We start from the raw sequence: 57160 nt of genomic DNA, 5'->3' as shown, positions 1-57160 counted from the left end.
CGGCATCTGGCTGCAGGTCAGCGGTTCCGGCAGCAACTCGACGCCGCTGCAACAAGGCGCGCTGAAAGTCGATCTTACCGGCGTGCTGGTGGATAAGCCTTCGGTCAGCAATAAGCTGAGCAAGCTGGGACGTCAGCTGCTGGGCGCGAATAGCGATCGCCTGCAGGAGAACTCGCTGTTCGATGTGGTCGACGCCATCCGTCAGGCGAAGAGCGATAAAAATATTACCGGCATGGTGCTGGATCTGCGCGAATTCGCCGGTGGCGATCAGCCTTCTCTGCAATATGTTGGCAAAGCACTGCGCGAGTTCCGCGACAGCGGCAAGCCCATTTTTGCACTGGGCGACAGCTATAGTCAGGCGCAATACTATCTCGCCAGCTACGCCAGCAAAATCTACCTTTCTCCGCAGGGCACCGTCGATCTGCACGGCTTCGCCACTAACGGCCTCTACTATAAAACGCTGCTGGATAAGCTGAAGGTGAACTCCCACGTCTTCCGCGTCGGCACCTATAAGTCAGCGGTCGAGCCTTTCCTGCGCGACGATATGTCGCAGGCGGCGCGTGACGCCGACAGCCGCTGGGTCGGTCAGCTGTGGCAGAACTACCTGAATACCGTGGCGGGCAACCGTCAGATTACGCTGGAACAGCTCTTCCCTGGCGCGGCGGCCGTTATTGCTGGCCTTGAGGCGGTGAACGGCGATACGGCCAAATATGCGCTGAATAACAAACTGGTGGACGTGCTGGACAGCCGTGCGGCGGCCGATCAGGAGCTGGTGAAAACCTTCGGCTGGGATAAAGCCAGTAACGACTATCACAGCGTCAGCATCTATGACTACAACGTTAAACAACCGACCCAGCGGGATGGCAACATCGCGGTTGTGATGGCGAGCGGCGCGATTATGGACGGCGAAGAGACCCCGGGCAACGTTGGCGGCGACACCACCGCCTCGCAGATCCGCGATGCCCGTCTCGATCCTAAAATCAAAGCGATTATTCTGCGCGTCAACAGCCCTGGCGGCAGCGTCACGGCTTCTGAAGCGATCCGCGAAGAGCTGGCGGCGGCACACGCGGCCGGTAAGCCCGTCGTCGTCTCTATGGGCGGCATGGCGGCTTCAGGCGGCTACTGGATTTCGACGCCAGCCGACTATATCGTTGCGAACCCCAGCACCCTGACCGGTTCGATCGGTATTTTCGGCGTGATCAATACGCTGGAAAACAGTCTGGACAGCATCGGCGTGCATACGGATGGCGTTGCTACTTCGCCGCTGGCGGACGTCGCCTCTACCAAAGCCTTGCCGACCGAGGTCCAGCAGCTGATGCAGCTGACGATTGAAAACGGCTACCGCAACTTTGTCGGTCTGGTTGCCGCATCGCGTCATAAAACGCCGGAGCAAATCGACGCTATCGCGCAGGGCCATGTCTGGACCGGCAGTGATGCGAAAGCCAACGGTCTGGTGGATGCGCTGGGCGACTTTGACGACGCCGTGAAAAAAGCGGGCGAACTGGCGAAAGTCGCGAAGCCGCAGCTGGCCTGGTATCAGGATCAGCCCGGCATGTTCGATATGCTGCTTAACCAGGTCAGCGCCTCGGCACAGGCTGTGCTGCCGACAACGCTGAAAGCCTGGCTGCCTGCGCCAATGCTGGAGGTGATGAGCGCCATGAAGCAACAGCCTGGCCTGCTGAATAATCTCAACGATCCGCAAAATCGCTATGCGTTCTGTCTGAACTGCGGCGAAGTGCGATAAAGCTCGCAGCCCGGTCGTAGACCGGGCTGCTTTTCCCCTGCTTTCCCCTTATACTGCGCGTTTTACGGCAAGTCTGAGTTTGTGATGCAAAAGAAAAATATCTATGTCGCTTATACGGGCGGCACCATCGGCATGCAGCGCTCTGCACAGGGCTATATACCGGTTTCAGGTCATCTGCAGCAGCAGTTGGCGAATATGCCGGAGTTCCACCGCCCTGAAATGCCCGATTTCACTATTCACGAATACGATCCGCTAATCGACTCCTCCGATATGACACCCGAAGACTGGCAGTCGATCGCGGAAGATATTCGACAAAATTATGATCGTTACGATGGATTTGTTATCCTGCATGGAACCGATACCATGGCGTTCACCGCGTCGGCCCTGTCGTTTATGCTGGAGAACCTGGCGAAGCCCGTGATCGTAACCGGCTCGCAGATCCCGCTGGCGGAGCTACGCTCCGATGGCCAGCAGAACCTGCTTAATGCCCTCTACGTTGCGGCGAACTATCCCGTTAACGAGGTATCGCTGTTTTTCAACAATCAGCTCTATCGCGGCAACCGCACCACAAAAGCGCATGCGGACGGCTTTAACGCCTTTGCGTCGCCGAACCTCTCTGCGCTACTGGAGGCGGGCATCCATATTCGTCGTCTGAATACGCCGCCCGCGCCGCAAGGAAAAGGCCCGCTGAAGGTGCATACCATTACGCCTCAGCCTATCGGTGTCGTCACCATTTATCCGGGCATTTCGGCGGACGTGGTGCGCAACTTTTTACGCCAGCCGGTTAAAGCGCTTATTCTGCGCTCCTATGGCGTCGGCAATGCGCCGCAGAATGCCGAGTTCCTTGCCGAGCTGCAGCAGGCCAGCGATCGCGGCATTGTCGTGGTTAACCTGACCCAGTGTATTTCGGGCAAGGTGAATATGGGCGGCTACGCCACCGGCAACGCTCTTGAGCATGCGGGCGTTATTAGCGGATTTGATTTAACGGTGGAAGCCGCGCTGACCAAGCTCCACTTTTTACTGAGTCAGGCGCTCTCCTGCGATCAGATTCGCGCCAGGATGCAGCAAAACTTGCGCGGTGAACTGACCGAAGACTAATTACGGAGCCACCTGTTATGAAGCAGGCCCTCATTATCATAGATATCCAAAACGACTTTTGTCCGGGCGGTCCAATGGCCGTGCACGAAGGCGATATGACCGTACCGGTCGCTAATCGTTATGCGCGGGAATTTCGCGCCCGAGGCGAATATGTGCTGGCGCTCCAGGACTGGCATCCGGCCAACCATGGCAGCTTCGCATCGGTTTCCGGCGAGCCGGTCTATACGCTGGGCGAACTGAACGGGCTGGCGCAGATCTGGTGGCCGGATCATGGCATTCAGGGCTCTGCTGGCGCCGAACTTCACCCCGGCCTCGATCGCAACCTGATCGACGCGGTATTTCATAAAGGTCAGGATGTCGATGTCGACAGCTACAGCGCCTTTTTCGACAACGGTCATCGCCGCAAAACCGAACTGGACAGCTGGCTGCAGGCGCGCGGCATTACCCATCTGGTGATGCTGGGGATTGCAACGGACTACTGCGTGAAATACAGCGTGCTGGACGCGCTGGAGCTGGGTTATCAGGTGACCGTGGTAAAAGAAGGCTGCCGCGGCGTGAATCTCAGTCCGGAAGACAGCGAGATCGCTTTCGCCCAGATGAAGGCGCAAGGCGCCGTGCTGATTTAATTAAATACAATAAGGCCGACGCAACGTCGGCCTTATGCTTAGTGCAGGTTGATGCGTGTAATCTCGCTATCGATGCCGAACTCTTCCTTCAGCTCTCTTTTCGATTTCGTCACCATCTCGCCGCCTTTGCCGATAGTCATATGCTGCGGCGCCTCGTTATGGCGTGCCTGATAGAGCATCACCAGCTGCATGCAGTTATCACGCTGCTCCTGAGTCAGCGCCACGCCGTCTGGCCACTTGCCGGTTTCCACCGCCGTCGCCAGGCGCTCATAAACCTCAGGCGTCATGGCGTCGAGCATGGTTTCGAGCTGTTGTTTCATCCTTTACCCCTGCTTTTCTTCGCCCTGTTCGTCAGTAAAACTCAGCGACGCCGAGTTTACGCAGTAGCGCTCGCCGGTCGGCTGCGGACCATCTGGAAAAACGTGTCCCAGATGGGCGTCGCAGTTGTTACAGCGGATCTCAATGCGGTGCATACCGTGAGAGTCATCTTCCAGATAGCGAATCGCGTCATCGCTGACCGGCTGATAGAAGCTCGGCCAGCCGCAGCCGGAGTCATACTTTGTCTCCGAGAGAAACAGCGGCGCGTTGCAGACCAGACAGTGGTAGATGCCTTCCTGTTTATTGTGCAGAAGCGCGCCGCTGAAAGGCGGTTCAGTGCCACGATGTTGAGTAACATAGCGCTGCATTTCAGACAATTGCGCAATTTTTGCTTCGGATGCGGTTTCTTTAGCCATTTGAGTGGTTCCGGAGAGTGTCATTCTGAAAAAATCGACTAATATTCTAACAAACGAATAACATTACCGGGGCTTTTTTCGTGCTTAGTCGACAGACTTCTTTTTCGCAGCGTAGATTTGTGACCTCGATCACCTTTTGCTAATGCTATCCCTTTATATTCAGCTCTCGGGTTTCAGCATCACCTCAACACGTTTGTTGCGCAAGCGGTTGCGCATCAAATTATTCCTGTCGAACGGATTGACCTGTCGCAACTATTGACACGATTCCGCTTGACGCCTGGTAAGGTTTTTGTAATTTTACAGCCAACCTTTTATTCACTAACAAATAGCTGGTGGAATATATGACTATCAAAGTAGGTATCAACGGTTTTGGTCGTATCGGCCGTATCGTTTTCCGTGCTGCTCAGCAGCGTTCTGACATCGAAATCGTTGCAATCAACGACCTGTTAGACGCGGACTACATGGCTTACATGCTGAAGTACGACTCAACGCACGGCCGCTTCAACGGCACCGTTGAAGTGCAGGACGGCGCGTTAATCGTTAACGGCAAAAAAATCCGCGTTACCTCTGAGAAAGACCCGGCTAACCTGAAGTGGGACGAAGTAGGCGTTGACGTTGTTGCTGAAGCGACCGGTATCTTCCTGACCGACGAAACCGCACGTAAACACATCACTGCTGGCGCGAAAAAAGTCGTTCTGACCGGTCCGTCTAAAGACGACACCCCGATGTTCGTTCGCGGCGCTAACTTCGACAAATATGCAGGCCAGGATATCGTTTCCAACGCTTCCTGCACCACCAACTGCCTGGCACCGCTGGCGAAAGTTATCAACGACAAATTCGGCATCGTCGAAGGTCTGATGACGACCGTTCACGCGACTACCGCTACTCAGAAAACCGTTGACGGCCCGTCTCACAAAGACTGGCGCGGCGGCCGCGGCGCATCTCAGAACATCATCCCGTCTTCTACTGGCGCAGCGAAAGCCGTGGGCAAAGTCCTGCCGGAGCTGAACGGTAAACTGACTGGTATGGCGTTCCGCGTACCGACTCCAAACGTCTCTGTGGTTGACCTGACCGTACGTCTGGAAAAAGCGGCTTCTTACAAAGAAATTTGTGAAGCGATCAAAGCGGCTGCAGAAGGCGAGATGAAAGACGTGCTGGGCTACGTGGAAGATGACGTGGTTTCTACCGATTTCAACGGCGAAGTGCTGACCTCTGTATTCGATGCCAAAGCAGGTATCGCGCTGAACGACAACTTCGTGAAACTGGTTTCCTGGTACGACAACGAAACCGGCTACTCAAACAAAGTTCTCGACCTGATCGCGCTGGTTGCTAAATAAGCATACCGGTCACGACAGACAATAAGGGCGACTTCGGTCGCCCTTTTTTATCGTAGCAACAGGAAGGATTCGGTTATGCAAGATAAAATTTTCTCCCTGCCGGTGGTGAAGCAAATTACCCCCTATCTCTCGCAGCGCCAGCTTGGTGATTTGCCGGTCATCGTGGTGAGTCATCCCCAGGTTCGTGCTGCGATAACCCTTCAGGGCGCGCACCTGATCGCCTGGCAGCCGAGCGGTGAAAAGCCGGTGATCTGGCTGAGCGAAAAGTCGCTTTTTTCAGCGGGTAAAGCCATTCGCGGCGGCGTGCCGATCTGCTGGCCATGGTTTGGGCCGGAAGGCGAACCGGCGCACGGTTTCGCCCGTAATCAGCCATGGACGCTTTCAGCGCACGATGAGAATGACGAGAACGTGATGCTGACGTTTGTGCTGGAAAGCACGGCGCAAACGAAAAAGCTATGGCCGCATGACTTTACCCTTTTCGCCCGTTTCCGCCTGGGCAAGCACTGCGAAATCGAGCTTGAAGCGCACGGCGACTTTACCGCTACCGGCGCGCTGCACACTTATTTCCAGGTAGCTGATATCGCCGACGTCGAGGTGAGCGGACTGGGCACACGCTTTATTGACAAAGTGGACAATAACAGCGAACAGGTCTCCAGCGGCAAACAGACCTATCCGGGTCGCATTGACCGTGTCTTCACTCAGCCGGAAGATTGTTCGCTGGTTCACGATAAGCAAGGACAGCGCGTCATCGAGGTCTATCACCATCATCACAGCGATGTGGTTACCTGGAATCCGGGCGTGGAACTCTCCTGCAGCATGGCGGATATGGCGAATGACGGCTATAAGACCATGGTGTGCGTAGAGACGGCACGTATCAATAAGCCAATGCGCAGCGCAGGCGAAAAACCGGCGAGGCTGGCAACCACCTTCCGGCTGCGGCAAAAAGCTTAATAATTTTTCAGGCAAGTCTGGAAGCTAAGGAGTGGTTGACGCGGACTGAAGAGCAAAGCGTCCCGCGCCAGGGATGGCGCGGGCCGAGCGAGCAAGGATGCCTTGAGCGACTTTGCGATCGGTCCGCGTCATCCACGACAGCCCGGCACTGACAGAAATTATGTTTTGCCTGACTTTTACACCACATCCAGCGCCAGCTTATGTTGCGGCGGCGGAAAGGCTTTGTTGATCCGCGCCAGCTCTTCATCGCTCAGCCGGACCTGCAGCGCGGCCGCATTCTCCTGAACATGCGCCAGCGAACTGGCCTTAGGGATCGCGATAACGCCCTCGTTACGAATAACCCACGCCAGCAACAGCTGCGCTACGCTGATGCCCTTCTGTTGGGCAATCTCCAGCAGCGTAGCGTCAGAGAAGAGTGTCTGACGCAGCCTTCCCGCCTGTGCCAGCGGACAATAGGCCATCACCGGCATTTGACGCTGCTGACACTCTGGCAGGAGATCGAATTCAATTCCGCGCGAAGCGAGATGGTAAAGTACCTGATTGGTGGCGCAGGCTGTGCCGCCCGGCTCGCTCAGCAACTCCTGCAAATCGTCGACGTCAAAATTAGAGACGCCCCAGCGCAAAATTTTGCCCTGCTGCTGTAGCCTCTCCATCGCGCGGATCGTCTCTTCAAGCGGTACGTTGCCCCGCCAGTGCAGCAGATAAAGATCCAGCCGGTCGGTGCCGAGCCGTTTCAGACTACGCTCGCAGGCGTCGACTGCATCCACTTCACTTGCGTTCCATGGATAGACTTTAGAGACGACAAAAGCGCTGTCGCGTCGTCCACGCAGCGCCTCGCCTACGACCTCTTCCGCACCGCCTTCCGCGTACATCTCCGCCGTGTCAATCAGGGTTAATCCTGCATCCAGCCCCGCCTGCAGCGCGGCGACTTCTTCACGGCGGCGCGCGGCCTCCTCGCCCATATACCAGGTGCCCTGACCAATAGCGGGTAGTCGTGTGTGGTCATCAAAAGCGATCGCTTTATCCATCCTTTTACTCCTGCATCAAATCAGGGCACCAGAATAGTGCCATGGTTAAAAATCCGCCCCATAACGGTGACGTCAGAAGGTATAGCTGATACCTGTCCAGAGCGTGGTCTGCCCGCTTTTGTCGATCATCGGGCTGTCTTTGATCTCGCTATCGAAGCGGGTATAGCGGCCCACCAGGCTGGCATTCCACTGCGGCGAAATTTGATAGCTGGCGCCCAGTTCAACGTAAGGAGACCAGCTGTCGTCAGGCTGATAGCGGTTGATGCCGGTACGCGCAGCTTCATGGCTGGAGACGCCATAATAGTAGCGGTTCTGATTTGCGCTGTTCCACATGGCACCAATGCCAGGCGTCAGGCTAAAGTCGCCGAACTCGAAGCGATAGAGGTAGGCCAGATCCCAGATAATGCCGTTGCTGTTGTTCAGCACATCGCCCAGCAGCGCCGTACGAAGGATGCCCCAATCCGCCATATGGCTGTAGGTGGCGCCGCCCATCAGCGTCATACGACGCTTATCAAGGTCTTTCATATCGCCCAGATCGTTATCGCCCGGATCGTACTCCTGGGGCGATCCCAGCAGCGTCAGCGAGAGCTGGTTCTGCGGATCCTTCCACAGGTAATAGCCGCCCTGCAGGCTGTGGAACCAGAAATTATCGCCGTCATAATTGATAACCGGCAGCGGTAAATAGCGATCCTGTCCGCCACGGTAGGGGGACTGGGCGTAAATCACTGATGCGCCTAATGAGAAGCTTTCAGCAGCAGCGGTATTAGCAAAAAAAAGAGCGCAAATAATTGCGCCATGCGCTTTAAGTTTGAAATGGTTCACAATTTATTTCTTCCATAAATATAAAAATCACTACGAAGTTTAACGATTTTTGCTCGCCTGTTTAACCATAATCTGCGGTGCTCTTTAGCAGAGCGGCTGAAAGCGGCACATCTGCCGGATTCTACTCTCTTTTCCCTTTGAATAGCGCAAGCCTGGCTTTGCAACAATCTGACTTTGTTATTGATATATCGCCAGATAGCAAAATTATGCGGAGGAAATTTCCTAAATGCCTTCTACAGTTAAGAGTAAGCCGTAAGACTTTATACGAGCAGAGTGACCATAAGAAGTGTGTACCCCGATAACAATACATCAGGTTGGCATAAGGGTTGCTGTACTCAAATCAGAATATCTTCCGGGAGCTGCATGAGCCTTTAATTACGCTCCTTTACCTGTGCTAAAAACGAAAGGACGGGCATCGCTATGAATATATTCGATCACTATCGTCAGCGTTATGAAGCTGCCAAGGACGAAGAGTTCACACTGCAGGAATTCCTTGCCATCTGTAAGCAGGATCGCAGTGCATACGCCAACGCCGCAGAGCGACTCTTAATGGCTATTGGTGAGCCAGTAATGGTCGACACTGCTCAGGAGCCACGCCTTTCCAGAATATTCTCTAACCGTGTGATTGGCCGCTATCCGGCCTTCGAAGAGTTCTATGGCATGGAAGAAGCTATAGAGCAGATCGTTTCCTATCTGAAACATGCCGCTCAGGGTCTGGAGGAGAGAAAACAGATCCTCTATTTACTGGGGCCGGTAGGCGGGGGTAAATCATCGCTGGCGGAGCGTCTGAAAGCGCTGATGCAGCGCGTGCCGATTTACGTTCTGAGCGCCGACGGCGAACGCAGCCCGGTCAACGATCATCCGCTCTGCCTGTTTAATCCGCAGGAAGACGCCAACATTCTTGAAAAAGAGTACAACGTGCCGCGTCGTTATCTCGGCACAATTATGTCGCCCTGGGCCGCTAAACGGCTGCATGAATTCGGCGGCGACATTACTCGCTTCAAAGTCGTGAAAGTCTGGCCGTCGATTCTTGAGCAGCTGGCGATCGCGAAAACCGAGCCTGGCGACGAGAACAACCAGGATATCTCCGCGCTGGTGGGTAAAGTGGATATCCGCAAGCTGGAAAACCATGCGCAGAACGATCCCGATGCCTATGGCTATTCCGGCGCACTGTGCCGCGCCAACCAGGGTATTATGGAATTCGTCGAGATGTTTAAAGCGCCAATTAAGGTGCTGCATCCCCTGCTGACGGCGACGCAGGAAGGGAACTATAACGGTACGGAGGGGATCTCCGCGCTGCCGTTCAACGGTATTATCCTGGCGCACTCCAACGAATCGGAATGGGTAACCTTCCGCAACAACAAAAACAACGAGGCGTTCCTTGACCGTGTCTATATCGTCAAGGTGCCTTACTGCCTGCGGGTTTCCGAAGAGATCAAAATCTACGAGAAACTGCTTAACCACAGCGAGCTGGCTACCGCGCCCTGCGCGCCCGGCACGCTGGAAACGCTGGCCCGTTTCTCTATTCTGTCGCGCCTGAAAGAGCCGGAAAACTCCAGCATCTATTCAAAAATGCGCGTTTATGACGGTGAAAGCCTGAAGGACACCGATCCCAAAGCCAAATCCTGGCAGGAATATCACGACTACGCGGGCGTGGATGAGGGCATGAACGGCCTGTCGACCCGCTTCGCGTTTAAAATTCTGTCGCGCGTCTTTAACTTCGACCATACCGAAGTGGCGGCGAACCCGGTTCATCTTTTCTATGTGCTGGAGCAGCAGATTGAGCGTGAACAGTTCCCGCAGGATCAGGCTGAGAAGTATCTGGAACACCTGAAGGGCTATCTGATTCCGAAATACGCCGAGTTTATCGGTAAAGAGATTCAGACCGCTTATCTGGAGTCCTACTCTGAATATGGCCAGAACATCTTTGACCGCTACGTGACTTACGCCGATTTCTGGATTCAGGATCAGGAGTACCGCGATCCCGATACCGGACAGTTGTTCGACCGCGAGTCGCTGAATGCGGAACTGGAAAAAATCGAGAAACCGGCCGGGATCAGCAACCCGAAAGATTTCCGAAACGAGATTGTGAACTTCGTGCTGCGCGCGCGCGCGCAGAACAGCGGGCGCAATCCCAACTGGACCAGTTACGAGAAGCTGCGCACCGTGATTGAGAAGAAAATGTTCTCTAACACCGAGGAGCTGCTGCCGGTTATCTCGTTCAATACCAAAACCTCCACGGATGAACAGAAAAAACACGACGATTTTGTCGATCGCATGATGGAGAAAGGCTATACCCGCAAGCAGGTGCGTCTGCTGTGCGAATGGTATCTGCGCGTGCGTAAATCGTCATAATCACACCGCGTAAGCACGTTGATGCGCTGGCATTAAACCCATAAGGTCGGGCCACAGCCCGACCTGCTTACAACGTTTGGGGGAGTTTTATGGCCTACTTCATCGATCGGCGACTCAACGGCAAGAATAAAAGCGCAGTCAACCGACAGCGCTTTTTGCGCCGTTACAAGTCGCAAATCAAACAGTCTATCTCGGAGGCCATCAATAAGCGTTCGGTAACCGACGTTGAAAGTGGCGAATCCGTCTCGATTCCCGTTGATGATATTAACGAGCCGATTTTCCATCAGGGACGCGGCGGCAGTCGCCATCGCGTTCATCCGGGTAATGACCACTTTGTGCAGAACGACCGTATCGAGCGGCCTCAGGGTGGCGGTGGTGGTGGCGGCAGCGGTCAGGGCAACGCCAGTCAGGATGGCGAAGGCCAGGATGAGTTTGTTTTCCAGATCTCCAAAGATGAGTATCTCGACCTGCTGTTTGAGGATCTGGCGCTGCCGAATCTGCGTAAGAATCAGCATCGTCAGCTCAACGAATATAAAACCCATCGCGCTGGCTACACCTCTAACGGCGTGCCCGCCAATATCAGCGTGGTGCGCTCGCTGCAAAACTCGCTGGCGAGGCGAACCGCGATGACCGCAGGCAAGCGGCGCATGATGCATGAACTGGAAGAGGCGCTGACGGCGATAGAAAAAGCGGAGCCGGCGCAGCTGCTGGAAGAGGAGCGCTTGCGCAAGGAGATTGCCGAACTGCGCGCGCGCATTGAGCGCGTGCCCTTTATCGACACCTTCGACCTGCGCTACAAAAACTTTGAAAAACGTCCTGAACCTTCCAGCCAGGCAGTGATGTTCTGCCTGATGGATGTCTCCGGCTCGATGGATCAGGCGACGAAGGATATGGCGAAGCGCTTCTATATCCTGCTCTATCTCTTCCTGAGCCGGACCTATAAAAACGTGGATGTGGTTTATATTCGCCATCATACGCAGGCGAAAGAGGTGGATGAACAGGAGTTTTTCTATTCGCAGGAAACGGGCGGCACTATCGTCTCCAGCGCCCTGAAGCTGATGGACGAGGTGGTTAAGGAGCGCTACGACCCGGCGCAGTGGAACATCTATGCGGCGCAGGCGTCAGATGGCGACAACTGGGCGGATGATTCGCCGCTTTGTCACGAAATTCTGGCGAAGAATATTCTGCCGGTGGTGCGCTACTACAGCTATATCGAGATCACCCGACGCGCACATCAGACATTGTGGCGCGAGTATGAACATCTGCAGTCGGTATTTGATAATTTCGCCATTCAGCATATTCGCGAGCCAGAAGATATCTATCCTGTGTTTCGCGAGCTGTTTCACAAACAGGCAGCCGAAGCCTGACGTTCTGAGCCGGTCTATGACCGGCTTTTTATTTGATCGCACGAATATCTGCTAAAATACCCGCCATTAATCCCCTTGACGAACAATGCCTTTTTTTTGCACATTAAGCCTCAGCTTAAACAGGAAAATCAATTCGTATAATTAAAGTTAACGTGATGACAACTTGCTGATTACGCATGTTCTTTTTCAGATGCCCGGCCTTTCCCGGCACCAGCCTTCTTATGTTTGTCGTAACCGCAGGAGACCACATTGAACCACAACATTGTCTATAGCCTTTTTATCATCGGTTCTGTGCTGGTTGCGTCGAGCATCTTACTCAGTTCTTTCTCTTCACGACTCGGCATTCCGATCCTGGTGATCTTTCTGGCTTTAGGCATGCTGACAGGCGTCGACGGTATCGGCGGCATCGCCTTTGACAACTACCCCGCCGCCTATCTGATTTCTAACCTGGCGCTGGCCGTGATCCTGCTTGACGGCGGTATGCGCACCAAAGCCAGCTCTTTCAAGGTTGCCCTGGGTCCGGCGCTCTCGCTGGCGACGGTCGGCGTAATGATTACCGCCGGCCTGACCGGACTGGCCGCCGCCTGGCTGTTCCGTCTCGATTTAATGCAGGGTTTTCTTATCGGCGCGATCATCGGTTCTACCGACGCTGCGGCGGTTTTCTCGCTGCTGGGCGACAAAGGCCTGAACGAACGCGTCAGCTCTACGCTGGAGATTGAATCGGGCAGTAACGATCCTATGGCGGTATTCCTGACCATTACCCTGATTGAGATGATCCAGAAAGGGGAAACCGGACTCGACTGGATGTTTCTGGTGCATCTGGTGCAGCAGTTCGGTCTGGGCATCGTGCTGGGGCTGGGTGGCGGCTGGGCGCTGCAGCAGCTTATTAACCGCATCAGTCTGGCTCCCGGGCTCTATCCGCTGCTGGCGCTGAGCGGCGGTATTCTGGTGTTCGCGCTGACCACAATGCTGGAAGGTAGCGGCATTCTGGCGGTTTATCTCTGCGGCTTTCTGCTCGGCAACAGACCGATTCGTAACCGCCACGGTATTTTGCAGACCTTCGACGGCATGGCCTGGCTCAGTCAGATCGGCATGTTTATCGTGCTGGGCCTGCTGGTGACCCCCTCTGATTTGTGGCACATCGCGGTACCCGCGATGATTCTGTCGCTGTGGCTGATCCTGGTGGCGCGCCCCCTGTCGATTCTGGTGGGCCTGCTGCCGTTCCGCGGCTTTACCGGGCGTGAGCGCATTTTTATTAGCTGGGTCGGCCTGCGCGGCGCGGTGCCGATTATCCTTGCGGTCTTTCCTATGATGGCTGGCCTGGAAAACGCTTCGCTCTACTTTAATATCGCCTTCTTTGTGGTGCTGGTGTCGCTGATGCTGCAAGGGACGTCGCTTGGCTTTGCGGCGAAAAAGGCGCGCGTCGTGGTGCCGCCAACGGCGTCGCCCATCAGCCGCGTCGGGCTGGATATCCATCCGGAAAATCCCTGGGAGCAGTTCGTCTATCAGCTCAGCGCCGACAAATGGTGCGTTGGCGCGGCGCTGCGCGATTTGCAGATGCCGCGCGAAACCCGTATCGCCGCGCTGTTCCGTGATAATGCGCTGATGCACCCTAACAGTAATACGCGTCTGAAAGAGGGCGATGTCATCTGTGTGATTGGTCGCGAACGCGATCTCCCCGCGCTGGGTAAAATGTTCAGCCAGTCGCCGCCTGTCTCGCTGGATCAGCGCTTCTTCGGCGACTTTATTCTTGATGCTGAAGCGCGCCTGCGCGATGTCGCACAGATTTATGGGCTGGAGCTGGGAGAAGATACTAACGATCAGCAGTCGCTCGGTCAGCTGATAATGAGCATGCTTGGCGGAACGCCGGTAGTTGGTGACCATGTGGAGTGGAATCACCTTACCTGGACAGTGGCGGAAAAAGAAGATAACCGCATCGTTAAAATCGGCGTGCGCGTCGCTGAAGAGCGAGAATAATCCGAGACGCTACGACTCGATATTCCAGCGGAAACGGCTATGCTCATTATTTGGCCCAGCGAACGGGAGAAAGTTATGGGACACGTCGTTAAAATTGGTCGTTATGAGATAATTGATGCCGAACTCGACAGCGATAATCTGCAGACCGTCAGCATCCCCTGTCAAACCAATCCCGATCTGAGTTATCAGCTCGACGGCTGGGACCACGATACCAGCGTACCCGCATGGATTGATGGCGAACCGGTGGATCTGCAAATTGGGCATTACGATAAACAGCAAGACCAGTGGGTATTAAAAAAACCTGCCTGAGTTAACTTTTCGCCGCCAGCGACCATTCCTGGCGGTAATTCTGAAAAAGCAGTCTGGAGTATTTGGTTATTTTCAGCTCCCACGTCATTTTAAGCAGCTATTTCAAATACTTACCAATATAAAACTTTAGGCAAAAATAGTTTTTTCGGATTTGTTCCGTATTAACTCTGTCAAATATCTCCTGCATACTCTTAATCGCTGCTGCAGCTTTTCGTGATAACAATCACGTAATTTAATTATCTTTTCACTGCAGCCTGTATGGCTCTAACGACTGTAATGAACTGAAAACGATTGTTCTGCTTTTTCAGTTGTCCACTCCTGAGCGCGTACTTGATTCTGGTCAGGCCATCTTTTACTTAAGAAAAAAGAGAGCAGGTGTTATGGCAAGTACACTGGTAATGAATGATGCGAGCCGCTCATGGAGCGGAACGCGAAAAAATATCATCGCAAAGCTTGCGTTAAGCTTTTCCGATCTGATTGCCCTTAATCTGTCGCTGTTTTTATCCGCTGCGACTATTCAGGGGATCTGGGGCGATCTGGATGGGTTTATTCCGCCCCATCAAATTGAATATCGTTTTATTGCGCAGTTTGCGCTTTCTGTTTTGTGCACCGCTTATTTCTGGATGCGCATGCGTCACTACACCTATCGCAAGCCTTTCTGGTTTGAACTGAAGGAAGTGGTTAAAACGCTGTTCGTCTTTTCGCTGCTGGATCTGGCGCTGATCGCCTTTTCCAAGTGGGATTTCTCGCGCATGGTGTGGCTGTTTAGCTGGACCTACGCGCTGCTGCTGCTGCCGTTGATGCGTGCAGGCGTTAAGCGCGCCATTAACCGCGCCGGCCAGTGGCAGAAAGAGACTATCATCATCGGTTCGGGTAAAAACGCTATGGAAGCCTACGCTGCACTGCAGAGCGAAGAGATCCTTGGCTATAACGTGCAGGCGTTTATCAGCACCGACGAAGAAAATACGCCGCCGTCTGTTAACGGCGTGCCAGTTATTAAACAGCAGGATATTAACTGGCAGACCATTGACCGCGACAACGTGCAGTTTATCGTTGCCACTGAATTTGAGCAGCAGGTCGTACGCGATACCTGGCTGAAGTTCCTGTCGAAGATGAACTGCCGATCGATTTCCGTGATCCCTACCCTGCGCGGCGTACCGCTCTACGGCACCGACATGTCGTTTATCTTCAGCCATGAAGTGATGATCCTGCGCGTCAGCAACAGCCTCGCCAAGCGCTCTTCCCGCTTCCTGAAGCGCTGTTTCGACATTGTGGTCGCCTCGCTGCTACTGCTGTTCCTGGCACCCGTCTTCGGTCTGCTCTGCTATATGGTGAAACGCGACGGCGGCAACGCTATCTACGGTCACGAGCGTATCGGTCAGAACGGCGTGAAGTTTAAATGCCTGAAATTCCGCTCCATGGTGACCAACTCGAAAGAGGTGCTGGAGCAGTTGCTGGCCACCAGCGCAGAGGCGCGCGCCGAATGGGACAAAGACTTTAAGCTGAAAAAGGATCCGCGCATCACCAAAATCGGCGGCTTCCTGCGCAAAACCAGTCTCGATGAGCTGCCGCAGCTGTGGAACGTAATCCGCGGCGAGATGAGCCTTGTCGGGCCGCGTCCGGTTATTGAGGCGGAGCTGGAGCGCTATGCGGGCGATGTCGATTACTATCTGATGGCGAAACCAGGCATGACCGGCCTGTGGCAGGTCAGCGGACGTAACGATATCGACTACGATACGCGCGTCTACTTCGACTCCTGGTATGTGAAGAACTGGGCGCTGTGGACCGATATTGCTATTCTGTTTAAAACCGCAGGTGTGGTGCTGCGCCGCGACGGCGCGTACTAAGCTCGGCCGGATGCCCGCTTTACGGCGGGCATCGCATTTTTCGCTTTTCTTTTCGCCCCCAACTCATTACCCTTCCCGCTTGTTTTAACAGAGCGTTTACCTTCTGGTTTTTATGCAAAAATTTACCCTGATGCTGTTGAGCCTGGTGCTGCTGGCGCCGCTGGGCATCGATCTCTATCTCCCTACCCTGCCCGATATCGCGATCGGCCTGAATACGCCGGTCAGCCTGGTGCAGACCACCATTCCGATCTTTCTGCTGGTGATGGGTTTAGGGCAGCTGGTTACCGGCCCGCTGGTCGATAATTACGGACGCAAACCCATTGCCTTAGCGGGCCTGGCACTCTATGTGGCGGGCAGTATCGTTGCGGCGACCGCCAGCAACTGGCCGATGTTTCTCTCTGCGCGGCTGATTCAGGGTTGCGCGGTGTGCTGCAGCGCCGTCGTGGCTTTTAGCGGCGTGCGCGATCGCCTGAGCGGCGACGAAGCGGCGCGCGCTTACGGCTTTCTCAACGGCGCGCTGAATATTGTGCCTGCGCTGGCGCCGCTGCTGGGCGGCCTGCTCGCCAGCGCCTTCGGCTGGCGTGCGCCCTTCTGGTTCCTGTGCGCTTACGGCCTGCTTATCGCGCTTATCGTGCTGCTCTGGCTGCCGGAAACGCGGCCCGCCAATACGCTGCGGGTAAAAGGGCTGCCGCTGGCGCAGTATGGCGCTATCCTGCGTCAGCCGCGCTTTCTCGCCTTCGCCTTCGCAAATGCCGGCGCGCTCGGCATGGTGCTGACCTATGTTTCGCTGGCGCCGCATGTGCTGATGACAGAAGGCGGCCTGACGCCGATTCAGTTCTCGTTCGCCTTTGGCGCTAATGGTTTCTGGATCATGCTGGTGAGCGCCTTCGTCAATAAAACCATCCGCAAAGCGGGACGGCCGTTCTGTCTGGCGATGGGCTTCGTCACTATGCTGGCGGGCGCGCTGCTGCTGTTTGCTGGCATGCATCTGCTGCCGGAAAGCGTGCAGACTCACTGGGCGCTCTATATGCTGCCGGTCGCCATTTCGGTCGCAGGGCTGGCGTTCACCGTCGGGCCAGCCACCAGCTATGCGCTGGAGCCTTACCAGCAGCAGGCTGGCGTGGCAGCGGCGCTGCAGGGTTTTATTCAGATGGCAGGCGGCGCGGCGGGCAGCCTCTTGATTGTGATGCTGCCCGTGGCGGAAAAGAGCGCGCTGGCGCTGATGATGCTGGCGGGCGCAGCGCTGGCGTTAATCGCCTGGCGCTGCAGCAAGAAGATGCACGGTTCGCTGACCGCGCTTAAATAACCTTAACCGGCACGCGAGGCGCAAGGGCGCACATCAGCTCATAGCCTACCGTGCCGGCCGCTTTCGCTACCTGATCGATCTTCACCTGTTCACCCCACAGCTCAACCTTCGAACCGATGCCTGCCTGAGGGCAAGGCGTTAAGTCGACGGTGATCATATCCATCGAGACGGCGCCAATCACCTGCGTCATCACGCCATCGACGGATACCGGCGTGCCGTTGGGCGCATGGCGTGGATAGCCGTCGGCATAGCCGCAGGCGACCACACCGATACGCTGCTCCTGCTGCGCGTGATAGCGATAGCCGTAGCCGACGCCATCCCCACGACTCAGCTGCTGGAGCCCGATAATTTCGCTATTCAGCGTCATGACCGGTTTCAGTCCGGTGCTGGCGATATCCTGCCAGTCGCCGCTGGGCGATGCGCCGTAGAGAATAATGCCGGGGCGCACCCAGTCGTAATGCGCTTCCGGATGCCACAGGGTGCAGGCGGAATTGGAGAGCGAACGAGGGATATCCAGCCCTTCGGCGGCGCGTTCGATACGCTGCAGCGGCTCAATCAGCCCATCCGGATTTTCCGCATCGGCAAAATGCGCCATCAGCGTGATATCGCCTACGCCTGGCAGCGCGCGCAGCTTTTTATAAGCAGCCTGCGCCTGCTCCGGCCGGAAGCCGAGGCGATTCATGCCGCTGTTGACCTTGAGATAGATGTCTACCGGCGCGGAGAGCTGCGCTTCCGCCAGCGCCTTGATCTGCCAGTTGCTGTGCACGCTGGTCGTCAGGCGATAGCGATCGATCAGCTCCAGATCCTCAGCATGGAAAAAGCCCTCCAGCAGCAGGATCGGTTTACGCCAGCCGCTGTCGCGCAGCAGTATCGCCTCTTCCATATTCAGCAGCGCGAAGCCATCGGTCTGCGCCAGGCTCTCCCATACGCGGGCCAGGCCATGGCCGTAAGCATTGGCCTTCACTACCGACCAGACGCGTGCGCCGGGCGCCGCCTGGCGCACAATCGCCAGATTATGGCGCAGCGCCTGCTGATCTACGGTGGCGAAAACTGGACGTGACATACTCCCTCTCCCTGAATGTTAACGCGTGGCGTTCGCGTTGCGTAATGGTGAAGATGACGGTGTAAAACCAGGCAGATAGCGGAACACCGACAGATCGTCGGCAGCGATCGCCGGGGTTTTACCGCTGATCACATCGGCCAGCAGCTGACCGGATCCGCAAGCCATGGTCCAGCCGAGCGTGCCGTGTCCGGTATTCAGGTAGAGATTGCTGAGCGGCGTTGGGCCGACGATCGGCGTTCCGTCTGGCGTCATAGGACGCAGGCCGCTCCAGAAGCTGGCCTGTTCAATATGACCGCCCTCAGGATAAAGATCCCGGACCACCATCTCCAGCGTTTCCCGACGCGCAGGCAAGAGTTTGTTGTTAAAACCAACGATTTCCGCCATGCCGCCGACGCGAATACGGTTGTCAAAGCGGGTGACCGCCACCTTATAGGTTTCATCCAGGATAGTGGAAACCGGCGCGGCTTCCGGGTTTTTTACCGGAATTGTCAGGGAGTAGCCTTTAAGCGGGTAAACCGGGATATCAAGAATATGCTTCAGCAGCGCGGTGGAGTAAGAACCAAAGGCCACCACATAGCTGTCGCCTTTAACGATCTCATCGCCGCACTTAACGCCGTAGATGCGATTACCTTCGCGCAGCAGCTGATCCACTGGCGTATTGAATCGGAACACGACGCCTGCCTCCTGCGCCATTTTCGCCAGCTTTTGGGTAAAGAGCTGGCAGTCGCCGGTTTCATCGTTAGGCAGACGCAAGCCGCCGGTGAGCTTATGCTGCGTGGTCGCCAGCGCCGGCTCAACGCGCGCCAGCTCATGCGCATGGAGCAGTTCGTAAGGCACGCCCGCCTCGCGCAGCACCTCGATATCTTTGCTGGCGCTGTCGAACTGCTGCTGCGTGCGGAACAGCTGCAGCGTACCGCCCTGACGTCCTTCATAGGCGATGCCGGTCTCTTCGCGCAGCGCCTTCAGACAGTCGCGGCTGTATTCGGCGATACGTACCATCCGGCTTTTGTTCTGCTGATAGTGCTGCATATCGCAGTTGCGCAGCATGTTCCACATCCATTGCAGCTGGAAGCTGCTGCCGTCAAGGCGGATCGCCAGCGGCGCGTGGCGCTGGAACATCCATTTAACGGCCTTGAGCGGCACGCCCGGCGCGGCCCAGGGCGCCGCATAGCCGGGTGATATCTGCCCCGCATTGCCCGCGCTGGTCTCCAGCGCGGCATCGGGCTGGCGGTCCAGCACCGTTACCTGATGTCCCGCGCGCGCCAGATACCAGGCGCTCGCCACGCCAACCACACCACTACCTAAAATCACTACGTGCATATCGCCCCCACCGGCAAATTCAAAAGCATAATTCACTAGACTACAGGGCAATATCAGCACATTACCAACTGCCGACAGAAGCCCTCACCTCATTAACTTATTTCACATGTTTTTCACTTTTTCGAACACTAAAATCTTATGGCTGGGTGAAAATCAGTAACTTATGCGTTTTTTTAACGGTTCTTAGCAGTTAATAATAGCGTACCCGGCAATAATCACTTATTTCAGGAGAATAAGTTGACGCCATACAATCCACTTATAAACAGCATTTTATCCCGACTTTACGCCTTTCGGGATGACATCAGCTCATCAAATGCTTTTCCGCTTATTTTCAGATGATTTTCTGCCGAATAATTCGATTGAGTTCCGCCATCAGATAGGTAACAGTGGGCTATCATTGAAGTGTTCACTCCGTTTTTGGGGTTCTCTTTCTTAGGGACGAGCCTTGAAATTACCGGAACCGGCTGCTCGCATCGGGCAAGCCTGTTTGCAAAACAGAGGTGCGCTATGACGACAATCTTTGACGATCCGATTAAGGACAGCAAACGACTCAGCGATGGACCGGACTGGACATTTGATTTGCTCGATGTCTACCTTGCGGAAATTGACCGCGTAGCCAAACTCTACCGACTCGATACCTATCCCCACCAGATTGAAGTGATTACCTCTGAGCAGATGATGGACGCCTACTCCAGCGTGGGTATGCCCATTAACTACGCTCACTGGTCGTTCGGTAAAAAGTTTATTGAAACCGAGCAGCGCTATAAGCACGGACAGCAAGGGCTGGCGTATGAGATCGTTATTAACTCCAATCCCTGCATCGCCTATCTGATGGAAGAGAACACCATGACCATGCAGGCGCTGGTGATGGCGCATGCCTGCTACGGCCACAACTCTTTTTTCAAGAATAACTATCTGTTCCGCAGCTGGACAGATGCCAGCTCTATCGTTGATTACCTGCTGTTTGCAAAAAAATATATCTCCGAATGCGAAGAGCGCTTCGGCGTCGAAGAGGTCGAGCGTCTGCTGGACTCCTGCCATGCGCTGATGAATTACGGCGTCGATCGCTATAAGCGCCCGCAGAAAATCTCCTTACAGGAAGAGAAAGCACGGCAGAAGAGTCGCGAAGAGTATCTGCAAAGCCAGGTGAATACGCTGTGGCGCACGCTGCCGCGCCGCGAGAAAGAGGCGGTGCACGTCGAGGCGGCGCGCTACCCGTCGGAGCCACAGGAGAACCTGCTCTATTTTATGGAGAAGAACGCGCCGCTGCTGGAGCCGTGGCAGCGCGAGATTCTGCGCATTGTGCGTAAGGTGAGCCAGTATTTCTATCCGCAAAAACAGACGCAGGTGATGAACGAAGGCTGGGCGACCTTCTGGCACTACACTATCCTCAATCATCTTTATGATGAGGGTAAAGTGTCGGAGCGCTTTATGATCGAGTTCCTGCACAGCCACACCAACGTGGTGTTTCAGCCGCCCTATAACAGTCCCTGGTATAACGGCATTAACCCTTACGCGCTGGGCTTCGCGATGTTCCAGGATATCAAGCGCATCTGCCAGTCGCCGACGGAAGAAGATCGCTACTGGTTCCCCGATATCGCCGGTTCCGACTGGCTGGAAACGCTGCATTTTGCAATGCGCGAATTCAAAGACGAGAGCTTTATCAGCCAGTTCCTGTCGCCGAAGGTGATGCGTGATTTCCGCCTCTTTACCGTGCTGGACGACGATCGCAATAACTATCTGGAGATCGCCGCCATCCATGATGAGGCGGGCTATCGCGCGATCCGCCAGCAGCTCTCCGCGCAGTATAACCTGAGCAATCTGGAGCCGAATATTCAGGTCTATAACGTCGACCTGCGTGGCGACCGCTCGCTGACGCTGCGTTACGTGCCGCAAAGCCGCACGCCGCTCGACAAGAGCCGCCGCGAAGTGATGAAGCATGTGCACCGGCTGTGGGGGTTTGATGTGATCCTCGAACAGCAGAACGAAGATGGCAGCGTTGAACTGCTGGATCGCTGTCCGACGCGGGGCAACGCGCTTTAAGGTCTTCGCAAGAGGAAAAACCGGACGCTGTCCGGTTTTTTTATAGCGATAAAACAGGCGCTGTCGCGAGTAGCCTCAACAGATCGCAAAGTCGCTCAAGGCATCCCTGCACGCTCGGCCCGCGGCATCCCTGCCGCGGGACGCTTTGCTCTTCTGTTGAGGCTACCCACTCCGTGAGCATGAATGCGGGCTGAAAAAAACCGGACGGCGTCCGGTTTTCTGTTTTTTAGCGTTTGCTGCCCAGGTCATCCGGCATGCTTTTCTGCATACTGTGCCAGATTTCGCCGCTCCGACGACCGTATTCGCGCACCGCATCGACAATTTGATCCTGCGACGGTTCTTTCACGCACAGCGCTTCAAGCCGCGAGTAGAAATTGCGTGCCAGCTCACGCGCTTCAGGATTCGAAAAATAGTGACGCCCTACGCGGGTATAGAGCCCTTTCAGACCATTCAGGATCAGTCCGTAAATCGGGTTGCCAGAAGCGAAAGCCAGACCGCGGAACACGCGGTAGTCGAGTTCGGTATAGGCATCGGCCTGATCATCGATACCGGCGACGCTCTCCAGCACCGCGCGGGCTTTATCGGGATGATGACGTAGCGCGCGGCTGATAAAGATAGAGGCGATATTGGTGCGCACAGACAGCAGGTTGTCGATCAGCACCGGCACGCTGTCATGGTCGAGACGCGCCAGCGTTTCAAGAATATTCAGCCCGGAGGTTTCCCAGAAGTCATTGACGCGGGTGGGTTTACCGTGCTGAATCGTCAGCCAGCCGTCTCGCGCCAGGCGCTGCAGAACTTCACGCAGCGTGGTGCGGGTTACGCCGATAAGTTCAGAAAGCTCACGTTCAGCGGGAAGGATTGATCCAGGAGGAAAGCGGCTGTTCCAGATGCTTTCAATAATATACTCTTCAGCAAATCCCGCAGGGCTCTGCGCCTTAATGACCATAGCGATGTTTTCTCGTTGCTTTCTTTGTCGATATGGCACTCATCATACCAGACGCCCTGGGCGTGTTATAGACCGCACAAGGATTAAAAGCGCGCGGTGGTGCAAAAACCGGCAGCCGTACGCAATCCTGCAAGACGAGATTGCGCCTCGCTGTTTCGCTTATTACCCTTTGCTCATTCTCTTCTTCCCGCACAGGACCTTTGCCATGGAAATCACCTGGGGCCAGGCGCTGCACCGCAACTTTCTCGGGCAGTCGCCCAACTGGTACAAAACGCTGCTGCTGACGTTTTTGGTTATCAATCCGCTGCTCTTCTTCCTGGTCAGCCCGTTTCTCGCCGGCTGGCTGCTGATTGCCGAGTTTATCTTCACGCTCGGCATGGCGCTGAAATGTCACCCGTTGCTGCCCGGTGGTCTGCTGACGCTGGAAGCGATCGCCATCGGCATGGCCAGCGCTGAACAGGTTAAACAGCAGCTGGCGGGTAATCTGGAGGTGTTGCTGCTGCTGATCTTTATGGTGGCCGGCATCTTTTTTATGAAGCAGCTGCTGCTGTTCATGTTTACACGGCTGCTGCTGTCGCTGCGGTCGAAGGTACTGCTCAGTCTGACCTTCTGCCTGGCGGCCGCCTTTCTCTCGGCATTTCTTGATGCCCTGACCGTGGTCGCCGTCGTCATCAGCGTCGCCGTCGGCTTTTATCAGATCTACCACCGCGTCTCTTCTGACCCCGATTACGCCGCAGAGGAGCATGAACAGCGCGCCACGCTGGAGCAGTTCCGTGCATTTCTGCGCAGCCTGATGATGCAGGCGGGCGTCGGGACCGCGCTGGGCGGGGTAATGACCATGGTGGGCGAGCCGCAAAACCTGATTATCGCCCATGCGGCAGGCTGGGATTTTGTCCGCTTCTTCCTGCGCATGGCGCCAGTAACGGTGCCGGTGCTGCTGTGCGGCATACTCACCAGCGTGCTGGTAGAGCGCTGTCGCCTGTTCGGCTACGGCGCCACGCTGCCGGATGAGGTGCGTACCATTCTGCTGCAGAGCGAACTTGAGGCGGCGACGCAGCGTACGCGCCAGGATCGGCTGAAGCTGTGGATTCAGGCGGCTATCGGTTGCTGGCTCATCGTCGCGCTGGCGCTGCATCTGGCGGAGGTCGGCCTGATTGGGCTGTCGGTGATCGTGCTCGCCACGTCGCTGTGCGGCGTAACGGATGAACATACTATCGGCCAGGCCTTTACCGAAGCGCTGCCCTTTACCGCTCTGCTGACGGTATTTTTCGCCATCGTTGCCGTCATCGTCGAGCAGCAGCTCTTTAGCCCACTGATCACCTTTGTCCTGCAGTCTGATCCGCACGCGCAGCTCAGCTGGTATTACATCTTCAATGGACTTCTCTCGTCGATATCAGACAACGTTTTTGTCGGATCGGTATTTATCAATGAGGCGAAACAGGCTTTCAGCCAGGGGGCGATCGATCTGCAGCAGTACCAGTTGCTGGCCGTCGCCACCAATACCGGCACCAATCTGCCATCGGTCGCGACGCCAAATGGCCAGGCGGCGTTTCTTTTTTTGCTCACCTCAGCGCTGGCGCCGCTGATACGCCTCTCTTATGGGCGTATGGTGTGGATGGCGCTGCCCTTCACCGTCGTGATGTCGCTGACAGGCTATTTTTGCATCCACTGGTTACTGATACCCTTCACGGAAATGCTGCTGCACTGGGGCTGGCTCGCCGCGCCATCGATGTAAATTCTGCCCTGGATCAGGTTAAGTCGGAATTGAGCACGATTTTACCGTGATGCCGGGCTGGCACCGCCGCGCTTTTGGTTTACACTGCGTGGCATTACCGTTTACAGGGAAAGCAAGATGTTGCGATATCTGAATCAATGTTCGCGCGGCCGCGCCGCCTGGTTACTGCTGGCGATAACGGCGCTGGCGCTGGAGCTAACAGCATTATGGTTCCAGCATGTTATGGGCCTGAAGCCGTGCGTGATGTGTATTTATGAACGCTGCGCGCTGTTTGGCGTCATGGGCGCGGGCATCGTCGGCGCCATCGCGCCTAAATCGCCGCTGCGCTGGGCTGGACTGGCTATCTGGATCTACAGCGCCTGCGAAGGACTGCGGCTTTCGTATGACCACACGATGCTGCAGCTGCATCCCAATCCGTTTACGACCTGCGACTTTGCCGCACGTTTTCCCGGCTGGCTGCCGCTGGACAAGTGGCTGCCCTCTGTGTTTGTCGCCAGCGGAGATTGCGCCGAACGCAACTGGGATTTTCTGACGCTGAGCATGCCGCAGTGGATGATAGTGGTTTTCGCCGCCTACCTGATTGTGGCGATCGCAGTGCTGATCGCCCAGCCGTTCAAGCCAAAACGCCGCGACATCTTCTCCCGCTAAAACAGAACAGGCTGCCTGGGCAGCCTGTTTATCTGTTAACCGTTGCGGTCGGGCCGATCGATAATATGGTCTTCCCAGTCGCGCACTTCGCTTTCCCGCACCGCGATATAGCGCACCGAAATGCGCTGCGCGTGCATCGCTGACTTTGAACCGCTCAGCAGCGGATGCCATGCCGGCAGCGCTTTGCCCTCGCCCAGCAGACGATAGGCGCAGGTGCGCGGCAGCCAGTTAAACTGCGTCAGATTTTCACGCGTCAGCTTGATGCAGTCCTCTTCATATTCGAAGCGGCGCTCATAGTTGCGGCACTGGCAGGTTTTGATATTAAGCTGGTTGCAGGCGACGTTGGTAAAATAGATCTCATCCGTGTCGGCGTCCTGCAGCTTATTAAGGCAGCACTGGCCGCAACCATCGCACAAGGATTCCCACTCGTCGTCGTTCATTTGATCGAGGCGTTTAGTCTGCCAGAAAGGAAGTTCACTCATGATGGCTGCGTCCGGGTTAATCACAAAACCGCACCTTATATCGGGTCAGGCGCGGCGTTGCAAGCATTACAGCACGCGCGTGCTGATGCCGTGTCCGGCCAGCGACACTTCCAGCGTATCGCCGGAGCGTAGTGGACCGACCCCTTCCGGCGTTCCGGTCAGCACTACGTCGCCGGCGCGCAGGGTGAAATACTGACTCATATGGGCGATCAGCGGCAGGATCCTGTGGATCATATCGGACGTTCTGCCGTGCTGGCGCACTTCGCCGTTCACCACCAGCTTCAGCTCGGTATCCTGCGGGTCGCCCGGAAATTCCGCTGAGGGAATAAAGCCGGAAAGCGGACAAGAGTTATCGAAGCCCTTGGATTTTTCCCACGGCTGGCCCGCCTTTTTATAACTCGCCTGCAGATCGCGCAGCGTCAGATCAAGCGCCACGCCATAACCGGCGATCGCTTTCGCCACATGCTCTTTGCTCGCCTGTTTCAGGGTGGCACCAATCAGTACCGCGAGTTCAACTTCATGGTGAACTTCACCAAAAGCGGATGGAATAGAGAGCGGCTGGCGCAGATCGCAAATTGCCGTTTCCGGCTTAATAAAAACCACCGGCTCGGTTGGCGTAGCGCTGCCCATTTCCTTAATGTGTTTCGCATAGTTGCTGCCGACGCAGACCACTTTGTTGACCGGATAATCCAACAAGGCGCCCTGCCAGTTACGATGCTGATACATGCTAATCCCCTGCTCTGGTTTATGTGATGCCAGCGACGCCGGCACGTTGATGTTTGCGGTTCAGCGGATCCTTCGCCCGCCGTAACGGCCATAATAAGATGCTTTAGCAAAGATTAGTGTGCGTAAATTGTCAAAAAAGGGTGAATATATGCTGCCGAAACGGTGAATTTATCGCCACTCAGAGGGCAATAAAGAATAATGAACAGTAAAAGGCGCGGTAATCGCGCCATTATTTTGCTGGAAAAGGTTATATATAATTATGCTGAAGAAGCAGGGACCACTGATTATATTTACAGATGAATCTGAATTAATCTTTTTTTGCCGACTCAAGATGAACTTTCAGCAAACTTTCTACCGGCGGCGGCATTTGTAAATAATAGCCTTGCTCGCTAAGCGCTTGTTTAACTTTATTGATGTCTGCGTTGGCCAGCCGATCGCGGCCATCCAGCTTCAGCACCATCGCCAGCTGCGGCTTGCCGAAGCCGCGCAGCAGCTCTTCAGGCACGCGGGAAAAATCGTCCTTTTTTTCAACATAAAGATAAGTCTGGTCGCGGGTCGGGCTTCTGTAGATCACACAAAACATATTTTTTACTCGAATAAACCTGGATGGTGGCTTGCCTGGAAATAACAGTAACTATAACATGCTTGCAGAACTTCGAATATTCACCGGATGGACTGAAATGATGATTTTATCGACGTTTGTTCGCCGGGCGAGAAAACAGGACTGAGTGGGACAGATGTCACAAACGCCAATCGAATTCAAAGGTAGCAGTTTTACCCTGTCTGTTGTTCATCTGCACCATCCCGAACCTGAAGTGATTCGCAAGGCGCTTCAGGACAAAATCGATCAGGCGCCAGACTTTTTAAAAAACGCGCCGGTGGTACTTAATGTGGCGGCGCTCAACGGCAACGTCAACTGGAAGCAGCTCCAGCAGGCGATTGCCGCGACCGGATTGCGCATCGTTGGCGTCAGCGGCTGCAAAGATGACGCGCTGAAGCGCATGATCGCTCGCGCGGGCCTGCCTGTTCTGGCGGAAGGCAAAGAGAGCATCAAGCGTAGCGAAGCGCCCGCACCTGAGGTTCAGCCCGCCGCGCCCGCAGAACCGCCGGCCAGCAAAACGCGCATTATCACGACGCCGGTGCGTTCCGGGCAGCAGATTTACGCGCGCAATGCCGATCTAATCGTCACCAACAGCGTAAGCGCCGGCGCTGAGCTGGTCGCAGACGGCAATATTCATATTTACGGCATGATGCGAGGACGCGCGCTGGCTGGCGCTGGCGGCGATCGCAACAGCCAGATTTTCTGCACCAACCTGGCAGCAGAGTTGGTCTCCATCGCCGGCGAGTACTGGATCATGGATCAAATCCCGGCGGAATTTTTTGGTAAAGCCGCGCGCCTGAGCCTCGCAGAAGGCGCGCTGACTATCCAGACACTTAATTAGGCCCCTTTTCTTCTGTTAAGGAAATCAATATTTATGGCACGCATTATTGTAGTTACATCCGGTAAAGGGGGCGTTGGCAAGACCACGTCAAGCGCGGCCATCGCCACCGGTTTAGCGCAAAAAGGCAAAAAAACGGTCGTTATCGATTTCGATATTGGTCTGCGTAACCTCGACCTGATCATGGGCTGCGAACGCCGCGTGGTTTATGACTTCGTAAACGTTATTCAGGGCGATGCCACGCTGAACCAGGCGTTGATTAAAGACAAGCGCACCGAGATGCTGCACATTCTGCCCGCTTCCCAGACCCGCGATAAAGATGCGCTGACCCGCGAAGGCGTGGAAAAAGTGCTGAACGATCTGGCCGCGATGGATTTTGACTTTATCGTGTGCGACTCCCCGGCGGGGATTGAAACCGGCGCGCTGATGGCGCTCTACTTTGCCGACGAGGCGATTATCACCACCAACCCGGAAGTCTCTTCGGTGCGCGACTCCGACCGTATCCTCGGTATTATCGCCTCGAAATCCCGCCGCGCCGAAAACAGCCTCGAGCCGGTTAAAGAGCACCTGTTGCTGACCCGTTATAACCCTGGCCGCGTTAATCGTGGCGATATGCTGAGCATGGAAGACGTGCTTGAGATCCTGCGCATTCCACTGGTTGGCGTTATTCCGGAAGACCAGTCGGTACTGCGCGCCTCTAACCAGGGCGAACCAGTGATCCTCGACACGAATTCCGATGCCGGCAAAGCCTATGCTGATACCGTAGATCGGTTACTCGGCGAAGAACGTCCCTTCCGCTTTATTGAAGAAGAGAAGAAGGGTTTCCTGAAACGCCTGTTCGGGGGATAAACCATGGCATTACTCGATTTCTTTTTATCCCGGAAGAAGAACACTGCCAACATAGCCAAGGAAAGGCTGCAGATTATCGTGGCAGAACGCAGAAGGGGCGACAGTGAGCCCCACTATCTTCCGCAGCTTAAGCGCGACATTCTGGAAGTGATTTGCAAGTACGTGAAGATCGATCCCGATATGGTCACCGTTCAACTTGACCAGAAAGGCGATGATATTTCTATTCTGGAGCTGAACGTGACGCTACCGGAAACGGAAGAAGCGGCCAAATGATCGTGTGCAGTTCCTGATGTTCCCCTGCTTCAGAGCAGGGGAATGTTTTCTGTCAGAACTGAGCCAGAATAGCGTCGATGCGGGTTTTAAACAGATCGCCGCGCCAGCCTGCCAGCAATTCCGGCACGCGCGTTTGCGGTTTAAGTCCCCAGTGCTGGCTTAATACCTGATTGATTTGACGACGCGACGCCAGCAGCTCCTGACTAAAGCCGGTCTCCTGACTCACTTCTTGCACCAGCGCTTTTATCGCCTTAAACACGTTTTTGTAGTGCGGATGATCCACCAGATTGCCCAGCGGCGGCGGCAGTGCCTCTTCTGGCAGCGCCTGCGCGTCAGCCACCAGCGCCAGCAAGGCTTTGCCGTGGAAGCGGATTTCATGGCCCGACAGGCCGAGGTGATCCAGCTCGCCCATCGAGCCCGGCATAAAGCGCGCCACTTTCCACAGATTCTCCTCGCGCACCACGAAATTCACCGCCATATCTTTTTCGCGCGCCACGTTGAGACGCCATGCGGCGAGCAGCTGCAAAGCCGCCAGCTGACGAGGACGCAGCTGCCAGGCGTTAGTGATCTCGCGCCAGGCTTCCTGCGGCTGCAGCACGTCGAGACGTCGCTGGCAGAGCTGTTCGCACTCGCTGAGCGCCGCAGCCATATTGCCCGCCTCTTTGGTCATGGTCATCAGCTGATGCGCAATAGGCAGCAGATAGTGCACATCCGCCGCGGCGTAGTCGCACTGACGCTGGGTCAGCGGACGCGCCAGCCAGTCGGTGCGCGATTCGCTCTTATCCAGCGTCGTCTGGGTAAAATGCGCTACCATGGCGGCAAAGCCCCATGAGAGCGGCTGACCGCTGAACGCCGCCAGAATTTGCGTGTCGATCATCGGCTGCGGCAGCACGCCGAAACGGTGCAGAAAGACCTCGAGATCCTCGCCGCCCGCGTGCAAAAATTTTGTCACCTGCGTGTCGCTCAGCAGAGCGATAAACGGCGTCCAGTCGCTGATCGTTAATGGATCGATCAGCACCAGCTGTTCGCCATCAAACAGCTGGATCAGCCCCAGCTGCGGATAATAGGTGCGGGTGCGGACAAATTCGGTATCCAGCGCGACAGCCGCATGCTGGCGGGCCTTCTGGCACACGGCGGCCAGTTGCTCGTTTTGGTCAATCAGCGAATAATTCAAATCTTGTTTTCACCGCGACAAACTGCGCGCGGCGCTCCATCTCATCATCAATAAAAACGCCGGGCTTCGCCGGCGTTCAACCAGAAATCTTATGGCGTCAGCTTGCGCTGGGCCGGGCTTCATCACGCAGTTCGCGCCGCAGGATTTTGCCCACGTTGCTTTTGGGCAACTCGTCGCGGAACTCGATAATTTTCGGCACCTTGTAGCCTGTCAGCTGGCGCCGACAATGGTCAAGAAGCTCCTCTTTGGTCAGCGACGCGTCTTTTTTCACGATGCAGACTTTTACCGCTTCGCCCGAGAGATCGCTTGGCACGCCGATCGCCGCCGCTTCCCGCACTTTGGGATGCTGCATTAAGACATCTTCAATCTCATTGGGATAGACGTTAAAGCCCGAGACGAGAATCATATCTTTTTTGCGATCGACGATGCGGATAAAGCCTTGTGCGTCAACGGTAACAATATCGCCGCTGAGGAGCCAGCCATTTTTCAGCACCTCCTCGGTGGCGTCCGGCCGCTGCCAGTAACCCGCCATCACCTGCGGACCGCGGATCCACAGCTCGCCTGGCTCGCCGGGAACGACATCGTTGCCCTGATCGTCAACCACGCGCACATCGGTCGATGGCACGGGCAGACCAATGCTGCCGGTATGCTCGGTGATGTCATAGGGATTGACCGAGACCAGCGGCGAACACTCCGTCAGGCCGTACCCTTCCAGCAGATAGTGACCGGTGAGCTTTTCCCAGCGCTCCGCCACCGCCTTCTGTACCGCCATGCCGCCACCTGCCGAGAGACGCAACGTCGAAAAGTCGAGCTTATTAAACTGCGCGTCGTTCAGCAGCGCGTTAAACAGCGTGTTGACGCCGGTGATCGCCGTGAAGGGAAACTTCGACAGCGACTTCACGAAGCCGGGAATATCGCGCGGATTGGTGATAAGCAAATTCTGGCCGCCCAGTTCCAGGAACAGCAGGCAGTTCACGGTCAGCGCAAAAATGTGATAGAGCGGCAGCGCGGTGACCACATTCTCTTTGCCGTCACGCAGCAGTTTGCCGTAGGTCGCTTTGGTTTGCTCAAGATTGGCCTGCATATTGCGATGGGTCAGCATCGCGCCTTTGGCGATGCCGGTCGTGCCGCCGGTATATTGCAGGAACGCCAGGTCGTCATTGGAAACGTCGGGACGATGATAGGGCATCGACTCGCCCTGCTGCAGCACGTGGCGAAAGCTTACCGCGCCCGGCAGATGGTATTTGGGCACCATCTTTTTAATATATTTAACGACAAAGTTAACCAGCGTGGCTTTTACCGGCCTGAGCTGGTCGCCGAGACGCGTAAGGATAACGTGTTTGACCGCCGTCTCCGCCACGACTTTTTCCAGCGTATGGGCAAAGTTCGAGACGATCACGATGGCGCTGGCGCCGCTGTCGTTAAGCTGATGTTTGAGTTCGCGTGGCGTATAGAGCGGATTAACGTTTACAACCACCATGCCCGCGCGCAGCACACCGAACAGCGCCACCGGATACTGCAGCAGGTTCGGCATCATCAGCGCGACGCGATCGCCTTTTTTAAGGCCGAGGCTGGACTGCAGGTAGGCGGCGAAAGCACGGCTCTTTTGTTCAAGCTGCCGATAGGTAAGAGGCTGCCCCATATTGATAAAGGCCGTCTGATCGGCGTAGCGCTGTGTGGCCTGTTCAACTAAATCGACCAAAGAGGTATAACGATCCGCGTTAATTTCGGCGGGCACATCTGCCGGATAGCGTTTCAGCCAGACCTTGTTCAAGGGTTCACCTCGATTTATATATTGTTTTTCCATTGCACCCTCAACACCCAGCCAGTTAACAATATTTTAACTCATTGTACCAGTTTGCCCGATTCGGCCTGCTGAGGTTGCGAAGCGCATCACTAATTTTCGTCCCGCTTTTCAGCGGCAATAAAAAGCCCGGTCGCGGCAAGCGCGGCCGGGCCTGAATAGCGCATTAAACACCTATTCCGTCAGAATAGTTTCCACCTGAGCGGGTCCGCTGTTCATTCCCCAGTAGGGATTGGGTCCCCAGTAGCCGGGATGATGGCGTGACGGGCCATACCAGATCCAGGGATCAATCGGCTGCGGCGGCGTATTGATCTGCTGCGTCAGATGCCAGCGCTGATAGCCGCGTACATCGACCACCACGAAGTTATAGCTGGCTGCGCCGATCGTCCCCTTCTCGGTTCCCTTGATGTTGCCCAGTACGGTAACGTACTGATTGTTAACATCGGTGGGATCAACGAAGTTATTGATATCAGCATAAATACGACCGACGGACGCGGCGCCTAAGCGTGGACGGGCACTGTCGTCCAGCGGCTGGGTGGCGATCTCCAGCCGGGTTTTGCCGTTAAGGTTAGTTACCTTAACCACTTTGCCGCCGAAGCGGGACTCCTGACCGACATAGAGCGACGGGTCGTTCATCACCCGGACCAGATCCTGCTGGGGAAGCGCGGAGCTTCCTTTAATCGTATCCGGCACCGTTACGCATCCGCTGAGCAGCAGCGCGCACGCTAACAAAACACCGGACATTCCTTTATGACATACTGACATAGGCGTTCTCCTAAAAGATGTTTGTTAGACTGGAGCGACCGCAATAAGTTGCGCCGCCATTAGCGGCCCGGCAATTTTTTCCACGCCACTTCGTTGCGCAGATAGGTCGGTTCGGCGTGCTCAGGCTGAACGGTTTCACCCCGCTGCCACGCCTGCTGCGCCAGCGGCAGCATATCTTCTGCGGCGGGCAGTTCGACGCCGCTCTCCCTGAGCGTTAACGCATGGCCCTGCTGCAGCTGCGGCCAGGCCTGCCAGCCGGTGCCGGCAGTAAACCATTCGCCCTCCAGCGCCTGCATGCGCGCCAGCGCCGCTTCCGGTGACAGCACGCTTTCGCTGGATTCGCCGTGCCAGACACCCTGCGCGTCGCGCTGATACTCAGCCCAGTAGACCTCGCCCATACGCGCGTCGATCGCCGCCAGCACGCGCGTTGCGCCCTGCTGACGATAAGCGCCCTGCGCCAGCGTCGCCAGCGTTGAGATGCCGATCATCGGCAGCATCGCGCCCAGCGCGAGGCCCTGCGCGATACCGATGCCGATACGCACGCCGGTAAAGCTGCCGGGACCGCGGCCAAACGCCAGCGCGTCGAGCGCCGTCAGCTCCAGCTGCTGCGCAAGCAGCAGCTCTTCGACCAGCGGCAGAATACGCTGCGTATGGTCGCGCGGCGCGATTTCAAAACGGGCATCGATCTGCTGCTGGTTAAGCAGCGCGGCTGAACAGGCTTCTGTCGCAGTGTCCAGCGCCAGGATTCGGGAAGACATAACAACCTCGGGTCATTCAAAACGGCGCGCATGTTAGCACAGCCAAAGGAAAATTACTGTTTCGCTTGCTGCGTGAAAGCGATGGCGCGTGCGAGATCGCGAGTGCGCGGCGTCGGCGGCAGGCTGTTGAGAAACAGCGCGCCATAGGGACGCGACACCAGCCGCTGATCGCAAATCACCAGCACACCGCGATCGTCCGTGTCGCGGATCAATCGCCCTACACCCTGTTTCAGGGTAATGACCGCATCCGGCAGCTGAACGTCGCTGAAAGGATCGCCGCCGCGCAGGCGACAGTCCTCCATCCGCGCTTTCAGCAGCGGATCTTCCGGCGAGGTAAAGGGGAGCTTGTCGATAATCACCAGCGACAGCGCGTCGCCGCGCACGTCGACACCCTCCCAGAAGCTGCTGGTCGCCACCAGCAGGGCATTGCCCGCCTCGATAAATTGTCTGAGCAACTGGCCTTTGCTGGTTTCGCCCTGCACCAGCACCGGCAACGTCATGCTGGCGCGAAACTCCGCCGCCAGCTCGCGCATCATCAGGTGCGACGTACAGAGAAAGAAACAGCGCCCTTTATTGGCGTCGATCAGCGGTTTCATCATGCGCGCCAGCTGGCGCGCGCCGCCGGGCCGGTTCGGCTCAGGCAGATTACGCGGCACGCAGAGCAGCGCCTGACGCGTATAGTCGAATGGGCTGTTGAGGATCAGGGTTTTCGCCGTGCTGACGCCTAAGCGGTCGGCGAAATGATGCATCTCTTCATTCACCGCCAGCGTTGCAGAGGTGAAAATCCATGCTGCTTTACGCGCATCCATCACCTCGCGAAACCGTTCCGAGACGGAGAGCGGCGTTAAGGCCAGCGTAAAATGACGCGAGCTGCACTCATACCAGTAGCTGTAGCCAGGTTCGTTGACGGCGCGTAGCCGCTTGAGCCGTCCCCGATAGAGCGCGGCGCGTTCAAACGCCGCGTCCAGCAGCGCCGAGCGTCCCAGCGACATTTTTATCACGTCGTAGCAGAGCTCCAGCGCGTCATCGAGCAGCGTAAACATGCGCTGCACGTTATTGTCGGCAAAAAGTTCGCGCAAATTGCCGCGATAGCCCGGCTCGCCCAGCGTCAGACGGAAATCCTGCGCGCACTGCGCGAGGCGATCCGCCGATTTCTGCAGCTGCTGCACATCGCGTACTTCTGTGCGGTAGGCGATGGTAATGTCCTTCGCCAGATCGAGCAGCTGGCGGCTGGAGATCTGCTGACCGAAATACTGACTGGCGATATCGGGGAGCTGGTGCGCTTCATCGAAGATCATCACGTCAGCTTCAGGGATCAGCTCCGCGAAACCGCTCTCTTTCACCACCAGATCGGCGAGAAACAGATGGTGATTGACCACCACGACGTCGGCATCCATTGCCCGTTTGCGTGCCTTGACCACAAAGCAATCTTTATAGAGCGGGCAGTCGCTGCCGAGGCAGTTATCGTTGGTGCTGGTGACCAGCGGCCAGATGGGGCTGTCTTCGGTCACGCCGCCGCAGCTGCTGATATCGCCATCAACGGTTTGCGACGACCAGCCGCGCAGGGTCACCAGATCGCCCAGCGCCTGTGCGTTGAGATCGCCACCCGCCATCGACTGCTGTTCGAGCCGCTCCAGACAGAGATAGTTAGAGCGGCCTTTCAGCAGCGCAGTTTTACCGGTGAAGTTAAGCGCTTTCGCGATGGTCGGCAGATCGCGGCCGTAAAGCTGATCCTGCAGCGCTTTCGAGCCGGTTGATACAATGACTTTCTTTCCGGCGCGCAGCGCAGGAGCGAGATAAGCGTAGGTCTTACCCGTTCCCGTTCCCGCTTCCACCACCAGTTCGCCGCCGGCCTTTACCGCCTCTTCTACTGCCTGCGCCATTTCACGCTGCGCCTCGCGCGGCTTAAAGCCGGCAATCGCCTGCGCCAGCGCGCCTTCTACTGCAAAATCGTCCGCCACACTTCCTCACCCGTTTCGGCAAAAACACTGTAATTATGTCAGTATTCCGCTGGCCGCTCCACAACTGATGACAGCGCACCCCGGGTTATGCCAGGCTATCAACTGGAAAAATAAGGAGAAACAATGACCATTACCCGTATCGACCCCGAACATCGTATGTCCGAAGCCGTTATTCATAACGATACTGTTTATTACACCAGCGTGCCGGAAAACCTCGACGCTGACGCCGAGGCGCAGACCGCCAACGCGCTGGCGGTGATTGACGCCCTGCTGACGCGCGTCGGTTCGGACAAGAGCAAGATCCTCGACGCCACGATTTTTCTGGTAGAAAAGGAAGATTTCGCGGCGATGAATCGCGCCTGGGACGCCTGGGTATCGCCTGGCAATGCGCCGGTGCGCTGCACCGTTCAGGCCGGGCTGATGAACCCGAAATATAAAGTCGAGATTAAAATCATCGCGGCGCTGTAAGCGTACGGCCGCGCCGGGCGTTACGCCTCGTCTTCGTCATCTTCGAAGAGCGCCCGGATCCGTTCGCCCTGATGCGTCTGACGGATCTCCTGCGCGACCAGAGTAATCGCCTCTCCGCTGGACATGCCGCCAGCCATCAGCTCCTGAATCCGCTCTACCGCCTGCTGCTGCTGTTCGTGGCTAAGTGCCGGTAAACCTGTAAACATTATTCACTCCTGGTTGCGAGGCGGGCACGGTTCCATGCGGAACAAACAGGTGCCAGCCAGGGAAAAATATGTCAGGCTAACGCCCTCTTTGATGTCTGATTTTTGCTGGATAATGGTCTCAACGCTCAGTCTACACTATACGCAGGATGCGCTCAGCGCCTATTTCGCCAGGCTTTCCCACCTTCCCTGGGCGATGCTGCTTACCTCCGGCAACGCCGATCATGCCGATAATCGCTTCGATATGCTCACCGCCGATCCGCGCGCCACGCTGGTGACCCAGGGCGACGTCACGACGCTTGAGGCGGATGGTGCGCTGCATCGCTCTTCTGACGATCCGCTGCGGCTGGTGCAGCAGCAGTGCGACGCGCTGGCCGTTCATCCCGCCCGCCGCGACGATCTGCCGTTTCAGGGCGGCGCGCTCGGCCTGTTCGGTTACGATCTCGGGCGGCGCTTTGAAAATCTGCCGCAGCATGCCGCAGACGATCTGACTACGCCCGATATGGCCGTCGGCATCTATGACTGGGCGCTGATCGCAGACCACCATCTGCAGCGCCTGACGCTGGTGTCGCTGGGCGATGCGCAGGCGCGGCTGCGCTGGCTGCAGCAGTGGCCCGCGCGCGACGCGGCGCCCTTCTCGCTGACCAGCCCGTGGCGATCCAACCTCAGCTACAGCGACTACGCCGCGCGTTTCCATGCGGTGCAGGCCTATATTCAGGCGGGCGACTGTTATCAGGTGAATCTGGCGCAGCGCTTTCAGGCGCATTATCAGGGCGATGAGTGGCAGGCGTTCTGCCGACTCAACGCGGCTAATCGCGCCCCCTTCAGCGCCTTTTTACGTCTGCCCGACAGCGCTATTCTCAGCCTGTCGCCGGAGCGATTTTTATCGCTGAAAGGCGATGAGATTGAAACCCGGCCGATTAAAGGCACGCGGCCGCGCGCCGCCGATGCTGAAGCCGACCGGCTTGAAGCGCTGGCGCTGGCGCGGTCGGAAAAAGATCGCGCCGAAAATCTGATGATTGTCGATCTGCTGCGCAACGATATTGGCCGTGTCGCCGTGCCAGGCTCCGTCAGCGTGCCGGAGCTGTTTGTGGTAGAGCCTTTTCCAGCGGTGCACCATCTGGTCAGCACCATACGCGCGCGTCTGCCGCCAGCGCTGCACGCCTGCGATTTGCTGCGTGCCTGTTTCCCCGGCGGCTCCATTACCGGCGCGCCGAAAATCCGCGCGATGGCGATTATCGACGAGCTGGAGCCGCATCGCCGCAATGCCTGGTGCGGCAGCATCGGCTACCTTAGTCTCTGCGGCCGCATGGACACCAGCATTACCATCCGCACGCTGATTGCGGAGCGGCAGCAGCTCTTCTGTGCGGCGGGCGGCGGCGTGGTTGCCGACAGCGAGCTGGATGCGGAGTATCAGGAAACCTTACACAAAGTCAGCCGCATTTTACCTGCGCTTTCCGGAGACGAACCATGCAGCCGTTAACGCTCGACGCCTTTGTTACCCGTTTTATCCTGCAACAGCCGGAAAAACCGCAGCAGCGTCCCGCTGGTCGCCAGGCCGCGGTGCTGGTGCCGATCGTTGCGCGCGAAGCGCCGGGATTGCTGCTGACGCGCCGTTCGCGCGAGCTGCGTAAGCATGCCGGTCAGGTCGCCTTTCCAGGCGGTATGCAGGATGATGACGACGCCTCGCTGGTAGCCACCGCGCTGCGTGAAGCACAGGAAGAGGTCGGCATCGATCCCGATCAGGTGAAGGTGCTCGGTCAGCTCGCGCCCGTCACCAGCAGTACCGGTTTTCGCGTCACGCCGGTGGTTGGCGTTATTTCCCCTGAGATTACGCTCACTATTAATCCCGACGAGGTGGAAAGCGCGTTTGAAATGCCGCTGGAAGAGGCGCTGCGGCTTAACCGCTACGCCTCGCTGGAGGTGCATCGTGCAGGCCTGCGTCATCCGGTCTGGCTCTCTGTTTACCAGGAGTATCTGGTCTGGGGCATGACGGCTGGCATTATCCGCTCCCTGAGTCAGCAAATCGCGTTCTGACGCCCGCTTCGTCTCATCTTTTCTGCTAAACCGCCCGCTGTGAGCTTGCTCTCAGCATAACTATTTCTCGCCTGAAAGATTAGTTTATTTCATGCGAAAAGGCGCTCATTTACCCGGGTCCACGATTACTATTAGCGCCATAAACTGCCCCGGCAGAGATAAAAATTTTTTTGTGAGGAGTGTCGCCTGTGATTAGTGTTTTTGACATGTTCAAAGTGGGCATCGGCCCGTCGAGTTCCCATACCGTGGGACCGATGAAAGCAGGTAAAGAGTTTGTCGATCTGCTGATTGAACAGGGAAAACTTCAGGAGGTGACGCGCATCGCCGTGGATGTTTACGGCTCGCTCTCGCTGACCGGCAAAGGCCACCATACCGATATCGCCATTATTATGGGGCTGGCGGGCGCTTCCCCGGCCACGGTAGATATCGACAGCATTCCGGCGTTTATTAAAGATGTCGAACAGCGCGAACGGCTGTTGCTGGCCAACGGCGCGCATGAGGTAGACTTTCCGCGCGAAGGCGGCATGGTGTTTCGCAGCGAGAACCTTTCGCTGCATGAAAACGGCATGCGCCTGCTCGCTTTTGCGGGCGATCTGCTTATTTTAAGTAAAACCTACTACTCAGTCGGCGGCGGTTTTATCGTCGATGAAGAGCATTTTGGCCAGTCGACGCTGGATGAAGTGAGCGTGCCCTGGCCTTTCCATTCGGCTAAAGAGCTGCTGGCGCACTGCCGGGAAACCGGTCTTTCGCTCTCCGGGCTGGTAATGAAGAATGAGCTGGCGCTGCACTCGCGTGACGAGATCCGCGACTACTTTACTGACGTGTGGCAGACCATGCAGGCCTGTATCGATCGTGGGCTGAACACCGAAGGCGTGCTGCCGGGTCCCCTGCGCGTGCCGCGTCGCGCCGCCTCGCTGCGTCGGCTGCTGACCTCTTCGTCTAAACACTCTAACGACCCGATGAACGTGATCGACTGGGTCAATATGTTCGCGCTGGCGGTCAATGAAGAGAACGCCGCTGGGGGCCGCGTCGTGACCGCGCCGACTAATGGCGCATGCGGTATCGTGCCTGCAGTGCTCGCCTATTACGATCACTTTATCGAAACCGTTACGCCCGATATTTTTACCCGCTATTTCCTCGCGTCGGGCGCCATCGGCATCCTCTATAAGATGAATGCCTCCATCTCCGGCGCGGAGGTCGGCTGCCAGGGCGAAGTGGGCGTGGCCTGTTCGATGGCCGCCGCCGGGCTGGCCGAGCTGCTGGGCGGCAGCCCGGAGCAGGTCTGCGTCGCGGCGGAGATTGGCATGGAGCATAACCTCGGCCTGACCTGCGATCCGGTAGCCGGTCAGGTTCAGGTGCCCTGCATCGAACGTAACGCTATCGCCTCGGTGAAAGCGATCAACGCCGCCCGTATGGCGCTGCGCCGCACCAGCGAACCGCGCGTTTCGCTCGATAAGGTGATCGAGACGATGTATGAAACGGGCAAAGACATGAACGCCAAATATCGCGAAACATCGCGCGGCGGACTGGCGATAAAAGTTCAGTGTGACTAATGTTCCCGCGCCGTCTGTTTTTTAAGCGCCCGTGAGGAAATACGTCCTCAGCCCTACCTCATCGCACAGAATAACGATAGAGTAATGATTCGCGCGACCTTTTCAGGTCGCGCGGTTTTTTCACTACCGCTTTTTTTATAAAGCATGGCTAAACCTTACTCAGGCCTTGCCGATAACATCCCCGTTATCCTGCTTCAATTTAGTGTGTGGAAGGTGGTTACTGATGCTTTTGGCCCAGCAATATGTTGGACAGTTTCGCCGTAAGCGACTCTTTATCGCGTTGGTGATCGCCGCTGTGGTTTTAATTCTGACGCTGGCTTTTCGCTTTTTCGAAGAAAAATCACGTATTGAGCAGCAGTCGCTCAATTTTGCCGATAACGCCATTCAGCGCTTTGACCGCATGTTTTCGCCGCTCGACGTCTCGGCGAACAATACGCTTGGTCTGGTGGGCGTGCCCTGCCAGGATGTACGTTTCCCGCTTATTGAGAAAATTTCCGCGCTGCAAACCGTGCGCGCCATGCTGCTGGTAGAGAACGACACCATCTACTGCTCCAGCATCTACGGGCCGCGCGCCATTCCTTTCAGCCAGACCTATCCGGAGCTGGCGTTTAATAACCAGCGTATGATGCTGACGGTCGATAACTACCTGCTGAAGGGTTCGCCGATCCTGCTGCTGTGGACGCCAAAAACGCTCGATAACCGCTCCGGCATTTTGCAGGTAATCAATATCGAGCTGATGAGCACTTATCTGCTGGAACCGCAGCTGCCTTGGGTAGAGCGCGCTATTTTTAGCGTCGGCGGCGAGAGTCTGGAGTATGGCAATCCGTTGATTGAGCCTGCCATGCCCTCGGAAGATGAAGTCAGCTACGATCAGGGTTCGCTGCGCTATCCTTTTTCTATTACGTTGTATGGCCCTTCTCCGGCGCGTCTGGCGATGTCGACGCTGCCATCGCAGCTGCCGCTGGCGCTGCTGTTGAGCCTGCTGATTGGCTATATCGTCTGGCTGGGAACGGCAAATCGCATGAGCCTGAGCTGGCAGATCAGCTACGGCATTACCGCGAATGAATTTATGGTGTATTGCCAGCCGTTGATTAATGCGCAAAGCGGCGACTGTGACGGCATCGAGCTGCTGCTGCGCTGGCATAACGCGCGTCAGGGCTGGATCCCGCCGGACGTTTTTATTCCGCTGGCTGAGCAGCAAAACCTTATCGCGCCGCTGACGCGCTTTGTGATAGAGAAAGCGGTGGCGCAGCTGCCGAATCTGCCGCGCTGCCCGTCGTTCCATATCGCTATTAACGTAGCCGCCAGCCACTTCCGTGATCATGCTATCGTCGACGATCTGCAACAGCTGTGGTGGCCAGCGAATCCGCTGCCGAAGCTGGTAGTGGAGCTGACGGAGCGCGACGCCCTGCCGGTGGTGGATCAGAAGGTGATTTCGCAGTTGCACAGCATCGGCGTGCGTCTGGCCATTGATGATTTCGGCACCGGCCACAGCTCGCTCTCTTATCTGAAAGATTTGCAGCCGGACGTGCTGAAGATCGACAAGATTTTTACCGCCGCGATCGGCACCGACGCCATTAACGCAACGGTGACCGATATGGTGATTTCGCTGGCGCAGCGTTTAAACATCAGCCTGGTCGCCGAAGGGGTCGAAACGGCCAAACAGGCGGCCTATTTGCGCGAGCGCGGCGTGGATCTGTTGCAGGGGTATTATTACGCGCGTCCGATGCCGATAGAGGATTTTCCCACCTGGCTGAAGCAGCATCAGGCGCAGTTGCTGACTGGCGTCCCGTAATCTCTTTCAGACGGCAAACAACGTCACCCAGCGGGTGGCAGGGGCCGAAGAGCAAAGCGTCCCGCGGCAGGGATACCGCGGGCCGAGCGCGCATGGATGCCTTGAGCGACTTTGCGATCGGCCCCTGCCACCCGTGCTGGCTCCCTCACCTCTAAGTAGTAAAAACGGCGCCTTAGCGCCGTTTTTATTTACTGCTCTTCTTCCTCATCCTCGTGCGGCTTATCTTTCGTCACGCGCACCAGATCGACGCGATAATCGGTCGCCTCCAGAATAGTGAAGTGTAGCGGCGGTAGATCGATCACCTCGCCCGGCAGCGGTAGCTGCCCTTTCTGTGCAATCAGCAGTCCCGCCAGCGACGCATGATCTTCATCCGGGTCGACCAGGTCGTTCACGTCGAACAGCTGCTGCAACGAATGCAGGTCAGTGCCGCCCTTCACAATCCAGCCGTCGCCGTCGGCAATAATTTCCGGCGTTTCATCCTCGTCCGGGAATTCGCCAGCAATGGCTTCCAGCACGTCCAGCGGTGTAATCAGCCCCTGCACGACGCCGAATTCGTTGGTGACGATAACGAAACTCCCTCTGGCGCGACGCAGCACGCCAAGCAGATTAATGGGGTCCAGCGTTTCAGGCACGATGAGCGCGGGCGACGCGGCGGCAAAGGTCGCCACATCCATACCGTGCTCAATCGCCACCAGCAACTCTTTGGCGCGCACCACGCCGATGATTTCGTCCAGCTCGCCGCGACACACCGGGAACAAACTGTGCGGTGTATCCAGTAGCTGAATACGGATCTCATCCAGCGGACGCTCAGCGTCTACCCAGGAGATCTCACCGCGCGGCGTCATAATGCTGCGGATAGAGCGCGACGCCAGCGTCAGCACGCCGTTGATCATATAGCGCTCTTCATCCTTAAAGGCCTCCTGCGGCATCGCCTGCGTTACAGGCGACTCCTCGCTGGTGGCGGGCTGCGCCGGGCGCTGACGTCCGCCCATCAATCGCAGAATCGCTTCGGCGGTGCGCTCACGCATCGGGCGATGCGCCTGATGACGCATAAAGTTGCGGCGCGCGATCTGGTTAAACAGCTCGATCAGGATAGAGAAGCCGATCGCCGCATAGAGATACCCTTTCGGAATATGGAAGCCAAAACCTTCCGCCACCAGCGACAGGCCGATCATCAGCAGGAAGCTGAGACAGAGCACCACCACGGTGGGATGCGCGTTGACAAAGTTGGTCAACGGTTTCGAGGCCAGCAGCATCATGCCCATCGCAATAACCACCGCCGTCATCATAATCGGCAAATGGTTCACCATGCCCACCGCCGTGATCACCGCATCCAGCGAAAAGACCGCGTCCAGCACCACAATCTGCGTCACCACCGCCCAGAAACTGGCGTAGTTGCGATTCCCCTGATGCTCTAACTGACGGTTCTCCAGCCGCTCGTGCAGCTCCATCGTCGCCTTGAACAGCAGAAACACCCCGCCCACCAGCAGAATCAAATCACGCCCGGCAAAGCTAAACTCGCCTACGCTAAATAACGGGCGCGTCAGCGTGACCATCCATGAAATCAGCGACAGCAGGCCCAGACGCATTACCAGCGCCAGCGACAGGCCGATCAGGCGCGCTTTATCGCGCTGTTTCGGCGGCAGCTTGTCAGCAAGAATGGCGATAAATACCAGATTGTCGATACCAAGCACGATTTCAAGTACGACAAGCGTGAGCAAACCGGCCCAGATTGAGGGGTCGAAGAGAAATTCCATCATTGACTCCTGAACGAAAGGCAGACTGAACGATATCGTGTCAGCGTCGTCTGGCGACGTGACAGAAAGGCAATCGAGTGAACTACAGAAACGCCGTCAGGCGTGAGAGAAGGCGCGAAGGTGCGCATCAAAGTGGTTAAGCGACGTCGGTGACGATCCATAAAGGTGGGCTGAAACCCGTTACTCCTGAGTAATAAACAGATCGCTAATGTAACAGGCCGGTAAATTACGTCAAAAAATTTTCTTTCATTTACAAATGATTCAGCAGGAAAGCGGAATTAAACAGGACTTATTGCGAGTCCGGCCGTCTGATAGCTGACGAGCGTCACATAAATTATTTTTTCGCGCACTAAAATAAATCGCGACTCACCCATTCATTCAAAACATCCGGGGAATGATTCATTTATGCAGATGGTTTGATTACGTTTATCCATAGATAGCCGTAACGATAACTCATAACGATTCGTCGGCTCCAGACGAATTTCTTTAGCGAACGGAGGTAGCAAGTGACCATTGCGATAGTAATTGGTACACACGGCTGGGCAGCCGAACAACTGCTTAAAACCGCAGAAATGCTGTTGGGCGAGCAGGAGAACGTCGGATGGATCGACTTTGTGCCCGGCGAGAATGCAGAAACGCTTATCGAAAAATATCAGGCGCAACTGGCAAAGCTGGATACAACGAAAGGCGCGCTGTTTTTAGTCGACACCTGGGGAGGAAGTCCTTTCAATGCTGCCAGCCGTATCGTGCTGGATAAAGAAAATTACGATGTTATCGCCGGGGTCAATATTCCGATGCTGGTTGAGACCCTAATGGCGCGTGACGATAACCCCTCGTTTGTCGAACTGGTCGGCATCGCGGTAGAGACGGGTCGCGAAGGCGTTAAGGCACAGAAAACGCAGCTTGCCGCCCCCTCTGCGCCAGCCGCTGCGCCTGCAGCAAAAGCCCCGACGCCGCCGGCACAACCGCTGGCACCGGGCGAGCATATGAAAATTGGACTGGCGCGTATCGACGACCGCCTGATCCATGGTCAGGTGGCAACGCGCTGGACCAAAGAGACCAACGTTGCGCGCATTATTGTGGTCAGCGATGAGGTGGCGAAAGATCATGTTCGCAAAACCCTGCTGACGCAGGTCGCACCGCCCGGCGTTACCGCGCATGTGGTGGACGTCGACAAGATGGTGCGCGTCTGGAACAACCCGAAATATGGTCGCGACCGCGTCATGCTGCTCTTTACCAATCCTACCGACGTGCTGCGTGTGGTTGAACAGGGTGTCGATATTAAATCGGTCAATATCGGCGGCATGGCGTTTCGTCAGGGAAAAACGCAGGTCAATAACGCCGTATCGGTCGATGAAAAAGATATCGCGGCGTTCCGCAAGCTTAATGAACGCAACATTGAACTGGAAGTCCGTAAAGTTTCCAGCGATCAAAAACTGAAAATGATGGACCTGATCGCGAAGGTCAATGCGTAAAACGCCGCTGGCTGCGCCTGCGGGCCAGTTAACGCTATCCTCCTGAGGAGAAGGGATATGATGGAAATAACCTCGCTACAAATCATCCTGATATTTATCGTGGCCTGTATTGCGGGTATGGGTTCGATTCTGGATGAGTTTCAGTTTCACCGCCCGCTGGTCGCCTGTACCCTGATAGGGGCCGTACTCGGCGATATGAAAACCGGCATTATTATCGGCGGTACGCTGGAAATGATTGCGCTGGGCTGGATGAACATCGGTGCCGCCGTGGCGCCCGATGCCGCTCTCGCCTCAATCATCTCCACCATTCTGGTTATTGCCGGTGGCCAGAGCGTCGGCGCAGGTATTGCACTGGCGATCCCGCTGGCTGCGGCGGGTCAGGTGCTGACGATTATCGTGCGTACCATTACCGTCGCCTTCCAGCATGCGGCCGACAAGGCGGCGGAGAAAGGCAATCTGACGGCGATTTCGTGGATCCACGTTTCGGCACTGGTGTTGCAGGCGATGCGTATCGCCATTCCGGCGCTGATTGTGGCGATCTCGGTCGGCACCAGCGCGGTTCACTCTCTGCTTAGCTCCATTCCTGACGTGGTGACCAATGGTCTGAATATCGCGGGCGGCATGATCGTCGTGGTCGGTTACGCGATGGTCATCAATATGATGCGCGCAGGCTATCTGATGCCGTTCTTCTATCTCGGCTTTGTTACCGCGGCCTTTACCAGCTTCAACCTGGTGGCGCTGGGCGTCATCGGCGTCGTCATGGCAGTGCTCTACATCCAGCTGGCACCGAAATATAACCGCGTAGCGGGTGCGCCTGCAGCGGGTCCGGCAAACAACGATCTCGATAACGAACTTGACTAAGGAACAGGTGACAACATGGTAGATACAACTACAACGCAAAAAAAACTCACCCCGGGCGATATTCGCGGCGTGTTTTTGCGGTCGAACCTGTTTCAGGGTTCATGGAACTTCGAGCGTATGCAGGCCCTGGGTTTCTGTTTCTCAATGGTGCCGGTCATCCGTCGTCTCTATCCGGAAAACAACGAGGCGCGTAAGCAGGCGATCAAGCGTCACCTGGAGTTTTTTAATACGCATCCCTACGTGGCCGCGCCGGTGCTGGGCGTCACCATGGCGATGGAAGAGCAGCGCGCAAACGGCGCGGCGATCGATGACGCCGCCATCAACGGCATTAAAGTTGGCCTGATGGGGCCGCTGGCTGGCGTTGGCGACCCGATTTTCTGGGGAACCGTGCGTCCGGTATTCGCCGCGCTTGGCGCAGGCATCGCCATGAGCGGCAGCCTGCTCGGTCCGCTGCTGTTCTTTGTGCTGTTTAATCTGGCGCGTATGCTGACACGCTATTACGGCGTGGCGTATGGCTACCGCAAAGGGATCGATATCGTCAGCGATATGGGCGGCGGCTTCCTGCAGAAGCTGACGGAGGGCGCGTCGATTCTTGGCCTGTTTGTTATGGGCGCGCTGGTGAACAAGTGGACGCACGTTAATATCCCGCTGGTAGTGTCGCGCATTACCGACCAGACCGGGAAAACCACCGTTACCACGGTTCAGACCATCCTCGACCAGCTGATGCCGGGCATCGTGCCGCTGCTGCTGACCTTCGCCTGTATGTGGCTGCTGCGTCGTAAGGTCAACGCGCTGTGGATTATCGTTGGCTTCTTCGCCATCGGCATTTTTGGCTACTGGATCGGCCTGCTTGGCCTGTAGTTCTCTCGCCGGGCGCGCTGCGCCCGGCCACTTCCCCGCTTTTTCGACGCATCGCCAAAGGAGAATGTGATGACACTAACGGACGGCCTCATCGCGCTCTGCATCGCCGCGCTGCTGCTTTTCTCTCTCTATAACGACTTTATACTGCCGCGCCGCAAAGGCCCGACGCGTTTAAGCGTGCCACTGCGACGCAGACACAAGATTGACAGCCTGATATTCATCGGGCTGCTGGCGATTTTACTCTGGAATAACGTGACCCATCAGGGACCGCAGCTGACGACCACCTTGCTGATGGTGCTCTGCTTTCTCGCCTGCTGGCTGTTCTGGCTGCGTCGGCCAACTCTGCTGATGAAGGGCGAGGGATTGTTCTATAGCGGCGTGTGGATAGCCTATGCGCGCATTCAAAGCATCAATCTGTCAGAAGATGGCATTCTGGTGATGCAGCTGGAGCAGCGCCGCCTGTTGATCGCCGTGCAGCAGCTCGACGATCTGGAACGTATCTACAACACGCTGGTAGAGGCGCGTTAACCGCGCCGCCATAGCGTCAGACGAAAATCAGCGTCGCACTCAAAGGTTTTCGTCGCCTGCAGCTCACCCCATACCGAAGGCTTCGCGCGCCAGGCGAAAGGCGTCATCTGCAACAGCGTCGCCGCCGCGTCCCCGCTCAGATGCATGGCATAGCGCAGCGACTGCTGGGTCTCTTCGCTAAAGCCGCTATAAAGCTTCTCTTCCGGCGCATGGAGCTGTACTTCGCGATAGATCAACGCCTTGAACTGTTGCAGATGGTGCGCGCCTGGCGTCACCGTCAGCAGCACGCCGCCGGGCTTGATTACGCGCGTCAGCTCCGCTTCGTTGCAGGGTGCGTAGATGCGCACCACAGCATCCAGCGAGGCGTCGGCAAACGGCAGACGCTGGCTTGAAGCGACACAAAACTGCACGTCCGGATAACGTTTCGCCGCCAAACGAATTGCGTTTTTGGCGATATCCAGCCCGTAAACCTCTGCGCCGAGGGTACTGAGCGCCGAAGTGTAATAGCCTTCGCCGCAGCCGATGTCGAGCAGCGCGGAAGCATCCTGCAGCTTCTCGCGCAGCAGCGCTACCACGCCGTCGCGCAGCGGCTGATAGTGACCTGCCTGCAGAAACTCCCGTCGCGCCTGCATCATCTCTGCGCTGTCGCCAGGCTCGCGCGAACCTTTATGCTGAACGGGCAGCAAATTAAGATAGCCCTCTTTCGCCTGATCGAACTGATGACGATTTTCACAGCGCCAGCTGCGGTTTTCCGGCTGTAAAGAGAGATGGCAGAGGGGGCAGATCAGCAACATAGGGACTCCGTTAACAAGAGCGCCGCAGTTTACTCCGTTCGCTGCCGTATCGAAAGCGCAAAGAAAAAGCCCCGGTCAGATGACCAGGGCTTTACAGGATTCGTTTTCAGTGGTGCATGGCACCGAGCTGGCACGAAATCAGATAGCGGTTACGTTGACTGCAGCCGGGCCTTTCTGGCCGTCCTGAATTTCGAACTCAACGCTTTGGCCTTCAGCCAGGGTTTTGAAACCGTTGCCCTGGATAGCGGAGAAGTGTACGAACACATCTTTGCTACCGTCAGCAGGGGTAATAAAACCAAAACCTTTAGACTCGTTGAACCACTTAACCTGACCTTTAATCTTTGCCATTTTGCAAATTCCTTAGAGTGTTTATTTTGCCCGGAGGCAGACCTACAGAGAAACCAGAGACGTTACTGAATGAGGCACTAATTAAGGTTCGGCAAGGAAGCGGTATTCAACGTCAACGTTTTTACTCGTAACTTCTTTACTGAAGATGCCATACATAAACAGAACTGTACCTCGTTTGACCCACGAATTGTTATCACATATCCGCAAATTAATGGCAAGGCATTTTTAATCGGCGATGGACGCGCTGCACAAAATTTGCGAAGCAGTGACACACTTTGTTCATTTTGGTACATAACCTGACCATGCCGTAGCCGAAAAAGCATTATCCATCAACCTGCGATGATACGAATAACTCTAGCGGATAACCGCCTCGTCGTCCAACCTTGCTCACTGTAACGGATTAATTTAAAGATAAATTATTGCATTAATATGGCATTCTTTTTTCTTAAGCGAAACCGTAACCTAAAGCAAAGCGGCCTGGGTTCTTTTTAACGGCAGAGCGTCATCATTTTCACTGGCACCGATAATAAATGCTTTTGCACCAAAATCAGGAAAATAAAAGATAACCTTGCCCCAATTAAAAGCAGAGTCGCGCTTATTACTTATTACTATTTATTCTTTGATCGCGGATAAAATATCTCTTCAACCCGGAGGCTGCTGTAGAAGAGATGCGGTTATTTAGGATTTTTCCTGGTTAATATTCTGCAGGCTGCGGCTCTCCCCTATTCTCCATGGTGCAAAGCGTCCATTATCTTCGCCGCTGCGCTGGATGGCGCGCATTAATTCCGCAGGCGGTTCATCCAGCGATTCATCGGCCAGTTCGAACACGCCCCAGTGAACCGGAAGGGTTAAAGGCTGACCGATTAGTCGCCATAACCACACCGCCTGATCGGGATCCATATGGCTGCTCTCCATGAACCATTTCGGTGCATAGGCGCCGATGGGCAAGGCTGCCAGATTGAAGGGACCAAGCCTGCGTGGAATCTCCGCCAGATTTTCAGAAAAACCGCTGTCGCCAGAGAACCAGAAATTCAGCGTTTTGCTGCGCACTACCCAGCCGCACCATAAAGAGCGGTTGCGATCGTGCAGCGTACGCATGCTCCAGTGACGCGCCGGGACGGCGGTCAGCGTCAGATCCGCTTCCTGCTGGCTTTGCCACCAGTCAAGCTGACGAACGTGCCGCGCGCCGCGCCGCTTAAACCACTTTTCCAGCCCCAGCGGCACCAGAAAGGTGACATCAGGAAAACGGCGGATAATGCGCTTCACGGTGGCGAGATCGAGATGATCGTAGTGATTATGAGATATCAGCACGTAATCGAGTCGCGGCAGCTGATGAATATTCAGCGGCGACGGTGATTTACGCTTTGGCCCGGCAAAGGGCAACGGCGAGGCGCGCAGAGAGAGCGCCGGGTCGATCAGCAGATAGCGCTGGCTAAGGCGCAGCAGTATCGCCGCGTGGCCTAACCACCAGATCCGGTCGTCAGTGCCGGCCAGATCGGCAGGTTGCCACCAGTCTGTTCTGAAACCCTCATAGCCCGCCTGAGGCGGAAAAGGCAATCCCTGCGCTTTGCGCTCTTTGCGCCAGCGGTCAAGATCGCCCGGCTGGCGCAGATCGGGTTCCAGATTGCGAAAGCCTTCAGGTGTATGGTGCGCTTGACTGCCGTCGTACCAGGGATTTCGCCAGGCCATGTTGCCTCCTTGCCAGGGTGGGGAACGTTAGCGTTCCGGGATCATGCGAATAAAATCGCGCTTCTCTTCCGGGTCCTGCTTTTCCTGCTCGCCGCACTGATTCTCAACCAGACGGCGCAGCAGCGTGTTCTGTTTTTTCTGCTCTTCCAGCAGGTGGCTCAGCAGCTCAATCTGTTCGCTGGCGCGCACGCTGGCCCGGTTAACGAAAAACCAGACGATAAACGCCACAATAATAATGATCGTCAGTACGCCATAGCTAAACAGCGGACCAGAAGTTGCGGCTAACTCGTTCATAACTGCCTCAAAAACGAAAAATATTAATGGCCTCGATTCTACCTGTTGCGCGCGCGGCTGACCAGGCTATACGCCTGAATGCAGAATTCCCTGACTGCCTCGCTTTCGGCAATCTCCGATCGCTTCAGCAGACAAAGCGAGGCAAGCTGTTAATATTACGGGCGGCAGCAAACAGTGGACAGCTGCGTTATGTATCTTATGGAGAACAAAATGAAACTTTTAATTCGGGCAATCTTGCTCATCGGCGTGATCTGGATCGGCATGCTGTTTACCGGCTACGGTGTGCTGACCGGCAGCACGAAGAATGCGGCGGGCCTGGGCCTGCAGTGCAGCTACCTTACCGCGCGCGGCCTGATTACCGCACAGTATCTGCATACCGACAGCGGCGTTATCGGCGTGACAGACTGCCCCTTGCTTAAGAAGAGCGGCGACGTGATCGATAATTAAGAAGCAGGCCGGTTTTTATCCGCGCTGTTGTCAGAGAGTAAAGCGGGCGCCTGCCCGCTTTTTTATCAGAAAGCGTAGTCGTGGTAGCCCATCTCAGCGGAGAGCGTGCGCGCCGCACGATGCAGCATGGCGACATAGTCGCTTTTCGCCTCTTCCGAGAAGCGAATCGTCGGGAAAGAGATGCTGAGACCGGCGATGACTACGCCGAAGCGGTCAAAAACCGGCACGGCGATACAGCGTAATCCTTCTTCCTGCTCTTCGTTATCTTCGCCGAACCCCTGTGCCTTCACCTGATCCAGCACGTCGATAAGCGCTTCGCGCGTGACGATGGTGTTAGCGGTGCTGCGCTTAAACTCAACCTCTTTGAGGATATCATTCACCTCGGCGCGGTCGCGCCAGGCGAGCAGCACTTTACCGATAGCCGTGGTGTGCAAGGGATTGCGGCGGCCGATGCGCGAATACATACGCAGGTTATAGAGTGAGTCGATTTTGTGGATATAGACAATGCTGTCCTCTTCCAGCGCCCCAAGGTGAATCGTCTCTTTGGTCAGGCGGGAAAGCTCACGCATCTGTACATCCGCGCTGCGGATCAGATCGACGTTCTGCAGCGCTTTCGCACCCAGCTCAAACAGCTTCAGCGTCAGGGAGTATTTTTCGCTCTCCCCTTCCTGGGTGACGTAACCCAGCGCCTTCATGGTCTGCAGGAAGCGGTAAACGGTACTTTTCGACATCATGACGCGCTGCGCCAGCTCAGTAATACCGTGATCGCGCTCCTCGCCCAGCGCCTGAAGAATGCCGAACACCTTCATAACGGAGGAAACGGCATCGGGTTGTTTATCGTTTTCACTGGCGGCCATCACGCACCCTTTTTTGAAATTGTTTTAATAAAATCGGAACAGACGGTCAATATAGCGCGTCACCGCACGCAGCACCATTGTCTGTCATTGAACGACATAATTTAGCCGCGACTTTTAGTCTAAAGGCGGTGCGTTTTGGCAGTGGATTCATTAGCATGTTCATATTCACTCACTTTACTTATCTCGCTATGTCCCCTACACCTTTTCAGGATGGTCTTCCCGCTCCGCAACGCTATGGCGCTATTTTTACTATTGCCCTGGGCATTATGATGGCGGTGCTGGATGGCGCTATCGCCAACGTGGCCTTACCTACTATCGCGCGCGAGCTTCATGCCAGTCCTGCCCAGTCCGTCTGGATCGTTAACGCCTATCAGATCGCTATCGTCGCCTCGCTGCTGTCGCTCTCTTTTCTGGGTGATATGCTGGGCTATCGTCGCGTCTATCAGGTTGGCCTCGGCCTGTTTATCCTTACTTCGGCATTCTGCGCCCTCTCCTCTTCGCTCTCGATGCTGACCCTGGCGCGCGTGCTGCAGGGTTTTGGCGGCGCGGCGTTGATGAGCGTAAACACCGCGCTGATCCGGATTATCTATCCGCAGCGCCATCTGGGACGCGGCATGGCGATTAACTCTCTGGTGGTAGCGGTATCCAGCGCCGCCGGACCGACGGTCGCCGCGGCGATCCTGTCGTTCGCCAGCTGGAAATGGCTCTTTCTGATCAACGTGCCGCTGGGCGTCATTGCGCTCTGGCTGGCGCTGCGTTTTCTGCCGGAGAACAGCCAGAAAGCGAAAGCGCAAAAATTCGATGTGCCGAGCGCGCTGATGAATGCGCTCTTTTTCGGTCTGCTGATCTACGGGCTGACCGGTTTCGCCCAGGGGGAAAACCCTGCGCTGGCGCTGGCTGAGGTGGTAGTGCTGGCGGTAGTCGGCTGGTTCTTCGTGCGTCGTCAGCAGCGCCTGGCAGTGCCGCTGCTGCCGGTCGATCTGCTGCGTATTCCGCTTTTTAGCCTGTCGATCTGCACCTCGATCTGCTCTTTCTGCGCGCAGATGCTGGCGATGGTTTCACTGCCTTTTTTCCTGCAAAACGTGCTGGGGCGCAATGAAGTCGCTACCGGCCTGCTGCTGACCCCCTGGCCGCTGGCGACCATGGTGCTGGCACCGATTGCCGGACGTTTGATTGAGCATATTCATGCCGGGCTGCTCGGCGGTATTGGTCTGGCGCTTTTCGCGGCGGGGCTCTTCCTGCTGGCGTTGCTGCCCGCACAGCCGCAGGACTGGGATATTATCTGGCGTATGGCGCTGTGCGGAGCCGGTTTTGGCCTGTTCCAGTCGCCCAATAACCACACCATTATCTCTTCCGCTCCGCGCAACCGCAGCGGCGGCGCCAGCGGAATGCTGGGAACGGCGCGTCTGCTGGGTCAGAGCAGCGGCGCGGCGCTGGTGGCGCTGATGTTCACGATGTTCGATCAGAACGGTACGCACGCTTCGCTGATTCTGGCGGGACTCTTCTCCAGCGTCGCCGCGCTGTTCAGCCTCTCGCGCCTGTCGCAGAAGCGCGTCGCAACGCAGTAGGCCACATCAATAAAAAAGGCGACTCCAGGGAGTCGCCTTTTTCTTCGGCTCTGCGATTACTTCAGATACTGGCCGCTGCGTAACGCTTCGATACGCTTATCCAGCGGCGGGTGTGACATAAACAGCTCGCTCAGGGATTTGTTTTTGCCGTTGATGCAAAACGCCATCATGCTGCTCGGCTCCTGCGGTTCGTAGCTGGTTTTCAGACGCTGCAGCGCGGCGATCATCTTCTCGCGGCCCACCAGCTTCGCTGAACCGGCGTCGGCGTGGAACTCACGGTGACGTGAGAACCACATGGTGATGATGCTGGCCAGAATACCGAACACCAGCTCCAGCACCGTTGCCACCGCGAAGTAGACCAGCGGGTTGCCGTTGCCGCCCTCTTCGCCGTCACGGTTGCCGGACAGAAAGCCCGACGCCACCTGCGCGATAATACGCGAAATAAAGATCACGAAGGTGTTCACGATGCCCTGGATCAGCGTCATGGTCACCATGTCGCCGTTAGCGATATGCGCGATCTCATGCGCCAGCACCGCCTCCGCTTCGTCACGGCTCATGTTCTGCAACAGGCCGGTGGAAACGGCGACCAGCGACGCATCGCGACGCGCACCGGTGGCGAACGCGTTGATATCGGGCGCATGGTACACAGCGACCTGCGGCATGGCGATACCTGCCTGCTGCGCCTGACGGCCAACGGTCTGCATCAGCCAGCGTTCCGTTTCATTCCGGGGTTGTTCAATTACTTCACCGCCGACCGAACGCAACGCCATCCACTTCGACATCAGCAGTGAAACAAACGCACCGCCAAAGCCAAACAGGCCTGCCATAATCATCAGGCCCTGAACACTGCTTGACTGGATCCCTGTCAGGCTGAGGATCAGCCCAAAGACCAACATCACAGCTAAGTTGGTCACCAGGAAAAGAGCAATACGCATCATAAAAGTTAATTTTCCTCAGTTGTTCATGCGCTGACTGCGCGGATCCTTATCCTAGGGTCATCGCGCCGCATTTCAAGCGACCTTAACCTTTAAGTGCCTAAAAAGACATAACTTTACATTTAGTCACGCTTTCGCCGCGCGGCTGGTTTCGGCAACCGTTCCCGATCCTCTGGGCAAAAAAAAAGCACCGCGGCGCGGTGCTTTTCAATCCCTTGCGCTTACTGCGCGGCGGGAGTGGACGCAGCAGGCTGTGATTTATCCAGCTGCGCCAGGTCGTTGGCGATTTTCACCGTCTCGTCGAGGTAAGGATCGGGCTCTTTATAATCCTTCGGCAGATCGTCCAGGCTCTTCAGCGGCTTTTTGCCTTCCGCCTGATAGCGCGCGTTAATCCGCTCCAGACGCAGCGCATCTTCTTCGTGGTTCTCTTTCTCGCGCTGGGCGAGATTAAGCGACACGATATTGCGCTTGTCCTTCATCGCATCAAAGCGAGCGATATCTTTCATGATGTACTGGAACTCGCGATCCTGGGCGATACGCGCTTCGTGCTGTTTGGTCAGTTGCGCGACCAGCGGCTTGACGTCGCCGGTTTTGGTATACGTCGCGGCATTGATGCTGTCCCAGGGCAGCGCGTTGTCTTCGAACTTCTCGCCCGTTTCCGCCGCTTCCACGCCGGTCGGCATCAGCAGGTCCGGCGTCACGCCTTTACGCTGCGTGCTGCCGCCGTTGATACGGTAAAACTTCTGGATAGTGTAGGAAACGGAACCCAGCGCAGGCCATTCAGGACGCAGCATCTGATCGTAAATGCGGTTCAGCGATCGATACTGCTGCACGGTGCCTTTACCAAACGTCGGCTCGCCAACGATCAGCGCACGGCCATAGTCCTGCATCGCCGCAGCGAAGATTTCGGATGCCGAGGCGCTGAAGCGGTCTACCAGCACCACCAGCGGGCCTTTGTAGTAGACGACGCCGTCGTTGTCGCTGTCCTCGCGGACGCGACCGTTATTGTCGCGCACCTGCACCACCGGACCGCTCGGGATAAACAGACCGGAAAGCGATACCGCTTCGGTCAGCGCGCCGCCGCCGTTAGTCCGCAGATCGATCACAACGCTGTCGACGTTCTGCTTCTGCAGCTTTTGCAGCTGAACTTTCACATCATCGGTCAGACCGACATAGAAGCCAGGAATATCCAGTACGCCGACTTTCTGTTTGCCGACGTTATGCACGCTCATTTTCACCGCGCGGTCTTCAAGGCGGATCTTCTCACGCGTCAGGGAGACAGTGCGGGTTTTGGTGCCCTTGCCCGCAGGCAGGATCTCAAGACGCACTTTGCTGCCTTTCGGCCCCTTGATTTTGGCTACCACGTCATCAAGACGCCAGCCGATTACATCTTCCATCGGCTTGCCTGGCTGACCGACGCCGACAATGCGGTCGCCGACGCTGATCGATTTGCTCTTCGCCGCCGGTCCGCCCGCGACCATAGAGTTGATCACCGTGTAGTCATCATCCATTTGCAGCACCGCGCCGATGCCTTCCAGCGACAGACTCATTTCGGTGTTGAACTGTTCGGTGTTGCGCGGCGACAGATAGCTGGTGTGCGGATCGATTTCATGCGCAAACGCGTTCATCGCCAGCTGGAAGACATCTTCGCTGTTGCTCTGCGCCAGGCGGCGAATAGCAAAGTTGTAGCGCTTGGTCAGCACATCGCGAATTTCTTTGTCATCTTTACCGGTCAGCTTCAGGCTGAGCTGGTCATATTTGACCTTGGCGTCCCATAACGCGTTCAGCTCGGCCTGATCTTTCGGCCAGGGCGCTTTGGCGCGATCGATATCGATGGTGTCGTTGCCGGTAAAATTCATCGGACGGTTCAGCACGTCAAGCGCGTACTGATAGCGCTCGAAACGGCGTTTCTGCGCCAGATTGTAGAGATCGTAAAACACGTCCAGCTTGCCGCTGCGCAGCTCGTCGCCGAGCGTGGTTTTTTTGTCGGCAAACTGCGCCACATCTGATGCCAGCAACACGTTGTGGTTGTAGTCGAGCATATTCAGATAGCGATCGAAAATCTTCGCCGAAAAGGCCTGATCAAGATCGAACTGGCGATAGTGAGAGCGGGTAAAGCGGGAGGTCACGCGTTCGCTGACGGTGGGGTCCTGCGGATCTTCATGAAGCTGAGGGATCTGATCGGCGCGGGTAATATTCTCTGCGCCAAATGAAGGGCCTGCCAGTAGCAGGCCCACAATCATACCGATTTTTAACAGGGTGTTCATGCCGGGGTCAGCCTCCGTTTCAGAACTGCAAGTGTTCTGCGCGCACAATCATTGCCATGCCGGAAGCGAGCTGTACCCGAACGCCGTCTTTTGACACTTCAAGAACGGTAGCGTCCATCGCACTTTTGCCTGCTTTGACTTTGATATTCTGGCCTGGTTGCAAAGTTGAGGTATCGGTGATGGGTTTAGCCTGCGCCGCCGGGCGCGGAGCCGGTTTGCGATCCTGAGCGGCTGGACGCGGCGACTGAGGACGCGCTTTGCGCGGCGCATCGCCGTCAGCTGGCTTACGTGCGGCGGGCCGACGCGGACGACGCGGTTCAGCGCCCTCTTCGCCTGCGGCTTCGCGTTTCGCGGCCTTCTGCTGCTCGCGCTGCGCCTGAACGCGCGCTTTCGCCTCTTCCAGCTGCTGACGCGCATGCTGCACGTGCTGCTCGTCCAGCACGCCGCAGGCGTTGCCGTCGAGGTCGACGCGCGTTGCGCCAGCTTTGATGCCGTAAAGGTAACGCCAGCTGGAAGTATAGAGACGCAGCGCTGAACGCAGCTGGGTCTTGCTCAGACTCATTTCGCCCTGAACGCGCTCTACCAGATCCTGAAAGATGCCGATTTTGAGCGGACGCGCTTCACCTTCAGCGCTAAAGCAGTTTGGAAAACGTTCCGCCAGAAAGGCGATCACTTCTTTACTGCTATTCAACTTAGGTTGATTTTCCATGAAATTTCCTGATTACAACGGATTTGCCGACCAGAGCAGGCATGAACAGGCGACATTATAATGACAACATTGCCAAATGCCATGCGATCCAGTCGATTAGCTGCGCGTCAGCTGCAAAAATTTTTCGATCTCGCTGTGCGCGAGCACGTCGCAAAGCCCATCAGTCAGTGCAACCAGCCCTGTTTCATCCTCGCTGTCAAAGCGATTGAACACCGTGCTGTCGATAT

The 57160-nt window shown here is 56.4% G+C and carries 55 protein-coding genes (2 of these 55 only partly in view); 28 read left to right on the top strand and 27 right to left on the bottom strand.

From position 1 onward, the window contains the following. The 3 genes from sppA to pncA form a co-directional block, all read left to right on the top strand. Positions 1 to 1744, top strand: the 3' portion of a protein-coding gene (gene sppA, locus EKL29_RS18180; protein ID WP_126690364.1) for a signal peptide peptidase SppA. It extends 116 nt beyond the left edge of the window; only the last 1744 of its 1860 coding nucleotides appear in the window; its start codon lies off the left edge, out of view; the stop codon is at positions 1742 to 1744. A gap of 84 nt (positions 1745 to 1828) precedes the next feature. Continuing rightward, a complete protein-coding gene (gene ansA, locus EKL29_RS18175) occupies positions 1829 to 2842 on the top strand; it encodes an asparaginase (RefSeq protein ID WP_120453980.1) in 1014 nt (337 codons plus the stop codon). A 17-nt stretch (positions 2843 to 2859) separates the two neighbouring features. Further along, positions 2860 to 3468: a bifunctional nicotinamidase/pyrazinamidase gene (gene pncA / locus EKL29_RS18170; protein ID WP_120453978.1), complete on the top strand. Its 609-nt coding sequence runs from the start codon at positions 2860 to 2862 to the stop codon at positions 3466 to 3468. A 38-nt stretch (positions 3469 to 3506) separates the two neighbouring features. On the opposite strand, the gene EKL29_RS18165 is transcribed toward pncA, so the two are convergent. Together EKL29_RS18165 and msrB are read right to left on the bottom strand one after the other, a co-directional pair. Then, positions 3507 to 3788 carry a YeaC family protein gene (locus tag EKL29_RS18165; protein ID WP_120453976.1) on the bottom strand — a complete coding sequence of 94 codons (282 nt, stop codon included), beginning with the start codon at positions 3786 to 3788 and terminating at the stop codon, positions 3507 to 3509. 3 nt (positions 3789 to 3791) lie between these two features. Further along, positions 3792 to 4202 (bottom strand): peptide-methionine (R)-S-oxide reductase MsrB, encoded by a 411-nt coding sequence (gene msrB / locus EKL29_RS18160; RefSeq protein WP_120453974.1) that lies wholly within the window; start codon positions 4200 to 4202, stop codon positions 3792 to 3794. A gap of 341 nt (positions 4203 to 4543) precedes the next feature. On the opposite strand from msrB, the gene gapA reads away from it, so the two are divergent. Both gapA and EKL29_RS18150 read left to right on the top strand, forming a co-directional pair. Then, positions 4544 to 5539, top strand: a complete 996-nt coding sequence (gapA, locus tag EKL29_RS18155; protein ID WP_120453972.1) for a glyceraldehyde-3-phosphate dehydrogenase — start codon at positions 4544 to 4546, stop codon at positions 5537 to 5539. Positions 5540 to 5614: 75 nt separating this feature from the next. Further along, the gene (locus EKL29_RS18150) at positions 5615 to 6490 is read left to right on the top strand and encodes a D-hexose-6-phosphate mutarotase (RefSeq protein WP_126690363.1); all 876 of its coding nucleotides are present in this window, start codon (positions 5615 to 5617) and stop codon (positions 6488 to 6490) included. 176 nt (positions 6491 to 6666) lie between these two features. Here the strand turns inward: EKL29_RS18150 and EKL29_RS18145 are convergent, their stop codons facing one another. Both EKL29_RS18145 and EKL29_RS18140 read right to left on the bottom strand, forming a co-directional pair. Further along, the gene (locus EKL29_RS18145; RefSeq protein ID WP_120453968.1) at positions 6667 to 7518 is read right to left on the bottom strand and encodes an aldo/keto reductase; all 852 of its coding nucleotides are present in this window, start codon (positions 7516 to 7518) and stop codon (positions 6667 to 6669) included. Between the two features lie 72 nt (positions 7519 to 7590). After that, positions 7591 to 8340, bottom strand: coding sequence for a MipA/OmpV family protein (locus tag EKL29_RS18140; protein ID WP_120453966.1), 750 nt, complete (start codon positions 8338 to 8340; stop codon positions 7591 to 7593). 420 nt (positions 8341 to 8760) lie between these two features. Here EKL29_RS18140 and yeaG point away from each other — a divergent pair, with 420 nt between their 5' ends. The 6 genes from yeaG (at position 8761) to EKL29_RS18110 (ending at position 17501) form a co-directional block, all read left to right on the top strand. Further along, positions 8761 to 10695 (top strand): protein kinase YeaG, encoded by a 1935-nt coding sequence (yeaG, locus tag EKL29_RS18135; protein ID WP_120453965.1) that lies wholly within the window; start codon positions 8761 to 8763, stop codon positions 10693 to 10695. A gap of 89 nt (positions 10696 to 10784) precedes the next feature. After that, entirely contained in the window at positions 10785 to 12062 is a 1278-nt protein-coding gene (locus tag EKL29_RS18130) for a YeaH/YhbH family protein (protein WP_120453962.1), read from the top strand. A 249-nt stretch (positions 12063 to 12311) separates the two neighbouring features. Next, positions 12312 to 14039, top strand: coding sequence for a potassium/proton antiporter (locus EKL29_RS18125; protein ID WP_120453960.1), 1728 nt, complete (start codon positions 12312 to 12314; stop codon positions 14037 to 14039). A gap of 75 nt (positions 14040 to 14114) precedes the next feature. Further along, entirely contained in the window at positions 14115 to 14348 is a 234-nt protein-coding gene (locus EKL29_RS18120) for a DUF1480 family protein (protein WP_048784520.1), read from the top strand. Positions 14349 to 14728: 380 nt separating this feature from the next. After that, positions 14729 to 16195: an undecaprenyl-phosphate galactose phosphotransferase WbaP gene (gene wbaP / locus EKL29_RS18115; protein ID WP_120453958.1), complete on the top strand. Its 1467-nt coding sequence runs from the start codon at positions 14729 to 14731 to the stop codon at positions 16193 to 16195. Between the two features lie 112 nt (positions 16196 to 16307). Next, the gene (locus tag EKL29_RS18110; protein WP_120453956.1) at positions 16308 to 17501 is read left to right on the top strand and encodes a multidrug effflux MFS transporter; all 1194 of its coding nucleotides are present in this window, start codon (positions 16308 to 16310) and stop codon (positions 17499 to 17501) included. Here the strand turns inward: EKL29_RS18110 and dadX are convergent. Then, positions 17494 to 18564 carry a catabolic alanine racemase DadX gene (gene dadX, locus EKL29_RS18105; protein ID WP_126690362.1) on the bottom strand — a complete coding sequence of 357 codons (1071 nt, stop codon included), beginning with the start codon at positions 18562 to 18564 and terminating at the stop codon, positions 17494 to 17496. The genes EKL29_RS18110 and dadX overlap by 8 nt on opposite strands. An 18-nt stretch (positions 18565 to 18582) precedes the next feature. Continuing rightward, a complete protein-coding gene (locus EKL29_RS18100; RefSeq protein ID WP_120453952.1) occupies positions 18583 to 19884 on the bottom strand; it encodes a D-amino acid dehydrogenase in 1302 nt (433 codons plus the stop codon). A gap of 507 nt (positions 19885 to 20391) precedes the next feature. On the opposite strand from EKL29_RS18100, the gene EKL29_RS18095 reads away from it, so the two are divergent. Further along, entirely contained in the window at positions 20392 to 21927 is a 1536-nt protein-coding gene (locus tag EKL29_RS18095) for a SpoVR family protein (RefSeq protein ID WP_120453950.1), read from the top strand. Positions 21928 to 22153: 226 nt separating this feature from the next. Here EKL29_RS18095 and fadR read toward each other — a convergent pair whose 3' ends face one another. Beyond that, the gene (fadR, locus tag EKL29_RS18090; protein ID WP_120453948.1) at positions 22154 to 22873 is read right to left on the bottom strand and encodes a fatty acid metabolism transcriptional regulator FadR; all 720 of its coding nucleotides are present in this window, start codon (positions 22871 to 22873) and stop codon (positions 22154 to 22156) included. 205 nt (positions 22874 to 23078) lie between these two features. Between fadR and nhaB the strand changes: the two genes are divergently transcribed. Then, positions 23079 to 24608, top strand: coding sequence for a sodium/proton antiporter NhaB (gene nhaB / locus EKL29_RS18085; protein WP_120453946.1), 1530 nt, complete (start codon positions 23079 to 23081; stop codon positions 24606 to 24608). Between the two features lie 117 nt (positions 24609 to 24725). Beyond that, a complete protein-coding gene (gene dsbB, locus EKL29_RS18080; RefSeq protein ID WP_120453944.1) occupies positions 24726 to 25256 on the top strand; it encodes a disulfide bond formation protein DsbB in 531 nt (176 codons plus the stop codon). Positions 25257 to 25291: 35 nt separating this feature from the next. On the opposite strand, the gene EKL29_RS18075 is transcribed toward dsbB, so the two are convergent. From EKL29_RS18075 to EKL29_RS18065, 3 genes are all read right to left on the bottom strand, one after another. Continuing rightward, complete coding sequence (locus EKL29_RS18075) at positions 25292 to 25738, bottom strand: YcgN family cysteine cluster protein (RefSeq protein ID WP_120454224.1); 447 nt, start codon at positions 25736 to 25738, stop codon at positions 25292 to 25294. A 66-nt stretch (positions 25739 to 25804) separates the two neighbouring features. Continuing rightward, positions 25805 to 26464 carry a fumarylacetoacetate hydrolase family protein gene (locus EKL29_RS18070; RefSeq protein WP_126690361.1) on the bottom strand — a complete coding sequence of 220 codons (660 nt, stop codon included), beginning with the start codon at positions 26462 to 26464 and terminating at the stop codon, positions 25805 to 25807. A 307-nt stretch (positions 26465 to 26771) separates the two neighbouring features. Beyond that, positions 26772 to 27047 (bottom strand): YcgL domain-containing protein, encoded by a 276-nt coding sequence (locus tag EKL29_RS18065; protein ID WP_120453940.1) that lies wholly within the window; start codon positions 27045 to 27047, stop codon positions 26772 to 26774. A gap of 154 nt (positions 27048 to 27201) precedes the next feature. Here EKL29_RS18065 and minC point away from each other — a divergent pair, with 154 nt between their 5' ends. Genes minC through minE form a run of 3 tightly spaced genes read left to right on the top strand, consistent with a single transcriptional unit; the run spans position 27202 to position 29025 of the window. Further along, the gene (minC, locus tag EKL29_RS18060) at positions 27202 to 27906 is read left to right on the top strand and encodes a septum site-determining protein MinC (RefSeq protein WP_120453939.1); all 705 of its coding nucleotides are present in this window, start codon (positions 27202 to 27204) and stop codon (positions 27904 to 27906) included. Between the two features lie 33 nt (positions 27907 to 27939). Next, positions 27940 to 28752, top strand: a complete 813-nt coding sequence (gene minD, locus EKL29_RS18055) for a septum site-determining protein MinD (protein ID WP_120453937.1) — start codon at positions 27940 to 27942, stop codon at positions 28750 to 28752. A 3-nt stretch (positions 28753 to 28755) separates the two neighbouring features. Beyond that, positions 28756 to 29025 carry a cell division topological specificity factor MinE gene (minE, locus tag EKL29_RS18050; protein ID WP_033746630.1) on the top strand — a complete coding sequence of 90 codons (270 nt, stop codon included), beginning with the start codon at positions 28756 to 28758 and terminating at the stop codon, positions 29023 to 29025. Between the two features lie 52 nt (positions 29026 to 29077). Here minE and rnd read toward each other — a convergent pair whose 3' ends face one another. The 5 genes from rnd to EKL29_RS18025 all read right to left on the bottom strand — a co-directional run bounded on the left by rnd (position 29078) and on the right by EKL29_RS18025 (position 35487). Beyond that, the gene (gene rnd / locus EKL29_RS18045) at positions 29078 to 30199 is read right to left on the bottom strand and encodes a ribonuclease D (RefSeq protein WP_120453935.1); all 1122 of its coding nucleotides are present in this window, start codon (positions 30197 to 30199) and stop codon (positions 29078 to 29080) included. A gap of 97 nt (positions 30200 to 30296) precedes the next feature. After that, the gene (gene fadD / locus EKL29_RS18040; RefSeq protein WP_126690360.1) at positions 30297 to 31973 is read right to left on the bottom strand and encodes a long-chain-fatty-acid--CoA ligase FadD; all 1677 of its coding nucleotides are present in this window, start codon (positions 31971 to 31973) and stop codon (positions 30297 to 30299) included. A gap of 204 nt (positions 31974 to 32177) precedes the next feature. Beyond that, entirely contained in the window at positions 32178 to 32768 is a 591-nt protein-coding gene (locus tag EKL29_RS18035; RefSeq protein ID WP_120453931.1) for a Slp family lipoprotein, read from the bottom strand. Positions 32769 to 32827: 59 nt separating this feature from the next. Then, on the bottom strand, positions 32828 to 33526 hold the full coding sequence (tsaB, locus tag EKL29_RS18030) for a tRNA (adenosine(37)-N6)-threonylcarbamoyltransferase complex dimerization subunit type 1 TsaB (RefSeq protein WP_126690359.1): 699 nt from the start codon (positions 33524 to 33526) through the stop codon (positions 32828 to 32830). Positions 33527 to 33579: 53 nt separating this feature from the next. Continuing rightward, the gene (locus EKL29_RS18025) at positions 33580 to 35487 is read right to left on the bottom strand and encodes an ATP-dependent DNA helicase (RefSeq protein ID WP_120453928.1); all 1908 of its coding nucleotides are present in this window, start codon (positions 35485 to 35487) and stop codon (positions 33580 to 33582) included. 123 nt (positions 35488 to 35610) lie between these two features. On the opposite strand from EKL29_RS18025, the gene EKL29_RS18020 reads away from it, so the two are divergent. Beyond that, positions 35611 to 35955 (top strand): RidA family protein, encoded by a 345-nt coding sequence (locus EKL29_RS18020; protein WP_126690358.1) that lies wholly within the window; start codon positions 35611 to 35613, stop codon positions 35953 to 35955. A 20-nt stretch (positions 35956 to 35975) separates the two neighbouring features. On the opposite strand, the gene EKL29_RS18015 is transcribed toward EKL29_RS18020, so the two are convergent. Continuing rightward, on the bottom strand, positions 35976 to 36161 hold the full coding sequence (locus tag EKL29_RS18015) for a YoaH family protein (RefSeq protein ID WP_120453924.1): 186 nt from the start codon (positions 36159 to 36161) through the stop codon (positions 35976 to 35978). A gap of 109 nt (positions 36162 to 36270) precedes the next feature. On the opposite strand from EKL29_RS18015, the gene pabB reads away from it, so the two are divergent. The 4 genes from pabB (at position 36271) to EKL29_RS17995 (ending at position 41543) form a co-directional block, all read left to right on the top strand. Further along, positions 36271 to 37641, top strand: a complete 1371-nt coding sequence (pabB, locus tag EKL29_RS18010; RefSeq protein WP_126690369.1) for an aminodeoxychorismate synthase component 1 — start codon at positions 36271 to 36273, stop codon at positions 37639 to 37641. Next, entirely contained in the window at positions 37629 to 38195 is a 567-nt protein-coding gene (locus EKL29_RS18005; protein ID WP_120453922.1) for a CoA pyrophosphatase, read from the top strand. The genes pabB and EKL29_RS18005 overlap by 13 nt, the downstream gene beginning before the upstream one ends. Positions 38196 to 38383: 188 nt before the next feature. Then, the gene (gene sdaA, locus EKL29_RS18000; RefSeq protein ID WP_120453920.1) at positions 38384 to 39748 is read left to right on the top strand and encodes an L-serine ammonia-lyase; all 1365 of its coding nucleotides are present in this window, start codon (positions 38384 to 38386) and stop codon (positions 39746 to 39748) included. A 223-nt stretch (positions 39749 to 39971) separates the two neighbouring features. Then, positions 39972 to 41543 carry an EAL domain-containing protein gene (locus EKL29_RS17995; protein WP_126690357.1) on the top strand — a complete coding sequence of 524 codons (1572 nt, stop codon included), beginning with the start codon at positions 39972 to 39974 and terminating at the stop codon, positions 41541 to 41543. A 188-nt stretch (positions 41544 to 41731) separates the two neighbouring features. Here the strand turns inward: EKL29_RS17995 and EKL29_RS17990 are convergent, their stop codons facing one another. Next, the gene (locus tag EKL29_RS17990; RefSeq protein ID WP_120453916.1) at positions 41732 to 43300 is read right to left on the bottom strand and encodes a TerC family protein; all 1569 of its coding nucleotides are present in this window, start codon (positions 43298 to 43300) and stop codon (positions 41732 to 41734) included. A gap of 506 nt (positions 43301 to 43806) precedes the next feature. Here EKL29_RS17990 and manX point away from each other — a divergent pair. The 4 genes from manX (at position 43807) to EKL29_RS17970 (ending at position 47025) form a co-directional block, all read left to right on the top strand. Beyond that, the gene (gene manX / locus EKL29_RS17985; protein ID WP_120453914.1) at positions 43807 to 44775 is read left to right on the top strand and encodes a PTS mannose transporter subunit IIAB; all 969 of its coding nucleotides are present in this window, start codon (positions 43807 to 43809) and stop codon (positions 44773 to 44775) included. A 60-nt stretch (positions 44776 to 44835) separates the two neighbouring features. Beyond that, positions 44836 to 45636 carry a PTS mannose/fructose/sorbose transporter subunit IIC gene (locus tag EKL29_RS17980; RefSeq protein ID WP_120454219.1) on the top strand — a complete coding sequence of 267 codons (801 nt, stop codon included), beginning with the start codon at positions 44836 to 44838 and terminating at the stop codon, positions 45634 to 45636. A gap of 15 nt (positions 45637 to 45651) precedes the next feature. Next, a complete protein-coding gene (locus EKL29_RS17975) occupies positions 45652 to 46497 on the top strand; it encodes a PTS mannose transporter subunit IID (protein WP_120453912.1) in 846 nt (281 codons plus the stop codon). 69 nt (positions 46498 to 46566) lie between these two features. After that, positions 46567 to 47025, top strand: a complete 459-nt coding sequence (locus EKL29_RS17970) for a DUF986 family protein (protein WP_120453910.1) — start codon at positions 46567 to 46569, stop codon at positions 47023 to 47025. Here the strand turns inward: EKL29_RS17970 and rlmA are convergent. From rlmA to EKL29_RS17945, 5 genes are all read right to left on the bottom strand, one after another. Further along, the gene (gene rlmA, locus EKL29_RS17965; protein ID WP_120453908.1) at positions 47022 to 47819 is read right to left on the bottom strand and encodes a 23S rRNA (guanine(745)-N(1))-methyltransferase; all 798 of its coding nucleotides are present in this window, start codon (positions 47817 to 47819) and stop codon (positions 47022 to 47024) included. The genes EKL29_RS17970 and rlmA overlap by 4 nt on opposite strands. Positions 47820 to 47957: 138 nt before the next feature. Then, a complete protein-coding gene (cspE, locus tag EKL29_RS17960) occupies positions 47958 to 48167 on the bottom strand; it encodes a transcription antiterminator/RNA stability regulator CspE (RefSeq protein WP_003852684.1) in 210 nt (69 codons plus the stop codon). 81 nt (positions 48168 to 48248) lie between these two features. Further along, complete coding sequence (locus EKL29_RS23380) at positions 48249 to 48323, bottom strand: DUF2627 domain-containing protein (RefSeq protein WP_370661853.1); 75 nt, start codon at positions 48321 to 48323, stop codon at positions 48249 to 48251. A 522-nt stretch (positions 48324 to 48845) separates the two neighbouring features. Further along, complete coding sequence (locus EKL29_RS17950; RefSeq protein WP_126690356.1) at positions 48846 to 49856, bottom strand: MBL fold metallo-hydrolase; 1011 nt, start codon at positions 49854 to 49856, stop codon at positions 48846 to 48848. Positions 49857 to 49883: 27 nt separating this feature from the next. After that, positions 49884 to 50150: a YebO family protein gene (locus EKL29_RS17945; RefSeq protein ID WP_126690355.1), complete on the bottom strand. Its 267-nt coding sequence runs from the start codon at positions 50148 to 50150 to the stop codon at positions 49884 to 49886. A 210-nt stretch (positions 50151 to 50360) separates the two neighbouring features. Here EKL29_RS17945 and EKL29_RS17940 point away from each other — a divergent pair, with 210 nt between their 5' ends. Next, positions 50361 to 50597: a YobH family protein gene (locus EKL29_RS17940; protein ID WP_120453903.1), complete on the top strand. Its 237-nt coding sequence runs from the start codon at positions 50361 to 50363 to the stop codon at positions 50595 to 50597. A gap of 65 nt (positions 50598 to 50662) precedes the next feature. Here the strand turns inward: EKL29_RS17940 and kdgR are convergent, their stop codons facing one another. After that, entirely contained in the window at positions 50663 to 51454 is a 792-nt protein-coding gene (gene kdgR, locus EKL29_RS17935; RefSeq protein ID WP_120453896.1) for a DNA-binding transcriptional regulator KdgR, read from the bottom strand. Positions 51455 to 51642: 188 nt separating this feature from the next. Here kdgR and EKL29_RS17930 point away from each other — a divergent pair, with 188 nt between their 5' ends. Then, positions 51643 to 53022: an MFS transporter gene (locus EKL29_RS17930; RefSeq protein ID WP_120454217.1), complete on the top strand. Its 1380-nt coding sequence runs from the start codon at positions 51643 to 51645 to the stop codon at positions 53020 to 53022. 56 nt (positions 53023 to 53078) lie between these two features. Here the strand turns inward: EKL29_RS17930 and htpX are convergent, their stop codons facing one another. The 4 genes from htpX to EKL29_RS17910 all read right to left on the bottom strand — a co-directional run. Then, on the bottom strand, positions 53079 to 53960 hold the full coding sequence (gene htpX / locus EKL29_RS17925; RefSeq protein WP_120453895.1) for a protease HtpX: 882 nt from the start codon (positions 53958 to 53960) through the stop codon (positions 53079 to 53081). 218 nt (positions 53961 to 54178) lie between these two features. After that, the gene (prc, locus tag EKL29_RS17920; RefSeq protein WP_120453892.1) at positions 54179 to 56224 is read right to left on the bottom strand and encodes a carboxy terminal-processing peptidase; all 2046 of its coding nucleotides are present in this window, start codon (positions 56222 to 56224) and stop codon (positions 54179 to 54181) included. Positions 56225 to 56243: 19 nt separating this feature from the next. Then, positions 56244 to 56933: an RNA chaperone ProQ gene (proQ, locus tag EKL29_RS17915; RefSeq protein WP_120453890.1), complete on the bottom strand. Its 690-nt coding sequence runs from the start codon at positions 56931 to 56933 to the stop codon at positions 56244 to 56246. A gap of 96 nt (positions 56934 to 57029) precedes the next feature. Continuing rightward, positions 57030 to 57160, bottom strand: the end of a protein-coding gene (locus EKL29_RS17910) for a GAF domain-containing protein (protein WP_120453888.1). Its footprint extends 370 nt past the window's final position; 131 of the gene's 501 nt are visible here — the last part of the coding sequence; its start codon lies beyond the right edge, outside the window — the gene reads right to left on this strand; the stop codon is at positions 57030 to 57032.

Origin of the sequence: Pantoea sp. YU22 (assembly GCF_003970755.1) — a bacterium.
GTDB lineage: Bacteria > Pseudomonadota > Gammaproteobacteria > Enterobacterales > Enterobacteriaceae > Pantoea > Pantoea piersonii.
This window is presented reverse-complemented; position numbering and strand designations above follow the sequence as displayed.

Excerpts from the sequence above, each read along its gene's own strand:
- EKL29_RS17940 (WP_120453903.1), top strand. The coding sequence starts at position 50,361 with ATGAAACTTTTAATTCGGGCAATCTTGCTCATCGGCGTGATCTGGATC.
- EKL29_RS18065 (WP_120453940.1), bottom strand. The coding sequence starts at position 27,047 with ATGTTTTGTGTGATCTACAGAAGCCCGACCCGCGACCAGACTTATCTT.
- EKL29_RS17980 (WP_120454219.1), top strand. The coding sequence starts at position 44,836 with ATGGAAATAACCTCGCTACAAATCATCCTGATATTTATCGTGGCCTGT.
- kdgR (WP_120453896.1), bottom strand. The coding sequence starts at position 51,454 with ATGGCCGCCAGTGAAAACGATAAACAACCCGATGCCGTTTCCTCCGTT.
- EKL29_RS18110 (WP_120453956.1), top strand. The coding sequence starts at position 16,308 with ATGCAAAAATTTACCCTGATGCTGTTGAGCCTGGTGCTGCTGGCGCCG.
- EKL29_RS17945 (WP_126690355.1), bottom strand. The coding sequence starts at position 50,150 with ATGAACGAGTTAGCCGCAACTTCTGGTCCGCTGTTTAGCTATGGCGTA.
- EKL29_RS18005 (WP_120453922.1), top strand. The coding sequence starts at position 37,629 with ATGCAGCCGTTAACGCTCGACGCCTTTGTTACCCGTTTTATCCTGCAA.
- EKL29_RS18075 (WP_120454224.1), bottom strand. The coding sequence starts at position 25,738 with ATGAGTGAACTTCCTTTCTGGCAGACTAAACGCCTCGATCAAATGAAC.
- EKL29_RS18120 (WP_048784520.1), top strand. The coding sequence starts at position 14,115 with ATGGGACACGTCGTTAAAATTGGTCGTTATGAGATAATTGATGCCGAA.
- dsbB (WP_120453944.1), top strand. The coding sequence starts at position 24,726 with ATGTTGCGATATCTGAATCAATGTTCGCGCGGCCGCGCCGCCTGGTTA.
- minD (WP_120453937.1), top strand. The coding sequence starts at position 27,940 with ATGGCACGCATTATTGTAGTTACATCCGGTAAAGGGGGCGTTGGCAAG.
- dadX (WP_126690362.1), bottom strand. The coding sequence starts at position 18,564 with ATGTCACGTCCAGTTTTCGCCACCGTAGATCAGCAGGCGCTGCGCCAT.
- EKL29_RS18020 (WP_126690358.1), top strand. The coding sequence starts at position 35,611 with ATGACCATTACCCGTATCGACCCCGAACATCGTATGTCCGAAGCCGTT.
- EKL29_RS18070 (WP_126690361.1), bottom strand. The coding sequence starts at position 26,464 with ATGTATCAGCATCGTAACTGGCAGGGCGCCTTGTTGGATTATCCGGTC.
- pncA (WP_120453978.1), top strand. The coding sequence starts at position 2,860 with ATGAAGCAGGCCCTCATTATCATAGATATCCAAAACGACTTTTGTCCG.
- fadR (WP_120453948.1), bottom strand. The coding sequence starts at position 22,873 with ATGGTCATTAAGGCGCAGAGCCCTGCGGGATTTGCTGAAGAGTATATT.
- yeaG (WP_120453965.1), top strand. The coding sequence starts at position 8,761 with ATGAATATATTCGATCACTATCGTCAGCGTTATGAAGCTGCCAAGGAC.
- EKL29_RS17950 (WP_126690356.1), bottom strand. The coding sequence starts at position 49,856 with ATGGCCTGGCGAAATCCCTGGTACGACGGCAGTCAAGCGCACCATACA.
- EKL29_RS18015 (WP_120453924.1), bottom strand. The coding sequence starts at position 36,161 with ATGTTTACAGGTTTACCGGCACTTAGCCACGAACAGCAGCAGCAGGCG.
- gapA (WP_120453972.1), top strand. The coding sequence starts at position 4,544 with ATGACTATCAAAGTAGGTATCAACGGTTTTGGTCGTATCGGCCGTATC.
- EKL29_RS17990 (WP_120453916.1), bottom strand. The coding sequence starts at position 43,300 with ATGGAATTTCTCTTCGACCCCTCAATCTGGGCCGGTTTGCTCACGCTT.
- tsaB (WP_126690359.1), bottom strand. The coding sequence starts at position 33,526 with ATGTCTTCCCGAATCCTGGCGCTGGACACTGCGACAGAAGCCTGTTCA.
- wbaP (WP_120453958.1), top strand. The coding sequence starts at position 14,729 with ATGGCAAGTACACTGGTAATGAATGATGCGAGCCGCTCATGGAGCGGA.
- rlmA (WP_120453908.1), bottom strand. The coding sequence starts at position 47,819 with ATGTTGCTGATCTGCCCCCTCTGCCATCTCTCTTTACAGCCGGAAAAC.
- EKL29_RS17975 (WP_120453912.1), top strand. The coding sequence starts at position 45,652 with ATGGTAGATACAACTACAACGCAAAAAAAACTCACCCCGGGCGATATT.
- minE (WP_033746630.1), top strand. The coding sequence starts at position 28,756 with ATGGCATTACTCGATTTCTTTTTATCCCGGAAGAAGAACACTGCCAAC.
- EKL29_RS18165 (WP_120453976.1), bottom strand. The coding sequence starts at position 3,788 with ATGAAACAACAGCTCGAAACCATGCTCGACGCCATGACGCCTGAGGTT.
- EKL29_RS18100 (WP_120453952.1), bottom strand. The coding sequence starts at position 19,884 with ATGCACGTAGTGATTTTAGGTAGTGGTGTGGTTGGCGTGGCGAGCGCC.
- EKL29_RS18035 (WP_120453931.1), bottom strand. The coding sequence starts at position 32,768 with ATGTCAGTATGTCATAAAGGAATGTCCGGTGTTTTGTTAGCGTGCGCG.
- cspE (WP_003852684.1), bottom strand. The coding sequence starts at position 48,167 with ATGGCAAAGATTAAAGGTCAGGTTAAGTGGTTCAACGAGTCTAAAGGT.
- proQ (WP_120453890.1), bottom strand. The coding sequence starts at position 56,933 with ATGGAAAATCAACCTAAGTTGAATAGCAGTAAAGAAGTGATCGCCTTT.
- EKL29_RS18095 (WP_120453950.1), top strand. The coding sequence starts at position 20,392 with ATGACGACAATCTTTGACGATCCGATTAAGGACAGCAAACGACTCAGC.
- EKL29_RS17970 (WP_120453910.1), top strand. The coding sequence starts at position 46,567 with ATGACACTAACGGACGGCCTCATCGCGCTCTGCATCGCCGCGCTGCTG.
- msrB (WP_120453974.1), bottom strand. The coding sequence starts at position 4,202 with ATGGCTAAAGAAACCGCATCCGAAGCAAAAATTGCGCAATTGTCTGAA.
- EKL29_RS18145 (WP_120453968.1), bottom strand. The coding sequence starts at position 7,518 with ATGGATAAAGCGATCGCTTTTGATGACCACACACGACTACCCGCTATT.
- EKL29_RS18130 (WP_120453962.1), top strand. The coding sequence starts at position 10,785 with ATGGCCTACTTCATCGATCGGCGACTCAACGGCAAGAATAAAAGCGCA.
- EKL29_RS18150 (WP_126690363.1), top strand. The coding sequence starts at position 5,615 with ATGCAAGATAAAATTTTCTCCCTGCCGGTGGTGAAGCAAATTACCCCC.
- prc (WP_120453892.1), bottom strand. The coding sequence starts at position 56,224 with ATGAACACCCTGTTAAAAATCGGTATGATTGTGGGCCTGCTACTGGCA.
- minC (WP_120453939.1), top strand. The coding sequence starts at position 27,202 with ATGTCACAAACGCCAATCGAATTCAAAGGTAGCAGTTTTACCCTGTCT.
- nhaB (WP_120453946.1), top strand. The coding sequence starts at position 23,079 with ATGGAAATCACCTGGGGCCAGGCGCTGCACCGCAACTTTCTCGGGCAG.
- EKL29_RS17930 (WP_120454217.1), top strand. The coding sequence starts at position 51,643 with ATGTCCCCTACACCTTTTCAGGATGGTCTTCCCGCTCCGCAACGCTAT.
- EKL29_RS17995 (WP_126690357.1), top strand. The coding sequence starts at position 39,972 with ATGCTTTTGGCCCAGCAATATGTTGGACAGTTTCGCCGTAAGCGACTC.
- htpX (WP_120453895.1), bottom strand. The coding sequence starts at position 53,960 with ATGATGCGTATTGCTCTTTTCCTGGTGACCAACTTAGCTGTGATGTTG.
- ansA (WP_120453980.1), top strand. The coding sequence starts at position 1,829 with ATGCAAAAGAAAAATATCTATGTCGCTTATACGGGCGGCACCATCGGC.